Below are 56,046 nucleotides of genomic sequence, written 5' to 3' on the forward strand. Positions count from 1 at the left end.
CGGTGCGATGCAGGCCCGCAACGCCCGGGCCAGCACCGCCGACGTCCGCGCCCAGCTGCGGGCCGCCGGCTACTCGCGCGAGCTGGCCCTGGCGACCGTACGCGGGCTGGAGAAGCTGGTCCGGCGGCTGGACCACCGGCCGGGGGAGAGCTACTGGTCGGACTACCAGCGCACCTGCGCGTACTCGGTGCCGGACCGGCAGGCCAAGGAGGAGTTCGTCGACCGGGCGGTGGCCGCCGCCGCGCCCGGGCTCGTGCTCGACCTGGGCGCCAACGACGGCCGGTACGCCCGGATCGCCGCCCGGCAGGCCGGCTACGTGGTCGCGGTCGAGCAGGACGCGGCGGTGGCCGACGCGCTCTACCGCGCCCTGCGGGCGGCGGGGGAGCGGCGGGTCCTGCCGCTGGTGATGGACCTGGCCGACCCGTCGCCCGGCGGGGGCTGGCGCGGCGTCGAGCGGGCCGCCTTCGGCGACCGGGCGCGGGCCGACCTGGTGCTCGCGCTGGCGGTGGTGCACCACCTGGCGATCGGCCGGAACGTGCCGCTGGCCGAGGTGCTGGACCAGTTCGTCGCACTGACCGCACCCGGCGGCAGCCTGGTCGTGGAGTTCGTCCACCCCGAGGACCCGATGGCGCGCCGGCTGCTGGCCAACAAGCCCGACGGACTCTTCCCCGACTACCGGCGGGAGGCGTTCGAGCCGCTGCTCGCGGCGCGCGGCCGGATCGTCCGCCAGGCCGAGCTGCCGTCCGGCACCCGCACGCTCTACCAGGTGGTGGTACATGGCTGACACCCTCGCGCCGCCCGAGGTACGCCCGGTCGCGCCGGCGCCCTCCGGCGGCCGGCGGGTCTGGCGGAGCGAACTGGGCCGGCTTCTGGAGGTGACGGCACTGGTCGGGCTGGTGGTCACCCAGCCGCTGCTGGACGTGCTGGGGCGCAGCCCCGACTTCTTCCTGTTCCACCGCGCCTCCCCGGCCGACGTCCTGCTCCTGGTGGCTCTGATCGCGATCGCGCCGACCGTGCCGGTCGCCCTGTTCGGCGCGGTCAGCCTGTGCGCCGGGCGGGTCACCCGGGCGGTCGTGCACACCCTCGTGGTGGGGCTGTTGCTGGCCGCGCTCGCCGTCCAGGTCGGGCGGCACACCACGTCGCTGCGGGGCGTACCGCTGCTGCTGGCGGCGGCCGTGGCCGGTGCCGTCGGGGCGGCCGCGCACCGTCGCTGGCGGGCGCCGGAGCGGGTGCTGCGGCTGGCCGCCGTCGGGCCGGCGATCTTCGTCGGCCTCTTCCTCTTCGCCTCCCCGGCCTCGGCGGTGGTGCTGCCCCGCGGCCACGCCGGCGCCGCCGGGGTGGCCGGCGCGGGCGTCCACCCACCGGTGGTCATGATCGTCCTGGACGAGCTGCCGCTGGTCTCGCTGCTCGGCTCGGACGGGCGGATCGACGCCACCCGGTACCCGCACTTCGCCGAGCTGGCCGCCGACTCGACCTGGTACCGCAACGCCACCGGCGTCAGCGGCTGGACGCCGTACGCGCTGCCGGCCATGCTGACCGGCCGTTACCCGGCCGAGCCGGTCGCCCCGCACTACTCGCAGTACCCGGACAACCTCTTCACCGCCCTGGGCGGCCTGTACGAGATCAAGGCGGAGGAGAGCATCACCCGGCTCTGCCCGCCCAGTCGCTGTGAGCAGGCGGCCGCGCCGCAGCAGGGCCTCGGCGTGCTGGTCCGGGAGAGCGGCAAGCTGCTGCGGCAGGTCACCGCGCCGGTGGACATCCGGGTCGACCCCGAGACGTCGTACCGGGAGCTGACCCGGGCCGAGGCGGGGCTGGACGCGGCCGAGCCGGTCCCGGCGGACCCGAAGTTCCGCTGGGACGCCCTCAACGCCAACCAGCCGGCCCGGTTCACCAGCTTCCTCGCCGGGCTGCGCCCCTCGTCCCGGCCCACCCTGCACTTCCTGCACCTGCTGATGCCGCACGCGCCGTGGGCGTACCTGCCGTCCGGGGCCCGGTACGCCGCGCCGGAGGACCTGCCCAACGACGGCGCCGGCTGGGTGGACCTGGCCCGGCAGCGGCACCTGGCGCAGCTCGGATACACGGACCGGCTGATCGGCGAGACGCTGCGGACGCTGCGCGCCTCCGGCCTTTACGACCAGGCCCTCGTCCTGGTCACCGCCGACCACGGGGTGAGCTTCCTGCGCGACTGGCAGGGCCGGGGGATGGACGCCATCAACCACGCCGCCGACCAGGTCGCCTGGGTGCCGATGTTCGTCAAGGAGCCCGGCCAGCGGACCGGCCGGGTCGACGACCGGAACTGGCAGCACGTCGACCTGCTGCCCACCATCGCCGACGAGACCCACATCCGGATCCCCTGGCGGATGGACGGCCGCTCGGCGAAGCAGTCCCCGCGCGAGGGCGCCGACAAGCGCTTCTACGACCGGCCCGGGGAACCGGTGCCGATCACCGGCGGGGTGCCGTCCCCGCCCGCCACCCCCGCCCCGGATCCGCTGGTCGGCGCCAGGCCCGGCAGCCGACCCGCCGGCGGTACGGCCACCGTGGCGAACCTCGCCGCGTTCCGCGCCGTCGACCCGGCGAACGGCGACCTGCCCGCCCTGGTCTGGGGCACCGTGCCGGCCTCGGTGCCGAACGGGACGAAGCTCGCGGTGGCGGTCAACGGGACCGTCGGCGCGGTGGTCCCGGTCGTCCCGCCCGACAAGGGTGGCCGGCGGTTCGCGGCGCTGCTGCCCGACGACCGGCTCTTCGCCGCCGGGGTCAACCGCCTGGACATCTACCGGGTGGCCGCGGACGGCGCCCTGCGCCGGCTCACCCTGTCCTGACCGCGTCGCGGTGCCCTTCCGACGCCCCGGCGCGCGGCGGCGTGGTCGCGCTTCCACGGGGTTTCCCAGCCGGCAAGTCGGGAATCGCGTGACGCATACCTCACCGTAGAACCATGACGAGCGGTGTCCTCCCGACCGTAAGTACGGTAAAAGCGAAGGCAATTCAACGAAGATCTTGCCGGCGAAGCGAGGAACACATGACGGAAGTCAAGCTCGACCACCCCGGTGGGCAGCTGTCGATGCCGGTGCAGTCCGCGGTCGAGGGCCCCGCCGGCATCCGGGTGGGCAATCTGCTCAAGGAAACCGGGATGACCACCTACGATCCCGGTTTCGTCAACACCGCGTCCTGCTCGTCCGCGATCACCTACATCGACGGTGACGCGGGCATTCTGCGGTACCGGGGCTACCCGATCGAGCAGCTGGCCGAGAACTCCTCCTTCCTGGAGGTCTCGTACCTGCTGATCTACGGTGAGCTGCCGACCCCGCAGCAGCTCACCGAATTCAGCGAACGGATCCGGCGGCACTCGCTGCTGCACGAGGAGATGCGCCGCTTCTTCGACGGGTTCCCGCGCGACGCGCACCCGATGGCCGTGCTCTCGTCGGCGGTCAGCGCCATCTCGACCTTCTACCAGGACAGCCTGGACCCGTTCGACTCCGAGCACGTGGAGATGTCCACGGTGCGGCTGATGGCGAAGGTCCCCACCATCGCCTCGTACGCGTACAAGAAGTCGATCGGCCAGCCGCTGCTGTACCCGGACAACTCGCTGGGCTACGTCGAGAACTTCCTGCGGATGACCTTCGGCGTGCCGGCCGAGCCGTACGAGGTCGACCCGGTGGTGGCCCGGGTGCTGGACATGCTCTTCATCCTGCACGCCGACCACGAGCAGAACTGCTCCACCTCGACCGTGCGCCTGGTCGGCTCCAGCAACGCCAACCTCTTCGCCTCGGTCTCGGCCGGGGTGAACGCCCTCTTCGGCCCGCTGCACGGCGGCGCCAACCAGGCCGTGCTGGAGATGCTCCAGCGGATCCAGGCCGACGGCGGCGACGTCCGCTCCTTCGTGCAGAAGGTGAAGGACAAGCAGGACGGCGTGAAGCTGATGGGCTTCGGCCACCGGGTCTACAAGAACTATGACCCGCGCGCCGCCATCGTGAAGAAGGCCGCCCAGGACGTGCTCGGCCGGATGGCCAAGCCGGACCCGCTGCTGGACCTCGCGGTGCAGCTTGAGGAGATCGCCCTCGCGGACGACTTCTTCGTCTCCCGCCGGCTCTACCCGAACGTGGACTTCTACACCGGCCTGATCTACAAGGCCATGGGCTTCCCGACCAAGATGTTCACGGTGCTCTTCGCCCTGGGCCGGCTGCCCGGCTGGATCGCCCAGTGGCGCGAGATGATCAACGACCCGGAGACCAAGATCGGCCGCCCGCGCCAGATCTACACCGGCTACCCGCAGCGGGACTACGTCCCCGTCGCGGAGCGCTGATTCCGGTCCTGACGGCGAAGGCCGCCGACCCCGTACGGGGTCGGCGGCCTTCGCCCTATCGGCTGGTGCGTCAGCCCACCAGGGAGCGCAGCGGGATCTGCGCGTCCCGGAGGGCGGTCACCAGCTCACGCAGGTACGGGTGCTCGTCGGCCTGCAGGCCGTCCCGGTTCGGGATCACCAGGTAGGCCGACCCGTTCGCCACCGAGACCCGGGCGGTGTCGGTGTACCGGGCGACGATCGCCGCGGCGCGGTCGCGGTCACCGGCCGCCACCTCGACGGTGATCGGCCGCCACTCGCCGCCCAGGTTCTCCGCCACCGGCGCCGCCGCGGCGGCGGTCCGGGCGGGGTCGACGCCGGTCGTGCGGCTCAGGGCGGCCCGGCTCGGCGCGGCGCCCGCGCCCGCCGGGTAGAGCAGCGCATTGGCCACCAGGTGCTGTGCGTTCTCGGTGTACGCCCGGAAGAGCGGGTTGAATGCGAACAGCACCGCCCGGCCGGCGCCGGTCGGCTCGTCCACCAGGGCGACCGTCCCCTTCAGTGCGTCGCTGTGCACCGCATAGCCGTTCGACCAGAAGGTGTCACCGGACGGGTAGCTGAGCACGTTGGTGCCGGTGCTGCTCGGGTTCAGGATCGAGTCTTCGTTGTTGAACGCGAAGTCCTCCGCCGGGCGGCCCAACGCGACCGGGCTGTCGTGATCGACGTCGACCCGCAGTTGCGAGCCGGGCACCTGGTAGTCGTCCGGCTTCCGCTTCTCCGTCGTCGAGGTGAGGCCAGCGGCCCGGGCCATCCGGGTGCCCTCGTTCCGCAACCCGATGTAGGTGTGGCCCTGGGCGATCCAGTTCCGCAGGTTGGCCTGCCCGGCGGCGGTGAGCCCGCCGGTCGCGCTGCTGCCGTCCGGCACGAGCAGCACGGTGCGCTCGGTGAACGCCGGGGTGTTGTCGTTGATGTCGGCGGTGGTCACCGGCTTCAGGTCGAGGCCCCACCGCTTGCCCAGCAGGTACCGGGCCTCGCCGTGGGAGCCGGAGGTCAGCGAGATGCCGGTGCCCCGGAACAGCCCGACGTCCGGCAGGTCCACGGGCGTCCCGCTGGCCGCCGTGTCGTGCGGGCTCAGGGTCACCCCGAGCGACCGGGCCAGCTGGTCGATCTCCTGGGTCAGGCTCTTCGCGGGGAAGCCCACCACGCTGGTCTCGAGGTCACGGACCAGCGGCACGCCCTGGCCGAGCAGCCGGAAGGTGAGTTCGGCCGCCGCCGCGGAGTCCAGCGGGTAGGCGTACGACCCCTTCGCCCCGGCCGCCGAGGGCTTGCCGCCGGAGATCTGCCGGACGAGCTGGGCCGGGGGCCGGACATCGTCGCCGGTGTAGATGGTGTTCACGCCCATGAGCAGCGGGTTGCTCCAGGCCGACACGTCATAGAAGTAGGGGAACGGCACGTACGCGTCCTCGCCCATGATCGCCTGGATCCAGTGCTTCTGCGGCTGGTCCATCGGGATCCAGTACGCGCCCACGGGCACCGTGACGTCGGTCGCGGTGCGCCCGCCGGAGATCCGCGCGTTGGGCACCGTGGTCGGTTTGGTCACCTCGTACACCTCGACGTCCATCCGGCGCAGCCGCTCGACCAGCTGGCGTACGTCGGCGAGCTGGCGGTCGGGCAGCAGGAAGTACGACCGGATCTTGACGTCCGGCACCGGGAACTGGACGGTGTTGGTGGGCTGGACCACCTCGTTCGGCTCCAGCGTGCCGGCCTTGCCCTGGGCCAGGGCGTCCGTCCAGATCTTGAAGTAGCCGGTCAGCACCTCGTGCTTGTTCGCGGCGGCCCAGCCGAGGGTCGACCACTGGGTGTGGAACTGCTGCTGGACCCGGTCGGCCACGGCCGACGCGCTGCCCTTCTCGAAGGTCATGCCGGCGGCGCCGAAGCCGGCGGCGGGCACCGTGTCGCCGTACCCCATGAAGAACAGGTCGTACCTTGCGTAGTTGAAGTAGCACTCGGTGGTGACGGCCCCGCCACAGGCGCCGTTGAACCCGAAGCCGGCCTTGTTGGCCTCGCCGATCCGGTTGATCCAGTCGACGTTCTCGCTGGAGATCTCGTGGTGGATCGGGTCGGCGTTCGGCGGGAAGAAGTACTGCTGACCGCCCATCTCGTGGGCGTCGATGAAGACCTGCGGCGGGTACTGCCGCAGGAGTTCGATCTTGCCGTCGGTCTCCTGCTGGGTCCGGGCGAACCAGTCCCGGTTCATGTCGAAGCCGTACTCGTTCTGCCGGCGGCTGGCGTCGCGGCCGTCCGGGTTCTGCGTCGGCACGATGACGGTGACCAGGTTGTCGTTCCGCTCCGCGACCGCACAGGACAGGCCGGAGGCCAGCTCGTACAGGGTCTTCAGGGCGGCGTCGGTGCCGCTCTTCTCCCCGCCGTGCACGTTCGCGGTCACCCAGACGATGGCCGGGCGGTCGGTCGCGGTCTCGGCGGCCTTCTTCGCCGTGATGCCGCGCGGATCCCGCAGGTCGCGGATGTCCCGGGCGATCTGCTGCAGGGCGCCCGGTTGGACGTGCCGCTCGTTCGAGACGATGGCGTACGGCAGCGGCTGGCCGAGCACGCTCGTCGCCATGACGCCGGTGACCACCCGGTCGGAGGCGTCGTCGACGGCCTTGAGGTAGCCACGGACCTCGTCGTTGGTGACGACGCGTTCCTGGCCGGTGCCGAGCGGGAAGCCCAGCGCGGACTCCGGGCTGGGCACGGTGGACAGTCGGGCAGCGGGGTCGTTGCTGCAGCTGGGGGCGGTGGGGGCGGCGCCGGCCGGGGCGCCCCCGAGCAACGGCGTCAGGCCGGCCAGCAGGAGCAGCGTGGCGACGCCGGCTGTTCTCTTCGGGGGGACCGCCCCGGGCGGACGCTTCGACAGGCGCATCGGGATGCCTCTCTTCGTTGATTGGGGGAGATCAACTGGGGTGGATTCGAAACCCTATGATCTGCGGTTTCGTGCGGTCAAGATGCGGCTGGTGCCGTTCAGTGCGCCCGGTGCCCGCCGGGGCCGCCGGTGGTGGGCAGGTTACCGAGCACCCGGTTGATGATGTGGATCCGTGCGTCGGCGGCCCGGTAGTCGGCGCACACGGTGTCGGCCTGGTCGGCCAGGCGCACGCTCGCGCCGCCCCCGGTGACCGTGAGCTTGGTGCCGGCGAGCGTGGTGACCCCACCGGCGGCCACCATGTCGGACAGCGACAGCGACCCGGCGACCAGGTGGTCGCGGAGCAGGCCGCGAAGCTTCTCCTTGTCGGTGATGAACAGTTGGTCCAGGTTGTCCTCGGAGAACTTGGCGGCGAAGGCGTCGTCGGTGGGGGCCAGGATGGTCACCCCCGACCCGCCGTGCAGGTCCTCGGCCAGCCCGGACGCCCGTACGGCCGCCTCGAAGGTGGTGAGCACGGGAAGCCACTGCAGGGCCGCCTCGGCCGGCTGACCGGCCAGGGCGGCCGGGTTGCCGGGCTCGCTGCCGGTGGGCAGCAGGTCGCACAGGGGCCCGGTCACGGCCACGGCCGCCGGTGCGCCGGCCGCCGCGGGCCGCTCGGCGCCGGAGCAGGCCGTGCCGGTGAGTACCAGGGACAGGGCGGCCCCGGCGAGCGCCGACATCCGTCGCCGGGGGTGGTGACGGCGGGCCGGCCACCGGAGCCGGGGGAGGGGTCGGGGTGGCGTAGGCAGGACGGGCTGGTCCACGGCGTTCTCCAGGTCCGGAAACGGGTTGTACCGGCAGGCCCGGGAGGTCGGGCCTGCCGGTACGACGATCAGCGGGTCAGAGGCTCGCGCACTGGTCGCTCTTCGGGCCCTCTACCGAGTTGCTCAGCCCGATGTTGACCGGTGCCTGGGTGTTGCCGCTGCACTGCAGCGGGCCGGTCACGGTGTTGGCCGCCACCAGGGGCGCGTCGCCCCGGTTGCCCGACACCTCGACCGGACCGGTGACCTTCGCGTCGACGACCACTACCGGACCGCTGGTCTGCGCGATCCGGACCGGGCCCGCCACCGCGGTGTCGGTCAGGAAGACCCCGGCCGCGCCGCTGGCGTCCACCGGGCCGGTGATCGACGAGCCGGTCGCGATCAGCGTCCCGCCCGCCCGGACCCGGACCGGACCGGTCACCGTGGCGTCCCGCAGGCAGGTCACCCCGGAGACCACCAGCTGGCCGTTGTGCTTGCCGGTGACGGTCGGGTACACCCGCTCGCCGTCCACCAGCTTCTCGACGCCCTGCCCGTCCAGCAGCAGCGGGATCAGCCCCCGCTCCGGCTGGGCCAGCGGGACCAGGTACCCGTCGGCGACCTTGACCACCTTGTGGCCGTGCGCGGCGAGGCGCTGGGCCACGGTGGTGCGCTGGCCGGCCGGGCCGTCGGTGCGCTCCCCGTTGTACTGCTCCTCGGTGAGCTTGTACGCGCACGGCACGTTGTCGAGAATCTGGCCGTCGCGCGGCGCGTCGAGCGGCGGCGGGGCCTCACCCGGGTGCGGCGCCGGGTGCGCCGGGATCGGACGGGAACCGCGGAAGACGATCCGGCCCGTGTTCGAGACCTGGAAGGTGATCGCGTCGGCCCGCGCCGTGGTGATCTCCTTCAGGTTCGCCCGGTGGTAGTCGAGGAACTGGTTGAAGGTCCACATCGCGGAGTACGTCTTGCGCCGCCGGTTGTTGGCCGTGTTGCCCTCGTCCGGCCGGGTGGTGCCACCGGAGCTGCGCAGCTCCAGGAGCGAGTTGACGACGTTCTTGAGGCCCAGCGTGTTGCGCAGGATCGTCTCCTCGCTCAGGCCCACGTTTCCGCCGCCGTTACACCCGTACGGGCAGGGCCACCAGCCGTCCTTGGCGCCCTCGGTGTACATGTGGCCCTCGATCATGTGCTGCGACTCGTCGAAGATCGACTGGGCCACGTTCTGGTGCCGCGGCGGCAGCATCGGCAGGTCACCGGCGTTGGAGTTGCCGAACTCGTGCCCGTCGTAGCCGGCGATCGGGCGGTAGTCGCGCAGCATCTGCACCAGCGCGAAGGTCTCCGGCTGGCGAATCAGCGAGTAGTCGCGGTTCAGGTCCTGCCCGGTGGAGTTGCCCCGGGTGTTGGCCGCCCGCCCGTCACCGTTGATGGTCGGCACGATGAGAACGGTGGTGTGCGACAGCAGGTCGAGCGTCCGAGCGTCGTTGCTGAACGCCAGCTTCCGCGCCATGATCAGGCAGCCCTCGCGGTCACCGGGCTCGTTGCCGTGCACGTTGCAGTTGACCATCAGCGGCGAGGTCGCCGCCACGGCCTCCGGGGTGGCCGGCGGGGTGGGGTAGCCGATGACGAACATGTTGATCGGCCGGCCGAGCGCGGTCTTGCCGATCTCCGTGACCCGGACCCGGTCGCTCAGGTCGTCGATCGCCTTGGTGTACGCGTACTCCTCGACGTCGCTGGTGTACTGCGCGGCGAGGGTGGTCTCCCACTGGGTCCGCAGGTTCTCGCCCGGCACGTTCGGGTCGCCCCACGGCGCCGCGGTGGTGCCCGCCACCGGCTCGGAGTACGGCTGCGCGGTGGTCCCGAAGCGGGCGCGCACCCGCCACTGGAACCGGGTGCCCGGGTTGAACCCCGCGTCGGCGAAGGTCGGCGAGGAGTTGTTGATCTGGCGGTTCGGCCGCCACACGCCGGTGATCACGGCGGGACCGGCGGCCGAGTTGTCGGCGGCGACCGGGGTGCGCTCGATCTGGTAGTCGGTGGCGCCGTCGACCGGCGTCCAGGCGAGGGTGGCGTAGCCGTCGCCCTGCGTGACGGTGAGGCCGTCTACCTGGTTAGGTTCGGCCGCGGCCGCATATGCGGGCGTGGGCCCGGTGATCGCCGCAAGGCTGGCGGCGAGCAGGACGGAGAGGATCGCCGTCGTCCGTCTGTCTCTCATGGAAGCTCCAGAACAGGTGGGAAGACACGTCCGGACAGCACACGCCAGTGACGCCCGCCACGGTCGGCGGGGCGGGATTTCTTGAGAATGATCTGAGGATTCGCCGGCCCGCGCCACGGAGGGCTACCCCGACCGGAGCCGGTAGCCCACCCCGCGTACGGTCTCCACCAGGCCGGCGTCGTCGAGCTTGCCCCGCAGCGCCGCGACGTGGACGTCCAGGGTGTGCCCCGAGTTCCAGGTCGTCTGCCAGATGTCCATCAACAGCCGGTCCCGGGGCACGACCGTGCCCGCCTGCCGGGCCAACGCCATCAGCAGCTCGAACTCCTTGCGGGTCAGGCTGACCTCCCGGTCGGAGAGCCAGACCCGCCGGGCGTTCAGGTCGACCCGCAGGTCGCCCACCTCCAGCGTCGTCTCCACCCGGGCGGCGCGGGCCGTCCGGCGCATCACCGCCTCGATCCGGGCCTGCAGCTCCGCCATCGAGAACGGCTTCACGACGTAGTCGTCGGCGCCGGCCCGCAGCCCCGCCACCCGGTCCCGCTCCTCGGACCGGGCGGTCACCAGGATGATGGCGACGTCCTCGTTGCGCCGGCGGATCTGCCGGCACAACTCCAGGCCGTCCCGATCGGGCAGGTTGAGGTCGAGCAGGACGAGATCGACCGGCCCCGCGGCGGTCGCCTCCGACGCGGTGGTGGCCGCGATGACCACGTGGTTCCGCCGGCGCAGCGCCGCGGCCAACGCGGACGCGACTCGCAGGTCGTCCTCGACCATAAGCACCCGCACCGCGTCTCCTTGGACCTCGTCCCGACAGGTCCACGCGAGTCTGTCCGATGGCAGCGGTCGTGACCAGCCCGGACGGAAGATCGTGACCGCATGATGACGTGCCTCGACCCATCTCGGTGACCCCCGCCGTCGGGCGGGCGATCCACCGTCGCCCGCCCGCGGGTACGCCTCAGCGGAGCCCGGCAGCGGCCAGCAAGTTGCCCTCCGGTAGCGGCGGGAGCGCCCGGCCGAGGGCCATCCGCTGCTCGGCCCGTTCGGCGGTGAACGCGGCGTCCTTGGCGATGGCGGCGGCGTACGTGGCGGCGGTGCGGGACGCGATCGCCGACCAGCCGTACTGCTCGTGGACCATGGTGCGGGCGCGGCGGGCGAGGGCCCGGGCGTGCTCCCGGTCGGCGAGCAGCGCGTGCACCGCCTCGACCAGCCCGTCCGGGTCCTGCGGGGCGAAGGTCATCCCGGTCACGCCCGACTCGACGATCTCGGCCAGCCCGCCGGTCCGCGACACGGCGAGAGGTGCACCGGCCGACGCCCCCTCCAGGGCGACCATGCCGAACGGCTCGTAGATGCTCGGGACCGCGAAGCAGTCCGCGGCGGCCATCACCGCGGGCAGGTCGGTGCCGCCGAGGAAGCCCGGCATGCTCACGGTGTCACCCAGGCCGAGCCGGTGCACCTCAGCCGCCAGGGTCGCCCGGTACGGCCCGTCGCCGACGACCACGGCCCGCAGCCCGGGGTGCCGCTGGCGCAGCCGGGGCAGCCCGGCGAGCAGGTGCTGCACCCCCTTCTCGTAGACCAGCCGGCCGGCGAAGGTGACCAGCGGGCCGTCCCCGGCGAAGCGGGCCCGGGCGGCGGCGACCGCGGCCGCCGGCGCCTGCCAGCGTTGCGGCTCGACGCCGTTGGGCACCACGTCGACCCGCCCGGCCGGCACGCCGAACAGGGCGGCCACCTCGTCGCGCATGTAGCCCGAGCAGACGATCACCCGGCCCGACTCGGCGGCCAGCCAGTGCTCGACGCCGTGGATGGTGCGGTTCATCTCCTCGGGCAGCCAGCCCTGGTGCCGGCCGGCCTCGGTGGCGTGGATGGTGCTGACCAGCGGCACGTCCAGGTGCTCGCGCAGGGTCATCGCGGTGTGCGCGACCAGCCAGTCGTGGGCGTGGATGACGTCGTACCCGCCGGACTCGGCGGCGCGCAGCGCGGCCCGGGTGAGGGTGTGGTTGAACGCCATGGTCCAGGCCAGCAGGGAGTTGGTGGCGAGGGGGAAGGTGACCGGGTCCTCGGCGGCGCGGACGATCCGCACGCCGTCGGCGTACTCCTCCAGGGGTGCGCCCTCGGCGTGGCGGGTGACGACGGTGACCTCGTGGCCGGCGGCGGCCAGCGCGACGGAGAGGGCGTGCACGTGGCGGCCGAGGCCGCCGACGAGCACCGGCGGGTACTCCCACGACAGCATCAGGATGCGGCGGGTCCGGGGCGGCACGCCGGGCTGCTGCGGGATGGACGGGCGGGCGGTGCGGGTGGGTCGGTTCCGTGGTTCCGTCGCGGTGGCGGGCTGCTCGCCGACCCGCAGGATCGTCACATCAATCTCCGTCCAGGCATGGTGGTGCGCGCCGACGACTCTGGCGGCGTGGTGAGCGTGGTGAGGGTGGCCGAACGGCCGGGCGGATCGGCGCGGGCGCGCACGTCCGGATACCAGGAAACGGCATCTCACGCGAACTTGCACCTGGAAAAGGGCGATCGTGACGGACAACACCTGAGGGCTCGGTCGATATCAGGTGGGTGGATTCCGGCTACTGTCCGAACGGGTGGGTTGGCGGAACGTACGGCGGCGCACTACCGGCGTGCGCACCGGCGGCCCGCCCGTCCGGTGCGCTCATGATCATGGGCCGAAGGAGCGACATGCAGGTCTGGCCGGGCGAGAGCTACCCCCTCGGCGCCACCTACGACGGGATGGGCACGAACTTCGCGATCTTCTCGGAGGTGGCGGAGAAGATCGAGCTCTGCCTGTTCGACGAGTGGGACACCGGCGCCGAGCGCCGGGTCGAGCTGCGCGAGGTCGACGCGTACGTCTGGCACGCGTACCTGCCGGGGATCGGGCCGGGGCAGCGCTACGGCTACCGGGTGCACGGGCCGTGGGACCCGGCCAACGGGGTCCGCGGCAACCCGCACAAGCTGCTCCTCGACCCGTACGCCAAGGCGGTCGACGGGGAGGTCGCCTGGGATCCGGCCCTCTACGACTACGAGCTGGGCGGCGACCCGGACCGGATGTCGGAGACCGACTCGGCCCCCTTCATGCCCAAGTCCGTGGTGGTCAACCCGTACTTCGACTGGGGCAACGACCGGCCGCCTCGGACCCCGTACCACCACTCCGTGATCTACGAGGCGCACGTGCGCGGGCTGACCATGCGCCACCCCGACATCCCCGAGGAGTTGCGCGGCACGTACGCGGCGATCGCGTCCCCGGTGATGATCGACTACTTCAAGCGGCTCGGGGTGACCGCGGTCGAGCTGATGCCGGTGCACCAGTTCGTGCACGACCACCGCCTGGCCGACCTGGGCCTGCGCAACTACTGGGGCTACAACACCATCGGCTTCTTCGCCCCGCACCACGGCTACTCCGCGCTCGGCGGCCGAGGCCAGCAGGTGCAGGAGTTCCGCGGCATGGTCAAGGCGCTGCACGCGGCCGGCATCGAGGTCATCCTCGACGTGGTCTACAACCACACCGCCGAGGGCAACCACCTCGGCCCGACCCTCAGCTTCAAGGGCGTCGACTGCGCCAGCTACTACCGGTTGAGCGAGGCGGACCGGCGCCAGTTCGTCGACTACACCGGCACCGGCAACAGCCTCAACGTGCGTAGCCCGCACTCGTTGCAGCTGATCATGGACTCGCTGCGCTACTGGGTCACCGAGATGCACGTCGACGGTTTCCGGTTCGATCTGGCCGCCACCCTGGCCCGCGAATTCTACGAGGTCGACCGCCTCTCCACCTTCTTCGAGGTGGTGCAGCAGGACCCGGTGGTGAGCCGGGTGAAGCTGATCGCCGAGCCGTGGGACGTCGGGCCCGGCGGCTATCAGGTGGGCAACTTCCCGCCGCGGTGGACCGAGTGGAACGGCAAGTACCGGGACACCGTGCGGGACTTCTGGCGCGGCGAGCCGGCCACCCTGGCCGAGTTCGCCTCCCGGATCTCCGGCTCCGCCGACCTCTACCAGGACGACGGCCGCCGGCCCTTCCACAGCATCAACTTCGTCACCTGCCACGACGGGTTCACCCTCACCGACCTGGTCTCGTACGACGACAAACACAACGAGGCCAACGGCGAGGAGAACCGGGACGGTGAGAGCCACAACCGGTCCTGGAACTGCGGCGTCGAGGGGGCGACCGACGACCCGGCGGTGCTCGCCCTGCGGGCCCGGCAGCGGCGCAACTTCCTGGCCACCCTGATGCTCTCCCAGGGCGTGCCGATGATCGGCCACGGCGACGAGTTGGGCCGCACCCAGCAGGGCAACAACAACGCCTACTGCCAGGACGGCGAGCTGGCGTGGGTGGACTGGGAACGGGCCGACGAGGAGCTGCTCGACTTCGTCCGGCGGCTCACCGACTTCCGCAACCGGCACCAGGTGTTCCGCCGGCGCCGGTTCCTCACCGGGCTGCCGGTGGGCGGCCGGGCCGCCGGCTCCGCCCTGCCCGACCTGGCCTGGTACACCCCCGACGGCCGGGAGATGACCGGCGAGGACTGGGGGAACGACTTCGGCCGCTCGGTGACCCTCTTCGTCAACGGCGACGGCATCCCGGAACGCGGCCAGTACGGCCAGCGCCACCGGGACGACTCCTTCCTGCTGCTGTTCAACGCGCACGACGCGCCGCTGGACTTCACGCTGCCCGGGGCCGAGTTCGGGCCGCGGTGGGAACTGGTGATCAGCACCGCGGACCCGGATCCGGAGCAGACCCCGCTGGTCGAGGCGGGCGGCACCGTCTGCATGCCCGACCGTGCGCTGCTGGTGCTGCAGCGGAGGGCCTGACCGGGCCCGCCGTCCTCCGACTCGCGGCCTGACCGGGCCCGATGTCCTCCGATCCGACGGCCGGCGGCCGGCGGGACACGACCCTGTCGATTTCCGTTCATCGTGTTGCGGACATGTTCACCGGTCGGGTCTACAGTGGGTTTGAGCTGCTCCTTCATGATCTGTTGAGCACCTATCCCGTCGCCCTCCTCGCTCCCATTGACTCTGTGGAGGCCGCCGCATGACCGAGTTCACGGTGTGGGCGCCCGAAGCCGCCCGGGTTCGGCTGCGCCTGCCCGGCATCGCCGACCGCGACATGCGTCCCGGGCCGGACGGCTGGTGGCGGGTCGAGGTGCCCGGCGCCGGACCGGGCACCGACTACGCGTTCCTGCTCGACGACGACGAGCGGGCGCTGCCCGACCCCCGGTCGGCCTGGCAGCCGGCGGGCGTGCACGGGCCGAGCCGCCGCTACGACCACGCGGCGTTCCGGTGGACCGACCAGAGCTGGACCGGCCGGCAGTTGCCCGGCAGCGTCCTGTACGAGCTGCACGTCGGCACCTTCACCCCGGAGGGCACCTTCGACGCCGCCATCGGCCACCTCGACCATCTGGTCGACCTCGGCGTCGACCTGGTCGAGCTGCTGCCGGTCAACGCCTTCAGCGGCGAGCACAGCTGGGGCTACGACGGCGTCTGCTGGTACGCCCCGCACCAGCCGTACGGCGGGCCGGACGGGCTCAAGCGGCTGGTCGACGCCGCGCACGCCAGGGGGCTGGGGGTGATCCTCGACGTCGTCTACAACCATTTCGGGCCCTCCGGGGCCTACGCGCCGATGTTCGCGCCGTACCTCGCCGAGCAGCGCAACCCCTGGGGCCCCACGGTCAACCTGGACGGGCCGCACTCCGACGGGGTACGCCGCTACATCGTCGACAGCGTGCTGATGTGGCTGCGCGACTACCACGTCGACGGGCTGCGGCTGGACGCCGTGCACGCCATGCCGGACTCCCGGGGCACCCACCTCCTGGAGGAGCTGGCGGTCGAGGTCGAGTCGCTCTCCACCCACCTGGGCCGCCCGCTGTCGCTGATCGCCGAGTCCGACCTCAACGACCCGAAGCTGATCACCCCGCGGGAGGCCGGCGGCTACGGCCTGCACGCCCAGTGGAACGACGACGCCCACCACGCCCTGCACAGCCTGCTCACCGGCGAGCGGCAGGGCTGCTACGGCGACTTCGGCTCGCTGGAGTGCCTGACCGACGTGCTGACCGGGGCGTTCTTCCACGCCGGCACCTGGTCCAGCTTCCGCAACCGCAGTCACGGGCGGCCGGTGGACCGGCAGCGCACGCCCGGCCACCGGTTCGTGGCGTACCTGCAGAACCACGACCAGATCGGCAACCGGGCCACCGGTGACCGGATCTCCCAGACGCTCTCCGCCGGTCTGCTGCGCGTCGGCGCCACCCTGTTGATGACCGCGCCGTTCACCCCGATGCTGTTCATGGGCGAGGAGTGGGCGGCCACCAGCCCGTGGCAGTTCTTCACCAGCCACCCCGAGCCGGCACTGGCCGCTGCGGTGGCCGACCGGCGGCGGGAGTTCGCCGCGCACGGCTGGCCGGCGAGGGAGGTGCCCGACCCGCAGGCCTTTGTCCGGTCCCGGCTGGACTGGGCCGAGCTGGACAAGCCCGAGCACCGGGAGATGTACGACTTCCACCGGCGGCTGATCGCGCTGCGCAAGAGCCGACCCGACCTGTCCGACCCGCGGCTGAACCGGGTCGAGGTACGGCACGGCGACCAGTTCCTGCTGATGCGCCGGGGCGAGTGCCTGGTGGTGGCGAACCTGGCCGGCAAGCCGCAGCGGATCAATCTGCCGGGCGTGGTGCGCCGGGTGCTCCTCGCCACGGAGAGCGGGGTCACCGTGATGCGGGACGGGATCGAGCTGCCGCCGGAGTCGGCGGCGATCGTCGCGCTCTGACCCCCGCTGGGCCGGTGGACCTGCAGGGCGACATGCGGCACGCCGCGTCCTCGGCTCGCGACACCGCGACCTGCCGCAACTCGTCGCGGCCCCCGCCGGTCAGCGGGGCGGCGGCGGGCGGGCCCAGCCGCTAGCGTGCCGGGCATGGCAGCAGCTGGACCACCCGTGTCGCTCGCCGGCATCACGCACGAGGCCGGCGGCTGCACCGTCCGGCTGCGCCCGGTCGCCGAGACCGACCTCGCGATGTTCCGCCGGTTCCTCACCGAGCCGGGGCTGATCGGGTTGGACTGGGCCGGCTTCCGGGACGCGGGCGCGCCGGCCCGCCGGTACGCCGAGGACCGCTACCTGGGCGAGCGGGACGGCCGCCTGATCGTGCAGGTCGAGCCGGGGGAGGCCGCCGCCGGTTACGTCAGCTACCTGTCCGGCAGCTACGGCGGACGCGCGCCGTACTGGGAGATCGGCATTGCCCTGCTGCCCGAGTGGCGTGGCCGGGGCATCGGCTGGCGGGCCCAGGCGCTGCTCTGCGACTACCTGTTCGCGCACAGCCCGGCGCAGCGGATCCAGGCCGGTACCCACCCGGAGAACGTCGCCGAGCAGCGGTCGCTGGAGAAGGCCGGCTTCCAGTTGGAGGGTGTGGTCCGGGCCTGCGAGTTCCGGGCCGCCGCATGGCGCGACGGATACCTCTACAGCCGGCTGCGCGACGACCCGCCCCCCTGGGGCGCCGGCTGAGCCCTCAGGCGAACGGCGGGCTGGCTGATGCCCACCGGCTGAGCACTCAGGGGATCGGCCACTCGTGCACGGGTCGGTTGCTGTGCATCAGGTCCACGTAGTGGCGGACCACCTCGCACAGCGCCTCCGGCCGGTCCAGGTGGTCGGCGGACTCCAGCCGGTGCAGTGTCTCCACCTGCCAGGTGGCGCCGTTGCGGCCGGTCAGGCAGCGCTGCTCGATGATGCCGAGCAGCCGGTCCCGCTCGCCCGGGTCGAGCCCCCACCGGTCCAGCCCGTGGTGGGCCAGCGGCAGCAACCGGCGCAGCACCAGCTCGGTGACCGGCAGGTAGCCCAGCCCGGGCCAGTACACCTGGGCGTCGATGCCGTGCCGGGCGCAGGTGGCGAAGTTCTCCTCGGCGGCGCTGAACGACATCTGCGACCACAGCGGCCGGTCCGACTCGGCGAGCGCCCGGACCAGGCCGAAGTAGAACGCGCCGTTGGCGATGGTGTCCAGCACGGTCGGGCCGGCGGGCAGCACCCGGTTCTCCACGCGCAGGTGCGGGCGCCCCTTGAGCACGTCGTAGACCGGGCGGTTCCAGCGGTAGATGGTGCCGTTGTGCAACCGCAGCTCGGCCAGGCCGGGCACGTCGCCGCTGGCCAGGGCCTCGGCCGGGTCCTCCGGTTCGCAGACCGGCAGCAGCGCCGGGAAGTAGCGGACGTTCTCCTCGAACAGGTCGAAAACGCTGGTGATCCAGCGCTCGCCGAACCAGACCCGCGGGCGTACCCCCTGGGCCTTGATCTCCTCCGCGCGGGTGTCGGTGGCCTGTTGGAACAGTGGCACCCGGGTCTCCCGCCACAACTCCCGGCCGAAGAGCAGCGGCGAGTTGGCGCCGAGGGCGACCTGGACGCCGGCGATCGCCTGGGCGGCGTTCCAGTGGTCGGCGAACTGGGCCGGGCTGACCTGGAGGTGGAACTGGGTGCTGGTGCAGGCGGCCTCCGGGGTGATGGTGTCCGCGGTGACCACCAGCCGCTCCACCCCGCTGATCGAGATCCGCAGGTCCTCGCCGCGGGCGGCGAAGATCTGCTCGTTGAGCAGCTTGTAGCGGGGATTCGTCGAGAGGGTGGCGGCGGTCAGGTGTTCCGGGCGCAGGGTCGGCAGGATGCCGATCATCACCATGTGCGCCCCGACCGTGCGGGCCTTCTCCTCGGCCGCGTTGAGGCTGGCCCGGACGTTCTCCTCGAACTGTGCGGTGCCGGTGCCGCCGAGCCGGCGCGGAGGCACGTTGATCTCCACGTTGAACTGGCCCAGCTCGGTCTGGAAGGCCGGGTCGGCGACCGCGTCGAGCACGTCCGCGTTGCGCATCGTCGGCTGCGAGTCGTCGTCGACCAGGTTGAGTTCGATCTCCAGCCCGGTCATCGGCCGCTCCACGTCGAAGCGGGACTCGCGCAGCATCTCGGCGAAGACGTCCAGGCAGCGCCGTACCTTCTCCCGGTAGCGGGCCCGGTCCTCGCGGCTGAAGGTGCGTACGCCGACGTCCTCGCCCATGGTCACCACCCTGTCACCGTTGGTCCCCCTAACCTCGCACGCCACGGCGGGATGGGGAAAGACCCGAAGGACCCCTTACTACCCGCGCAGGGCCCCGGTGATCCCCGTCGCGTCGTGTCCGTGACTGCCCGGTCCCGACGCTTCGGCCGGTTAGCATGGCGCGGACGGATCGTGGGGAGTGCGGATGCGCGAGAAGACGACCAGGCTGTTCGTGGCGGCGGCGATCGCTGAGGCGTGCTCCTGGGCGGGGCTGCTGGCCGGCATGGCGGTCAAGTACGGCCCGCCGCGCAACGAGCTCGGCGTGCAGGTGTTCGGCCCGATCCACGGCGCGCTCTTCGTGGTGTACGGGCTCCTCGTCCTCGTGGTGGCCCGGCAGCACCGCTGGTCGCTGTGGCACACCGCCGTCGCCCTGGCCTGCGCGGTGCCCCCGTTCGCCACCGTGCTGTTCGAGCGGTGGGCCCGCCGGCGCGGCCTGCTGGGCGCGCCGGCGCCGGTCGACCGTCCGCTCACCCCGGTGGGCTGACCGCCGCCCTGGCAGGGGCGGGGCGGAACCTCAGGTGAGCACCGAGCAGGAAGCGACGCCCAGCACCAGCAGCGCGCCGAGTGCCGCCTGGAGCAGCAGCGGCGGGCCCAGGTGGGACCAGACCGTGGCGGTACGCGGGGTCAGCAGCTGCCCGGTGGTCAGGTTGACGATCCGCTCGATCCGCGGCGGCAGGTCGTCGTCGCGCTGCGGCCGCAGGGTGAGCTGCAGGTGGTCGCCGGGGTGCAGCGCGCTCTGCGGCAGGTGACCGTGCAGCTCCACCTCCAGCAGCCGGTTCGCGGCATCGCGCAGCCGGACCGGGGTGACCAGGAACTCCGGCCCCTTCTTCAGCTCCTTGAACCGGCGCCGGGCACCGCCGCCGGCGCTGAGCAGCGCCCGCGCCATCCGCACCGGCAGCCCCACCACGCTTGCCGCGGTCAGCACCGCGACGAGCATCGGCTGCCCCACCCGCACCTCGCGCGCGTAGCCCTCCATGAGCCGGACCAGCCGGCCGTTGACGATCCGCTCCGTCGGTTGGACGGCGCGCCGGATGTGGAGGTCAGTGTCCATGGTCACCACCGAGAGTCCGGTTCAGTTCACTCATGGTATCGACCTCGCAGGCTGAAAGGCATGAATGAAAGCCGGTCACGGGCGCCGGCCCGGCCAGGTGACATCCCCCGTGGTGCGGGTATGCGTGCGGCCGAGCTGGAAAGGGGTCGAGCATGCAGCTGTCCTTCCTGCGCCCGCTCTACGACCGCCCTGGGCCGTGGTGTTCGGTGTACCTGGACGCCTCCCGGGACACCCACGACTCCCGTCCTGCGGTCGACCTGCGCTGGCGCTCCCTGAAGGGGAGCCTGCTGGAGCAGGGCGCCGACCAGGTGACCGTCGACGCGGTGGAGGAGGTGGTCCGCCGGCACGATCCGATGCCCGGCGACTACGGCGTGGCCATCTTCGCCACCCGCGGCCGGGTGGTGCTCACCGAATACCTCTCCGCGCCGCCGCTGCGGGACCTGGCCAGCTGGTCCGCCCTGCCGCACACCATGCCGCTGGTCGCCCAGCGCGGCGAGCAGATCGCCTGGGTGCGGGTGCTGGCCGACCGGATCGGGGCGGACGCGATCGCGGTCAGCGCGGGCGGGGTGCCGCGCAAGTCGCACGTCGTCGGGCGGGAGAGCTACCAGCTACGCCGGGTCAATCCCGGCGGTTGGTCCCAGTCCCGCTACCAGCGCGCCGCCATGGAAGCCTGGCACCACAACGCGGGCGACGCCGCCGCAGCCACCGCCGACCTGGCCGACCGGGTGGGCGCGGACGTGGTGGTGGTGGCCGGCGACGTCCGGGCCACCGGCATGATCGCCGCCCAGCTCCCCGAGCGCTGGCAGGACGTGCTGGTCCGCACCGACGCCGGTTCCCGCGCCCGGGGTGCCGACCCCATGCTCATGGACGACGTCACCGTGCAGACCATCGCCGAGGTCGCTGACCAGCGGATCAGCGTCGCGCTGGACAGGTTCGGCACCCAGGAGGACGTCGGGGCCGGGCTTGCCGCGGTGGTTTCCGCCCTGCAACGCAATCAGGTCGACACCATGCTGATCGTGGACGACCCGTCGGCCACCGGCGAGCTGTGGGTGGGCCCCGAGCCGACCGAGATCGCCACCGATCCACAGCAGTTGGCGGCCATGTCGGTGGCCGATCCGCAGCGGGTCCGCGCCGACGCCGCGCTGCTGCGCGCGCTGGTCGGCACCGACGCCGACCTGACGGTGCTCGCGCCCGAGGAGGCGCCCGAACTCACCGACGGGGTGGGGGCGGTGCTGCGATACGTCGACGCGAGCACGCCCGGCCGGGGCAACGCCTGACCGTACGGGACGCCGCCACAACATCGGGGAAGTTGCTGCCTTCGCGCGCCGCGAGGCAGCAACTTCCCCGTTCCCGTGCGGATCTTGGGCGGACTCGACGTGCCTGGGGCCGGTGCGCGGCAAGCGCGGTGCCGCCGGACACCCGAGGATTGGTCCGGCCCGTGGGGGGATGCCCCGTTTAGACCCCATCGGGACGGGAAGCCGGGCCGCGTGGTGAGCGAACGAGGCAAGGTGGGGCCGGTGCGGAAGGGGCCCGTGGGGGCGACGACCGCCGGCAGCGGCCTGAGCGGCGATCGGATCGTGGCGGCGGGCAGCACCGCGCGGGTGCTGGTGGCCGCGACGGCCCGGGCGCTGCGCGGCGACGACTGCGCCGACCTCGGCCACCCCACCCCGTTCTCCCGCTTCGCCGGCGCCCCCGAGCCGGTGCGCCGGGCCGCCGCCGCCCGCGCCGCCGGCCGGGTCGCGCTGGCCCCGGCGCAGGTCGCCGAGGTGGACGCGGAGCGGGTGGCCGGCTGGATCGTCGACCAGTACCCGGCCGGCCGCTGGCCCGGCGTGGTGCTCGGCTCCCCGCACGGCGCCGCGGTGCACCTCGCGGTGGCCCTCGGCGTGCCCTGGCTGCCCGCCGGCTTCGAGCTGACCGTGCACTGGACCCGCGGAGCGGTGGACCGGCCCCAGGCCGCGCTCGACCACGGCGCCGCCCTCGCCGGCCGGCTGCTCGCCGCCAACCCGGACGTGCACGTCCGCCAGGTGCACTGCCCGGCCAGCCGGGGCGCGTCGGCCGGCGCCACGGTTGCCCTCGCGGTGCGCTGGCGCGCCCTGCCCAGGGCATACGCCCGGTTCCTGGCCGACCGGCTGGAGCCCGCCGCGCCGGTGCTGCTGCTGCACGACGCGCGTACCTGGCCGGTGCTCGACGAGGGGGCCGGGCACAGCTTCCAGGTCGGCTCCCCGGCCAGCGGCCTCGACCCGGTCGACTTCCACCCGGACGCGCACGCGCTGCGCCAGGTGCTCCGCTCCGCCGGCGGGGACAGCTCCCACTGGGCGCCGCCGGACGTCTCCTGCCCGGCGGCGTACGCGGAGAACGGTGTGGAGTCCGGTTTCGAGCACAACGCCCGGGAGTGGACCGGCCGGCACGGGCATCCGCTGCACCGGGGGCTCGTCCCGCAGCCGGACGCGCTGAGCGCCGCCACCGCGGACCTGTACCGGCGCTGGCTGCGCCGGGCCGGCAAGACCGGCGACCGGCTCGTGGTCGAGTGCGGCCGGCTGCTTGACCCGTGGCAGGTGGTGCGGGCCGGGCTGGTGCCGTACTGGTGCGAGAACGCGACCCGGCGCCGGGTGCAGGGGGCGGAGTGGTGGCTCGCCGGCAGCGAGGCGTTCAGCTCGGTGGACGTGCTGCCGGAGCCGCCTGGGGTCCGGTCGCCCGCCCTGGCCGGCCTGCCGCAGTGGCTCGCCGTGGCCGGCTTCGGGCGCCGGCGCCGGGCGCTGGACCGGGCTTCGGCCCGCGGCTACCCGGTCACCTCCGTGCCGACCCGGCGGGCCACCGAGGTGTTGCGCAACCAGCCGTACGACCTGCCGACCCCGCCGCCGCTGCGGATGGCCGAGGCCCTCGCGGCGCTCCGGGACGCGGGCGCCCACCAGGGACTGCTCGTCTCCTGACCGAACCCCGGCGAAACATCCTCACGATCCCGCGGTCCGTGATTGAGTACCTACGGAGCGGGAACACCGCTCGCTGCGAGACGGCACACGACGCCGTGCAGCGAGCTGCCGCCGCTCCTGGCGTTCCGTCACCTAACCCATTTCCGGCCCGGTGCGTGGCCCGACCACGCGCACGACCGGTCTTCCCAATCCGGGCGGGGGACCTTCCTGAGGGAGGCGCGGATGTTCGGACAGACCACCACACCCACCACACCACCACCCACCGAGCGGGGCCTGGAGGACCTCGACGCGGCGGCCCTGGCGTACGCGGCCCGGATCGAGGGCCTGCCGCCGGAGCGGCGGCAGGAGGCGCGGGACGATCTCGTCCGGTTCGCGCTGCCGTTCGCCGGCCGGCTGGCCCGCCGTTACCGGGGCCGCGGGGAACCGCTGGAGGACCTGGAGCAGGTGGCCCGCCTCGGCCTGGTCAACGCCGTCGACCGGTACGACCCGGAACGGGGTTCCTTCACCGCGTACGCGGCCATCACTATCGTCGGGGAGATCAAACGGCACTTCCGGGACCGCACCTGGGGCGTACACGTGCCCCGCCGGCTGCGCGACCTGATCCTGGAAGTGGGGCAGGCGACCGCGGCGCTGACCAGCGAGCTGTCCCGGGCTCCGACCGTGGCCGAACTGGCCCAGCGGCTGGAGACGCCCGAGGAGGAGATCCTCGCCGCGCTGGAGTCCGCCGCCGGCTACAGCCCCGCCTCGCTCAACGCACCGGTCGGCGGGGAGAGTTCCGCCGAGTTCGGCGATCTGGTCGGCGAATCGGACAACGCGCTGGAGTCGGTCGACGACCGGGTCACCGTCAGCGGCCTGCTGCACCGGCTGCCCTGGCGGGAGCGGCGGATCCTCGCCATGCGCTTCTACGGCAACCAGACCCAGGCGGAGATCGCGGCCCGGTTCGGCATCTCCCAGATGCACGTCTCCCGGCTGCTCTCCCGGGCGCTGACCTGGCTGCGACAGGCGATGCTCGCCGACGCTGCGCCCCCGTGGCAGAACGGCGCGAACGAGTCCGAGCCGGCGAAGGCGAAGATCTCGGTCAGGCAGAACGGGGACCGGGTGGTCGTCGAGGTCGGCGGCGAGGTCGACCGGGACGGCGCGGACCAGCTCCGCAAGGCGATGTTGGAGGCGGTGACCGGGCAGCCCCGGGAGGTGGTGGTCGACCTGGTCGGTGCGGGCGGCTTCGACGCCGGCGGCATCGCCGCGCTGATGGCCGGCCGGGACGCGGCGGCCCGGACCGGGGTGCCGCTGCGACTGACCCGGGTGCAGCCCGCGGTACGCCGGTCACTCGCCGCGGCCGGCCTGCCGGCCGCCGACTGACCCCGTGCGCCCGAGAGGGCCGGCGCCCGTAGCGCCGGCCCTCTCGCGTGACTCCGGATCAGTACTCCGAGGTGTCCCCACGCCCGCGCGGGTGGCGCCACTCCTCGTTCTCCACCGGTGTCCGCTCCGCGCCCAGGATGGTTTCCTCAGGCTCGTCGGCCTCCTCGAAGCTGGGCCGAAGGATCTCCTCCGGCTCGGGCACGTCGACCGGCCGGGCGCCCGACTGCGGCGCGGGGTGGTAGGCGACCGCCTCCCGGGCGCCGTGCGCGCCCTCGGCGGCCGGCGCCTCGGGGACGTGTCGCTCGCGGTGCAACTCCTCGGCGAGGTGCTGCGGCGGCTTGGTGGTGCGCTGCGGCAGGTCGCTGCCGAGGCTGGCGACCAGGCGGCCGTACTTGAGGTCGAAGGCAGGCCGCTCGGAGCGGATCCGAGGCATCCGGTCGAAGTTGCGCAGCGGGGGCGGGCAGGTGGTGGCCCACTCCAGCGAGTTGCCGTAGCCCCAGGGGTCGTCGACGGTGACCTGCGCGCCGTACCGCCAGGACTTCCAGAGGTTGTAGATGAAGAACAGCGTGGACGCGCCGAGGACGAACGACCCGATGCTGGAGACGGTGTTCAGGGTGGTGAAGCCGTCGCTGGGCAGGTAGTCGGAGTAGCGCCGGGGCATGCCCTCGTTGCCCAGCCAGTGCTGGACCAGGAAGGTGGTGTGGAAGCCGATGAACATGGTCCAGAAGTGGGCCTTGCCGAGCGTCTCGTCGAGCAGCCGGCCGGTCATCTTCGGGAACCAGAAGTAGACCCCGCCGAAGGCGGCGAAGACGATGGTGCCGAAGAGCACGTAGTGGAAGTGCGCTATCACGAAGTAGGAGTCCGTCAGGTGGAAGTCCACCGGCGGGCTGGCCAGCAGCACGCCGGTCAACCCGCCGAAGAGGAAGGTGACCAGGAAGCCGACGGCGAACAGCATCGGCGTCTCGAAGGTGAGCTGTCCCTTCCACATGGTGCCGATCCAGTTGAAGAACTTCACCCCGGTCGGCACCGCGATGAGATAGCTGAGCACGCTGAAGAACGGCAGCAGCACCTGTCCGGTGCCGAACATGTGGTGTGCCCACACGCTCATCGACAGCACGGTGATCGCGATGGTGGCGAGGACCAGACCGGTGTAGCCGAAGATCGGCTTGCGGGCGAAGACCGGAATGATCTCGGTGATGATGCCGAAGAACGGCAGCGCCACGATGTAGACCTCGGGGTGCCCGAAGAACCAGAACAGGTGCTGCCAGAGCATCGGCCCGCCGGTGGTCGGGTCGTACACGTGCGAGTGCAGGAGCCGGTCCGCGCCGAGCGCGAGGAGCGCGGCGGCCAGCAGCGGGAACACCAGGATCACCAGCACGCTGGTGAGCAGCAGGTTCCAGGTGAAGATCGGCATCCGGAACATGGTCATGCCCGGGGCGCGCAGGGTCACGATCGTGGTGATCATGTTGACCGCGCCGAGGATGGTACCGAGCCCGGAGATGACCAGGCCGACGATCCACATGTTGCCCCCGACCCCCGGGCTGTGCTGGGCCTCGCTCAGCGGCGTGTACGCGAACCAGCCGAAGTCGGCGGCGCCGCCGGGCGTGGCGAAGGAGCCGACCACGATCGAGCCGCCGAACAGGTACAGCCAGTACGCGAGCGCGTTCAGCCGGGGGAACGACACGTCCGGCGCGCCGATCTGGAGCGGGACGATGTAGTTGCCGAACGCGAACACCAGCGGGGTGGCGAAGAGCAGCAGCATGATCGTGCCGTGCATGGTGAACGACTGGTTGTACTGCTCGGGCGAGAGGAACTGCAGCCCCGGCCGGGCCAGTTCGGCGCGCAACAGCAGCGCCAGCACCCCGCCGATCAGGAAGAAGATGAACGACGTCGTCAGGTACAGCAACCCGATCACCTTGGCGTCGGTGCTGCGCAGCAGCCGCCAGAGCGAGTTGCCCTTGACCGCCTCCCGGACGGGCCCGGGATACCCCCCGAAGTGGGCCGGCGCGAGGATCGCGGGCCCTCGGTCCCTGGCCGGTTCCGTGACTACCCGCTTGGGCATCGCTCTCACCCCGTCGATTACAGAACGGACGGGCAGACATACCCGCCCGATACCCATAAAACCAGGCGAGAGTGAAATTTAGGTCAATTCGCGGGCAGCATGGCCCAGACCACCTTGCCGGTGCCGGCCGGGGCGCTGCCCCAACGCTGGCTCAGCTCGCGGACCAGCATCAGTCCGCGACCGCCCTCGGCCCGCAGGTCGGGGGCGGCCGCGGCCCGCGCGTCGGCCGGGCTGCCGTCCAGCACGGCCACCCGCAGGTACGGCCTGCGCAGGGTCAGCGTCACCTGCATCGGGGTGCCCGCGTGCCGAACCACGTTGCCGACCAGTTCGGTGAGCACCAGCGCCGCCGGGCCGGCCAGTTCCGGGATGTTCCACCGGCGGCAGCCGTCGGTGACCAGCTCCCTGGCCCGCCGGCACGCCCCGGCGACCGGCTCCAGCCGCTCCCGTAGCCGGGGGGCCGCCGCCGCGCCGGCCAGCGCCGCGGCCCCGGCGCAGTCCGGGCGTACCGGGAGCTCCCGGCCCACTGTCATCTCGTTGAGCCAGCTCGCCACGGCCGGCGGGGGAGCGCACAGCACCAGCGGCACCGCGGGCCAGTCGGCGGCCCGCCGGGCAGCCGCCGCGAAGATGGAGAGCGCCAGCGGGTCCGCGACGTCCAGCCGTCCCAGGTCCACCACGAGCGCGTCGGGCTGGGCGGCCAGGCACCGCTCCAGCACCGTGTGCACCGACCGCATCGTGTCCACGTCGAGTTCGCCGGTGAGCCGTACGACCGCGACCGGCAATTCGTCGCGCACCTCGCAGCTGATCCGGGTCGACATCAGGCCCTCGTTTCCGAGTCGTCGCGGACCTGCCAACTACCCGCGACTACGGCGGATGAAACCGGACCAGACGCCCATCCCGCCCCGGTCAGCGCCGAGCGGCGACCCGGGTGGTGGCCAGCCCGAGGGCGATCATCCCGATGCCGAGCCCGAGGTGCAGCCAGTTGTCCGCGCCGTTGACCGGGATGAAGTTCGCGGCGCCGGTGCTGTGGTAGACGATCAGTCCGTAGAGCCAGAGCACCAGGTAGATCGCCCCGCCGCCGACCAGGAAGGCCCGGGCCCCAGAGACCGTCGCGGCCAGCGCCAGGCCGGCCACCCCGAAGACCAGGTGCAGGATGTTGTGCAGGACCGAGACCTGGAAGACGCCGAACAGCTTCGCCATCGACTCGTGTCCGGCGAAGTAGAGGTCCCCGAAGTTGGTGGTGATCCCCGGGATGAAGCCGAGCACCCCGACGATCAGGAAGATCACCCCGATGGCCGCGGCGGCCCGGCTTGCCGGGGCGCGGCCGTCGGCCGGGTTCCGTCGCGCCCGCGAGTGGGCCATCGAGTTCGTCATGCCGGCCTCCTGAGCTGGGTCCGGACGGCTTCCCCGCGGGCCGGGGCGGCAAACGCGGGTGTCCCTCCCTCAGGCGAGCTGGAGGGTCGGGGCGGCCGGCTGGCGGACCCGCTCGTACAGGCCCACGTACCGCTCGGCCATCACCGCCGGGGTGAACCGGGCGGCCGCCTCGCGCCGGCACTCGTCCGCCTCGAGCAGCCCGGCGGCCATGACCAGATCGCCCAGCTCCTCCTCGTCGGTAGTAAGCAGACCGGTGCGGCCGTGCTCGACGAGCTCCGGCAGGCAACCACGGGCGACTGCCACCACCGGGGTGCCCAGCGAGAGCGACTCGACCACGGCGGTGCCACCGGGCTCCTCCCAGCGCAGCGGGAAAAGCGCGGCCCGCGCGCCAGCGAGCAGGTCGTCCCGCTCCTGGCCGGCGACCGTGCCCACCCAGCGCACCAGGTCGCCGTCCACGTACGGAGCGACCTGGTCGTAGAAGAAGCGCACGTCCGGGTTCTGCCGGGCCTCGTCACCCGCCGCGGCCAGGTCCTGCGGCCGGTGGTACGGCCCGACCGGGCCGGCGAGCACCAGCGGGAAGCCGACCTGCTGGGCCAGCCGGGCGGCCAGGTCCTGCCCCTTGCCCGGGTTGACCCGGCCCAGCACGATCACGTGGTCGCCCTTCTCCGCCGGCGGGCGGCGGCCCGCGTCGACCGCCAGCGGGGTGGACAGGTGCACGTGCCCGACCGAGTGGTCCTGCAGGGCGCGGGGCGCGCGGGCCAGCTGCGCCGCGGAGACCCCGTTCACCCGGATCCGGTCGCCGCCGTCGAGGTTGCCGTACAGCTCGGGGTGCTTGGCCAGGTCCCAATGCAGGGTGTGCAGCACCGGCGGGGCGTCCGGTCCCATCGCCGCCAGCGTGGCCAGCCCGACCGCCTCCACGTGGTCGTGCACCAGATCGATGTCGTCGCGGGTGTGCAGCGCGCGCACCACCCCGCTGAGATGCGCCTGGGAGATCCCGCAGACCTGGTTGTACGGCCGTTGCAGGGCGTGGAACTGCCCGTCCGGGAAGACCGAGATCTTCTCGTCGACGGGCAGCGTGCTGGTCTCCACCGAGGCGAGCACCACCCGTACGCCGAGTTTGCGCAGCTCCGGCACCAGGGTGGCGACGATGTTCTCGATCCCGCCGTAGCCGGGCGGCGGCACGGACAACCAGGGGCCCGCGTTCATCAGGACCGTGAGACTCATCGTGGGATCCTTCCGTCGGCGGCGCGACCCGCCCGGCCGCCGAGCCGGACGCGCCCGCTCACGCCGCGACCCGTCGCCGGGGCACCCGGTGCCGCAACTGGGCCAGCGGTGGGCGCTCCTCGATCGAGATGTCGCTGACCACGATCTCCCGGTCCAGGTTGGGCAGCGCCTCCGAGCCGCCCCGCCGGAACTGGGTCAGCAGGGTGCTCGGTACGGCGTCCGGGCTCGCCCAGCCCCGCCGCTGCAACCGGGACCAGACGGTGAGCATGATCTGGGCGGACATCCGGCCCAGCGCGGCGACGTCCTGGTGGCGGTGCTTGCGCTGGCCGAGGTCCACCTGGGCCAGCGCGTCCAGCCCGACCAGCTCCAACAGGTCGATGAGCATGGCCGTCTCCACGCCGTACCCGGAGACGAACGGCACCTGCTCCAGCACCACTCGGCGGCCCGCGTACTCGCCCGCCAGCGGTTGCACGAACCCGGCCAACTCGGGCCAGAAGAGATTCAGCAGCGGACGGGCCGCCAACTCGGTGACCCGCCCGCCACCGTCCGGCTCCACGCCGCTGGCCCGTACCAGGGGCCGGTGGTAGAAGCCCTTGACGAAATCGACCGACGGGTCGGTCAGCAGCGGGCCGATCAGCCCGGTGACGAAGTGTGGCCGGAACTCGCGCAGATCGGCGTCGACGAACGCGACCACCTCCCCCTCGGCCGCCGCCAGCCCCGCCCAGAGCGCGTCGCCCTTGCCGGACAGCCGGGGCAGCCCGCGGGTCATCGCATCCTGGCTGACCACCTCGGCGCCGGCCGCCCGGGCCACCTGGGCAGTCCGGTCGGTCGACCGGGAATCCACCACGATCAGCTCGTCCACCAGCGGGATCTGGTCCATCAGGTGCTCGCGGATCGTCGACACGATGGCGCCGACCGTGGCCTCCTCGTTGCGCGCCGGCAGCACCACGCTCACCCGGCTGTCACCCTTCGCCCGCAGCAACCGCTGCGCCGGCCAGTCGTCCGCCGAGGTGGTGCGGTACGTGGCCCAGGCCTCCACCACAGGTGAAACGATTGCTTGTGTATCCCGCACTGGCACCCCCAGGTTGTGGCGGAAACGCGGGTTTGCTTTTCCCATTACGCACCCCGCGCTAACCGGATCATGCCGAACAGCGTGATCACCCCCACTCTCCGGCCGGTTCCTCGCCGGTGAACGTTTGGTTGCGCGCCGACCAGGGGAGAGCAGTCGGCAGCTTCGTGAGTCGCGGCGGGAGGGTCGACGGATGCGTACGTGCCGGGTGGGACTGGTCGGGGCCGGTGGGGTGGCGCAACGCCATGCCCGTGTGCTGACCGGCTTCGAGGACGTGGAACTGGTCGGGGTGACCGATGTTGCCCGGGACGCGGCGGAGGCCCTCGCCGGGACGTACGGCGGACGCCCCTTCGCCGGCGTGGCGGAACTGCTCGCCGCCGGCCCGGACGCCGTGTACGTCTGCGTACCGCCGTTCGCGCACGGGCCGGTGGAGGAGGCGGTCATCGACGCCGGCGTGCCGATGTTCGTGGAGAAGCCGGTGGCGGTGGACCTGGAGACCGCGGAACGGATCGCCGCGCTGGTCGAGCGGCGGGGACTGCTCACCGCGGTGGGCCACCACTGGCGCTACCTGCACGTCGTGGCGGAGGCCCGGCAGATGCTCGCCGACCGCCCGGCGCGGATGGTCAACGCGGCCTGGCTGGACAAGGTCCCGCCGGTGGCCTGGTGGGCCCGGTGCGACCGCTCCGGCGGCCCGGTGGTCGAGCAGGCCGCACACGTGCTCGACCTGGTCCGGGTGCTGGTCGGCGAGGCGTCGGAGGTGACCGCGTACGGCGACGGGACCCCGCCGCCGGTGGAGGGCGCCGACATCGACTCGGTCACCGCGGCGACCGTTCGCTTCACCTCGGGCGCGGTCGGCACCCTCGCCGCGGCCTGCGTGCTCGGCTGGAAGCACCGGGCCGGCGTGGAGATCCTCGCCGACGGGCTGGCGATGTCGCTGGCCGAGGACGGCCTGCTGATCTGCGACGGTGAGGGGGAGCGGCACCTGCCCGCCGACCCGGACGGCGCCCGGGTGGCCGTCGACCGGGCCTTCGTCGACGCGGTGCGGGGTATCGGCGACGATATCCGCGTCCCGTACGCCGAGGCGCTGCGCACCCAGCGGCTCGCCCTCGCGGTGGCGGAGTCGGCGCGGACCGGGCGCAGCGTGGCGCTGCCCACCGGGCCGGCCGCCCGGCTCACCGCCCCGGTCGCCGACGCGGTGCCGGCCGAACCGACCGGGGTGACCGTCGATGCGTGACCGGGTGGTCGTGGTCAACGGACCGGGCGCGGTGGAGCTGGTCGAGCAGGAGGCGGATGAGCTGCGCGAGGGCACCTTCCGGGTGGCGACGGTGTGCAGCGGGGTCTCCGCCGGCACCGAGCTGAGCTACGTCAAGGGCACCAACCCCTACCTCAACGTCACCTGGAACAGTGATCTCGGGCTGTTCCAGCCCGGCGCGGCGAGCACCCCGTACCCGGTGACCCGGCTCGGCTACATGCAGGTCGGCCGGGTGGTGGAGAGCCGCACCCCGGCCGTACCGGTGGGCACCGTGGGCGCGATGACCTACGGCCACCGCACCGGGTACGTCGCCGACCCACTCGCCGAACGCTTCGTCCCGCTCCCCGACGACCTCGACCCGCTGCTCGGCGTCTACGTCGCGCACATGGGCCCGATCTGCGCCAACGGGCTGCTGCACGCCGCCGCCGACCTGTGCGGCACCGACGTGCGCTCGCTCGGCGACGGCGTACGCGGCCGCCGGGTGGCGGTGGTCGGCAGCGGGGTGGTCGCCCTGCTCACCGCGCTGTTCGCCCGGCGGCACGGCGCCGCGTCCGTGGTGGTCCTCGACCCCACCCCGGCCAGGCGGGAGGTGGCCGAGGCGCTCGGCCTGGAGACGCTGGACCCGGCCGCGGACGACCCGGCGGTGGTGCTCAAGACCCGGTGGCACCACGCCGCCGGCGACCGGGGCGCCGACGTGGTGTTCCAGTGCCGGGGTCAGGCCTGGGCGCTGCACCTCGCGCTGCGCCTGCTGCGCCCCCAGGGCACCGTCATCGACCTCGCGTTCTACCAGTCCGGCGCGGACGAGGTCCGGCTCGGCGAGGAGTTCCACCACAACGGGCTGTCGCTGCGCTGCGCCCAGATCGGGCGGGTGCCCCGCGGGCTCGCCCCCACCTGGGACCGGGAACGGCTCTCCGCGGAGACCATCGAGCTGCTGCGCCAGTACGGCGACCTGATCCGCAAGCACGTCGTGACGGCGGTGGTGCCCCTCGACGAGGCGCCGGCGCTGCTGATCGACCTGGCCGAGCGCCGCCGGCAGGAACTCCAGGTGGTGTTCGCCGGCTGACCCGCGGGCCCGCGCGGTCGCCGGCGACCCTCCTGACGGCCATCGGCCGCAACCGCCCTGAGCTGCCGAAACGGTCAGGAAACCGGACACCGGACAGACCCGGCGCCGGTCGGGGGCCACAATCGGCTCCGGTTCGCGTACCGTTGCCGCTCATGGGTGTGTCGCAACGGTTGAAGACCAGGTTCCGGCGGTTCCTCCAGCGCCCGGGGACGACGGTCGACCTGGCCCCGCTGGAGAAGCTGCTGCCGGCCGTCGAGGCCCGCGAGGCGGAGCTGGAGAAGCTCTCCGACGCCGAGCTGACCGAGGCCGCCGGGCAGGCCGAGGGGTACGAGGAGATCTGCGCGATCGGCCGGGAGGCGGCCCGCCGCGGCCTCGACCAGCGGCCCTACGACGTCCAGCTGCTCGGCGCGATGGCCCTGCTCTCCGGCAAGGTGGCCGAGATGGCCACCGGTGAGGGCAAGACGCTCACCGCGACCATCGCCGCGTACGGCCACGTCCGGATGGGCAACGGCCCGGTCCACGTGCTCACCGTCAACGACTACCTGGCCCGCCGCGACGCCGAGTGGATGGCACCGGTCTACCGGCTGCTCGGGCTCACCGTCGGCTGGGTCAACGAGGCCTCCACCCCCGACGAGCGGCGCGCCGCGTACGCCTGCGACGTCACCTACGTCTCGGTCAGCGAGGCCGGCTTCGACTTCCTCCGCGACCAACTCGTCACCGACCTCGACGACCGGGTGCAGCCGGCGCTCAAGACCGCCATCGTCGACGAGGCCGACTCCATCCTCATCGACGAGGCCCGGGTGCCGATGGTGCTCGCCGGCGCGGTTGCCGGCGAGCAGGACCCGGTGCACGCGGCCGCCGGGCTGGTCCGCGGCCTGCGCAAGGGCAAGCACTACACGATCGCCGAGGACGGCCGCAGCGTCGCCTTCACCTCCGCCGGCCTGGCCACCGTCGAAGCCAAGCTCGGTGGCATCGACCTGTACGACGAGGAGCACGTCGGGCAGCTCTCCGCGGTCAACGTGGCGCTGCACGCGCACGCCCTGCTGCACCGCGACGTGGACTACATCGTCCGGGACGGCTCGGTCGAGCTGATCGACGAGATGCGCGGCCGGGTGGCCCAGCGCCGCCGCTGGCCGGACGGGCTGCAGGCCGCGGTCGAGGCGAAGGAGGGCCTGGACGCCACCGCCGAGGGCGAGGTGCTGGGCACCATCGCCGTGCAGGCGTTCATCGCGCTCTACCCGAAGATCTGCGGGATGACCGCGACCGCGGTGCTCGTCGGCGACCAGCTCCGCGAGTTCTTCGGCCTCGAGGTGGCGGTGATCCCGCCGAACACCCCGTGCATCCGGGAGGACGAGCAGGACCGGATCTACGCCACCCGGGCCGAGAAGGAGGAGGCGCTGATCGACGAGATCAAGCGCTGCCACGAGGCGGGCCGCCCGGTGCTGGTCGGCACCCTGGACGTCAAGGAGTCCGAGGGCCTGGCGGCCGGGCTGCACGCGGCCGGCGTGTCCTGCGTGGTCCTCAACGCCAAGAACGACGACGAGGAGGCGGCGATCATCGCCGAGGCCGGCGCGCACGGCGCGGTGACCGTCTCCACCCAGATGGCCGGCCGCGGCGTCGACATCCGCCTCGGCGGCAGCGACCAGGCCGACCGGGAGCGGGTGGCCGGCCTCGGCGGCCTCTACGTGATCGGCAGCGGCCGGCACGACAGCCGCCGGGTCGACGACCAGCTCCGCGGCCGGGCCGGCCGGCAGGGCGACCCGGGCGGGTCGGTCTTCTTCGTCAGCCTGGAGGACGACCTCGTCGTCCGGCACGCCGGCGACACCGTCCCGGCGTCGCCCCGGATGAACGCCGACGGCCTGGTCACCGACCCGCAGGTCGACTACGCGGTGGAGCACGCCCAGCGGGTCGCGGAGGGCGTCAACCACGAGATCCACCGCAACACCTGGCGCTACAGCGTGGTGATCGAGCAGCAGCGCAAGGCCCTCGCCGAGCGGCGGGAGCGGCTGCTGACCAGCGACATCGCCGCGCTTATGCTGCTGGAGCGGGTGCCGGAGAAGGCCGGCGAGATGGACGAGGACCTGCTCGCCGAGGTGGCCCGGAAGATCGCCCTCTACCACCTGGACCGGCTCTGGGCCGAGCACCTGGCCGAGCTCTCCGAGGTCCGCGAGGGTGTGCACCTGCGGGCGCTGGGCCGCCTCGACCCGCTGGACGAGTTCCACCGCAGCGCCGTCCCGGCGTTCAACGCGCTCGTCCCGGAGATCGAGGCGCGGACCATCGCCACCTTCGAGGAGACCGAGTTCGACGAGGGCTGGGAGCCGGACGCCGCGAAGCTGGTCCGGCCGAGCGCCACCTGGACGTACCTGGTGCACGACAACCCGTTCGGCTCCGAGCTGGACCGGCTGATCGCCTCGGTGGGACGGCGGCTGATCTCCGGATCCCGCTGACCATCGACATAGGGGTCTCTCCCGGCGCACGGCGCGCCGGAAGGGACCCCTTTGCGCGGTTTCGAACCTGGTTTGTCAGGGTAGTAGGCCGGGGCTTCGAGTCAGGGAGAGAGCGGATGGGACAGGCAATGGCGCCGAACGGGGACACCGCGTGGTCGGAGGCGGCGGGGGCCGTGGCCCGGTGAACCTCGACACGCGGGAACCCGTGACCGACCCACTCAACGTGCTGGAGACCGCCGCCCTGCTGCGCGAACTGACCGCCGGCCTGATCGCCGTCGCCGACTTCGACGAGGCGTTGGCCCGGCTGGTCCGCGTCGCCCGCGACGCCATACCCGGGGTGGACAGCTGCGGCTTCACCGCGCTACGCGCCGGCGAGCCGGCCGGGGTGGCCGCCTCCGACGCCGGCCGGGCCGAACTGGACGACCTGCGGCACAGCCCCGACACGCCGGCCCTGGCCGCCATCCGGCGGCGCGAAATGATCACCGCGGCGGACCTCGACCGGGAGTCGCGCTGGCCCGCCTGGACCGGGCGGGCCCGCGGGCTGGGCGTACGCGGGGTGATCTCCGCACCGGTCGACGTGGACGAGCAGGTGATCGGCGCGATCAACCTGTACGCCGAGCCAGCCGACGCGCTCACCCCCCGGCACCAGCTCACCGCGATGCTCCTGGCCGAGCACGCCGGCCTGCTCCTCGCCGCCGTGCGGGACCGGGAGCGGCAGGCCGCCCAGGCCGGCCAGCTCGACGCGGCGCTGTTGGAGGAGGGCGTGATCGGGCAGGCCGTTGGGGTGATCATGACGCAGCGCGGCTGCCCGGCGCCGGAGGCGCTGGCGGTGCTCCGCAGCGCCGCCGCCTCGTTGGACATCCCGCTGCGCGAGGTCGCCGAGCGGCTGGTGTCCACGGTGTCCCGGCCCAGGGAGAGCTGAGCGGGCGTTCGTTTCGCCCCGGTGGCGCGGGGGTAGCACCCTGGACAGCTGAGCTGCGCCGACCCGGGGGAGGGACCGATGGAGAGCCGACTGCGGGTGCAGGGGCACCCCATCCAACCGATGCTGGTGACGTTCCCGTTCGGACTCTTCGTCAGCGCCGCGGTCTTCGACCTGGCCGACGTCGCCGGCGGCCCGGCCTTCCTCGGCGAGGTCGGCTACTGGACCGCCGTGGCCGCCCTGGTCGCCGCCGCGCTCACCGCGGTCGCCGGGATGGTCGACCTGTGGGACGTGCGCGCCGACCGGACCCGGCGCACCGCCGTCACGGTCAGCCTGGTCAACGCCGCGATGGCGGCGCTGTTCCTGCTCACCTGCCTGATCCGGGCCCACGCGCCGCAGCGGGGCGCGACCGGCGGACAGTTGGCCACCGAGCTGCTGGCGCTGGCCGTCGGGTCGGTCGGGGTGTGGCTGGGCGCCGGGCTGATGCGCCAGTTCGACCGCGGCCGGGCCGGCGCGCAGGGCGGGCTCGACGCGCTCGCCGAGCTCCCGGCGTCCACCGTGGAGATCATCCGCCCGCCGGCCCGAGCGGCCGGTCCCGTCCGGTAAACCCGTTGCCGCGTCCGGCGCAGCTACGACAGGCTCGGCGGAATGAGCGCGGATGGTGACTTCGAGGAGCTGATCGCCGAGGGTGCGGCGGTGCCGGTCGAGGGCTGGGACTTCTCCTGGCTGGCCGGGCGGGCCAGCGAGGAACGCCCGCCGTGGGGGTACGCCCGCCTGGTCGGCGCGCGGATGGCCACCGTCGACGCCGCGCTGGACATCGACACCGGCGGCGGAGAGGTGCTGGCCGAGGTGCCCGCCCCGCCCCCGCTGCTGGTCGCCACCGAGGCGTGGCCGCCGAACGTCGCGGTCGCCCGCCGTACGCTGCGCCGGGTCGGCGCCACCGTCGTTCAGGTGGCGGAGCGGCCGCCGCTGCCGTTCCGGGCCGGCTCCTTCGACCTGGTGGTCAGCCGGCACCCGGTGGACACCTGGTGGAGCGAGATCGCCCGGGTGCTGCGCTCCGGCGGCAGTTACCTCTCCCAGCAGATCGGCGCCGGCACCCAGCGGGAACTGAGCGAGGCGATCCTCGGGCCGCTCCCGCCGCCGGCCACGCGCCACCCGGAGCAGGCGGTCGCCGCCGCCGAGGCCGCCGGGCTGACCGTGGTGGACCTGCGTACGGCCACCCTGCGGACGGTCTTCCACGACATCGCCGCGGTGGTGTATTTCCTGCGCAAGGTGATCTGGACGGTCCCCGGCTTCACGGTCGACCGCTACCGTCCGGAACTGCGCCGCCTGCACGACCAGATCCGCGCCGAGGGCCCCTTCGTCGCCCACGCCCAACGCTTCCTCATCGAGGCCCACCACCCCTGACCACCCCCCGCCCCCGGGGAGGCAGGCGTTGATCAAGGAGTTTGCGTCGGAGTCGATCTCCAACCAGACGCGAACTCCTTGATCAACGTGGCGGGACCCGGGGGGTGGGGTGGGGTGGGGTGGGTTAGTGGGCGGTGGCGTGGTGGGCGGCCAGGACGTCGGCGCCGAAGTCGCTGGCCGGGCGGCGCAGCACGGTGTGTGCGTGGTTGCCGTCGTCGGTGGTGTTGTCGTACTCGATCAGCAGGTCGTCGCCCTGGATCCGGTAGTAGTGCCGCTGCCCCGGCCGGGTGGGGCCGGCCCAGGCGAAATGCAGCTCCCGACCGTCGAGCCGACCGGCCTCGCGGGCCGCCAGCTCGGGCGGCAGCCGGTCCAGGTAGAGGGCGACGAGCTGGTCGAGCAGTGCCCGGCCGGTCGGGGTGAGCCGGTCCCGGGGCACGCCGAGCGGGTCGAGGCGGTCCGGCGCGGTGGGCCGGGTGGCGCTGATGATGTCGCCGGGCGCCTCGTCGGCGATGATCGCGGCGGCTCGGCCGGCCGGCCCGAGCGCGTCGAGCAGTTCGCAGGCCAGGTCCTCCTCGGGTCCGAGCGGGCGGGAGACCGGGCGGCCGGCGTGCCGGACAGTGGCCGGGTTCGCGCCGAGGAAGAGCGGGGCGGGGGAGACCTGGTCGTCGACCACGGTCATCGTCACCGACAGGTGGTGCCCCTCGAACCGCCACGCCCACCGGTCGTCGCGGGCCGGGTCGCCGAAGACGGCCACCCAGTAGTCGCCGCTGTGCCGGCCGCGCCGCCAGTTCTCCGCCCGGTCGAGCACCTCCTCCAAGGCGACGACCGCCATGGCCTGGGCGTACGCGGGCGGGCTGAGCGCGGTGGCGAGCAGCCGGTGGGCGGCCTTGCGGGCGGTGACGTCCACGTCGGCGAGGCTGACCCCGGGCCGGGGTCGGGGCCGGTACTCCAGCCAGCGCCGCGCGGCCTCGTCGGCGAAGTCGTGCCGGGCCCGCTGGCGGGCCGGCTCGTCGAGCGCCGCCAGCCACGCGCCGGCCGCCGCGCGCATCTGCTCGGGCAGGGGATCCTCCACCGCCCTTGTATACCTGCCCGACGGGCCGTCGCGCCGGAGGCCCGGCGGGTCAGCTCGGACGGGGTGGGGCTTGCGTCGCGGGCGGGTCGAGGAACCGGGCGGCCGGAGGTGCTGCCGGGCCCGGGCCGGCGCCTGGTAGCTTGCCGAGCCGGCACGGGAGGGCACGGATGGACGATCGGGTTTATGTCGGCAACGCGGCGGTGGACGGGGCGGCCGACGCGGGCTGGCTGCTCGGCCACTTCAAGCCGCTCGGGGAGGTGCGGCACAGCACCGAGGTCGAGGTGAAGTGGGGCGTGCACCCGGCCGGGGAGACGCGCTCGGCGTGGGCGACGGGAGAGCGGCGCACCGCCCTGCTGGTGCTGATCAGCGGGGCGTTCCGGATCGAGCTGCGGGACCGGACGGTGCTGCTGCGCGAGCCGGGAGACTACGTGGTCTGGGGCCGGGGCGTGGACCACTCCTGGTACGCCGAGCGGGAGTCGGTGGTGCTCACCGTGCGCTGGCCGTCGGTGCCCGGCTACCGGGTGGACCCGCCGGTCCGGCGCTGACCGCCCGGATCTGCGCGGGTCGTCCCAGCATCCGGTATTGTCTACTAAACCTATAGGGTTTACCTTCTATAGTGAGGTGGTCCGCGCCGCTCCGTAACCGTGAGGACGAACCGCCGATGACCCGCACCGGTCCGCCCGACCTGTTCGCCGTCGCCGCCCGTTGGACCGACCCGACGCGCTGGCCGGTGCCGCTGCGCTTCGACCCGGCCGAGCGGTGGTACGCGCGCCTGGCCGCCGAGGCCACGTACGAGGTGTGGGCGCTGAGCTGGCTGCCCGGGCAGGGCACCGACCTGCACGACCACGGCGGCTCCGAAGGCGCCTTCCTGGTGGTCGCCGGCACCCTCACCGAGGAGACCGTCAGCGGCGGCCGGCTCCGCCCGCACCGGCTCGCCGCCGGCGCGGGCCGGCGCTTCGGAGCCCGCCACGTGCACCTCGTCACCAACCGCGGGGACCGGCCGGCGGTCAGCGTGCACGTCTACCGGCCCGCGCTGCAACGGATGACCCGCTACCGCCTCGTCGCCGGCCAACTCCTGGTCGCCGAGGTGGCCGAGGCGGGGGTGGCCTGGTGACGTCGCCGCCCGCCGCACCCGTGCCCCCGACCCACGCCGCCCGGAAGGACCCGACGATGCCCCAGCACCCCACCCGTACCGAGAGCTGTCCGGTCCCGCCACCCGGCTCGCGGGGCATCGACGAGATCCTCGCCGCCGCCCGTCGCCGGCTGCACCGCCTCGATCCCGAGCAGGCCCACCTCGCCTACCGGACGGGGGCGCTGCTGGTCGACATCCGCCCGGCCGGCCAGCGGGCCGCGCACGGCACGGTGCCCGGCACCCTCGCCGTGGAGCGCAACGTGCTCGAGTGGCGCTTCGACCCGCGCTGCCCGGCCCGGCTGCCCGAGGCCGTCGACTACGACGTACCGGTGGTGATCCTGTGCCAGGAGGGCTACACGTCCTCGCTGGCCGCCGCCGCGCTCCAGGACCTCGGCCTGCACCGCGCCACCGACGTGGTCGGCGGGTTCGCCGCCTGGCGCATCGCCGGGCTGCCCACCCTCGGCCCCACCCCGCCGCTCCGACCCTCGTCCGCCGCGCCCCCGGTCACCACCGGCCGGGCGCCCCGCTGACCGCCACGCCGCACCCGGCGTGGCGGGCGCGACCGCCACTCAGGAGGCCCCATGTCCGTCGTCGCCATCTCCCCGCGCCCGCACCGGTCCGGCCGCCCCGACCGGGCCGCGCCGCCGCGGCCCCGCACGACGCCCACCCTGACCATCACCCTCGACCTGGGCGCCGCCGGGCTGACACCCGGCCTGGCCCGCCTGGTCGACCTGCTCGACGAACTCGCCGCGTCCGGCGCGGGAGTGGTCCCGACCGACGAGCACCAGGCCGTCCGCGCCGTGCTCGACCCGCGGCGCGACGCCGAGCCACCCGCTCCGGCCGCCCCGCCGCAGCCGGCGGAGAAGCCCCACCCGGTACGCATCCTGGCCGGCACCCGGGTGGTCCGCCGGGGCGGCGTGCAGATCCCGCTGACCCGGATCGAGTACGAGCTGCTGCTCTTCCTCGCCGAGCATCCCCGGCGGGTGTTCACCCGGCTCCAACTGCTCGCCAACGTGTGGGGGTACGAACACGCGGTGGCCCGTACCGTGGACGTCCACGTACGCCGGCTGCGGGCCAAGCTCGGCGTCGACACGCCGGTGGTGACCACCGTGTACGGCGTCGGCTACCGGCTCGCCGACGAGGCCCGGATCGTGGTGGACCGCGACCGCTGAGGGCGGGGCGGCGACGGCGCGGCGTACCGGGCAGCCCGGTGCGCCGCGCTCACATTTTCGGCGCTGCCGCCGACGGCGACCCACCCAAGGGAACCGGGCAACCGGGTGGGGACCCCCCGTAACGGGTCATCTCGTCGCTCTGCTGTAATCAACGGACTCGTACGCAGAGCGAGCATCCGGCTCCGATGTGTTCGTCAATTGTCACAGTCAAGCAACGTAGCCGCCCTTGACCCGCGCACAGGCGCCCGGAAGCATCGATGAAGCGGTGCCCCGGGCCGTGGGGAAGCACCCGGACCAGCCAAGGAGGACCATGTCGGTCAGCCCCGCCTCGCCGCGCGCCGGATGGCATACGTCCCAACCCGCGGTCCCCGGTCGTCCCCCCGGCGGCCAGCGTCGCCCCGCCAACACCACCACCCCGGTGCTCACGGTCACCCTCAACATCCCGCTGGCCGGCGAGGAGTCGCTGAGCCCGGCCGCCCGGCGGCTGCTGGAAGCCGCCCGCGAGCTGCTGGAACGCGGCGACGCCGTGATCACCAGCGGCGGCGGGCCGGCGGAACGCCGGGTCGACCCCGTGCCGGTCGGCCGGTCGCCGAGCCGCCCGCTCGCGCCGGCCATCCCGACCCTGCACATCCTGGCCGCGTCCCGGTCGGTGCTGCGCGACGGCGAGCCGCTGCCGCTTACCCGGCTGGAGTTCGACCTGCTGCTGCACCTCGTCGCCCACCCCCGCCGGGTGTTCACCCGGCTGCAACTGCTCAACGCGGTCTGGGGGTACGAGCACGCCGGCGTCCGCACCGTCGACGTGCACGTCCGCCGGCTGCGCGGCAAGGTCGGGGTGGACATCCCCCTGGTCACCACCGTCTACGGCGTCGGCTACCGGCTCGCCGACGACGCCCGGGTCACCATCGACCGCACCGGCTGACCCACCCGACCAACCCGCTGACGCGACCGGACGGGGCCCCGCACCGTTCGACCCGACGGGGACCGGGGGCTGACCGCCCGGTCGAATCCCGGCGGACGGCAGGATGGTCGGATGCGGATCCGCCCGATCACGCCAGAGCGTCTCGTCACCGAGCTGACCGACCGGCTCACCGGCGCCGCCGTAGCCGGCCGGCTGCGGGTGGCCGTCGACGGCCCGCCGGCCGCCGACCCGGACGCGCTCGCCGGAGCGCTGGTCGACCCGCTGCGCGCGGCCGGGCGGCCGGTACTGCACGTGCGCGCCGCGGACTTCCTCCGGCCCGCCTCGCTACGCCTGGAACACGGCCGAACCAACCCCGACGCGTACTACGAGGACTGGCTCGACGAGGCGGGGCTGCGCCGCGAGGTGCTCGGCCCGGCCGGTCCCGACGGCTCGGGCCAGGTGCTTCCGTCCCTCTGGGACGCCGCCACCGACCGGGCCAGCCGGGCCGCGTACGTCGAACTGCCGGCCGGCGCGGTGGTGCTGGTCAGCGGTTCGCTACTGCTCGGCGGCGGGCTGCCCTTCGACGTCACCGTGCACGTGGAGCTCTCGCCGGCCGCGCTGGACCGGCGGACCGATCCCGAGCTGCGCTGGACCCTGCCCGCCTTCGCCCGATACGCCGACGAGGTCACCCCGGCCTCCTTCGCCGACGTGGTGGTCCGCGCCGACGATCCGCGCCACCCGGCCCTGGTCGAGGCCGGCTGACCGGCGGTGCTGAGCCGGGCAGCCGGACCCCATGGGGACGGACCCGTCGGATCCGGGACGGCGGGGGACGGACCGGGCGGCGCAACAGCGCACGAATGCGATGGAAGACCGCGGAAATCCCCGGTTTGATCCTCGGAGGCGGCGGGTAATCGCCCGGCTCACAGAGCACGGGTGAGATCGCCCGTGCACCCCATCGATCCGTCCGGGGCGCTCGCCGCCCCGGACCGGTATGAGGCCCCGAGGAAAGGCAGGCAGCCATGCTCGTCCACGACACGACAGCCACGGGCCGTTCGCAGGCGGAGGTCGACCAGATCCGGCAGTCCCTGCAGTCGCGGTACGACGAGCTGACTGCGGAGTACGAGCAGGCCGTGGTGCAGAGCCAGGTGCTGCGTCTGGTCGAGGTCGGCGACACGGCCGGCGACGACCAGGCCGACAGCGGCACCAAGACCGCCGAGCGGGACACCGCACAGTCCCTGCTGCGCAGCATCCTGGACCGGCGCGCCCAGTTCGAGCACGCCCTCAGCCGGCTCGAGGAGGGCACCTACGGCTTCTGCGAGGGCTGCTCGGCCCCGATCCCGGTGGAGCGGCTGGAGATCTTCCCGTCCGCCACCTCCTGCGTGTCCTGCAAGCAGACCCGGGAGCGGCGGGCGGCCTGAGCGCCACCGGGTTGCCGGTCGGTCCCCGACGCGGTGGACTCGCCCCATGGGTGAGATCAAGGTGGGCACCGCCTCGTGGACCGACCGGACCCTGCTCGACTCCGGCTGGTACCCCCAGACCGCGGACACCCCGGAGAAGCGACTGGCGTACTACGCCCGGCAGTTCCCGCTGGTCGAGGTAGACGCCACCTACTACTCGCCGCCGGCCGAGCGGACGGCGCAGCTGTGGGTCGATCGCACCCCGCCCGGCTTCACCTTCAACATCAAGGCGTTCAGCCTGCTCACCGGGCACCCGACCCGGGTCGGGGCGCTCTACAAGGACCTGCGCCCGGACACCGAGAAGAAGAACCTCTACCCGGACGACCTGCCGCCGCAGGCGTACGAGGAGGTGTGGACCCGGTTCCTGTCCGCGCTCGACCCGCTGGTCACGGCGGACCGGCTCGGCGTGGTGCTGTTCCAGTTCCCGCCCTGGTTCACCATCAAGCGGGACAACAAGCAGTACCTCCTCGAGGTGGCGAAGCGGTGCGCCCCGCTACGACCGGCCGTGGAGTTCCGGCACGCCTCCTGGTTCGACGGTGACAACCGGGAGGAGACCCTCGGCTTCCTGCGCAAGCACCAGCTTCCGTACGTCTGCGTCGACATGCCGCAGGGACACCGGTCGTCCGTACCGCCGGTGCTGGCCGCCACCGCGGACCTCGCGGTGGTCCGCTTCCACGGCCACAGCGAGCGGTGGACCAGCAAGGACATCCACGAGAAGTTCGGCTACGACTACTCCGACCGGGAGCTGCGCGACTGGGCGCCCCGGCTGCGCGAGCTGGGCGGCGAGGCCGCGCAGACCCACGTGCTCATGAACAACTGCTACCGGGACTACGCCCAGCGCAACGGCCAGCGGTTGCAGGCCCTGCTCGGCGTCGACTGACGGCCGGGTTTCACCCGACCGGGGTGAGGCCGGCTCACCCTCTCCCCGGACAGTCTGGGCGGTGTGTGCGGTCCGTACGCGGCCGCGAGGCCGACAGGAGGTGGGCCATGACGGTGCGGGTGGTATCGGATCGACGCCGTGGCGGGGTGCTGCACGTGGTCGGGAAGTCCGCCGGCCCCCGGCGCGGCGAGCGGCCCGGTCGGTTCAGTCCGACCCGGCAGTGGCGGGGGCCCAGCGGGCCGCCGCGACGCACCGACGACCGACGGTGGGAAACCGACCTACGGGGGTGGGCAGATGGCTGAGCAGCTGAGTACCGCGATTGAGTCCTCCATCCAGAAGACCAACCTGATCCTCAAGGACATCGAGCAGGCCTACGGCTGGCCGAAGTCGCAACGCAACCAGTCCTACTGCGCGCTGCGTACCGTGCTGCACCTGCTGCGCGACCGGATGCCGGTGCAGGAGAGCGTCGAGTTCGCGGCGCAGTTGCCGGTGCTGGTACGGGGGATCTACTTCGACGGCTGGCAGCCGATGGACGTGCCGGTGAAGCTGAACCGGGACGACTTCCTGTTCGAGGTGCGGCAACGCTTCCCATACGACGTCGAGGGCGGCACCGAGCGCGTGGTGCAGGTGGTGCTCGACGCACTGAGCCGGCACATCACCCCGGGCCAGTGGGAGGACGTGAAGGACAACATGCCCAAGGACCTGGTGCAGAACTTTCCCTGACCGACGGTCCCGACCGGCCCGCCCCACCACCGGTGGAGCGGGCCGTTCGCGTCAGCCCACGAGGTCGCTGGGCGCCGGCACGCGGCTCACCGGCCGGCCGGCCCGACCAGCCAGACCGGCGAAGGCCACCGCGTCGACGATCGCCGCGCCGCCGGGGTCGTTGTTGAAGTAGACGTACGCCGGTTCCGCGGCGTCGAACGTCCCGGCCAACCGGCCTACCCAGGAGGCGAGCGCGTCCCGGCCGTAGCGCGGCCAGGGCCGGGCCCGCCCCTCGTGCAGCCGCAGGTAGCCGAAGTCGGCGGTGCGCCACAGCGGGGTCACCGGGCGGCCGAGCCGGTCCGCCCAGACCAGCGCGGCGCGGCGGCGCTCCAGCGCCTGTCGCGTCTCGTCCGTCCACCAGGAGGGGTGCCGCAGCTCCACCGCCACCCGCACCTCGGCCGGGAAGAGGCGCAGCGTGGCGTCCAGCGCCTCCGGGTCGGCCCGCAGGTTCGGTGGGAGTTGCACCAGCACCGGTCCGAGCCGGTCACCCAGCCCGGTGGCCCGGCCGAGGAAGCGGGCCACCGGTTCGGCCGGCTCCCGCAGCCGCTTGATGTGGGTGAGGTAGCGGCTCATCTTCACCGCCACGCAGAAGTCGTTTGGGGTCCGGTCCCGCCAGGCAACGAAGGTGTCCCGCTCGGGCAGCCGGTAGAAGGCGTTGTTGACCTCCACGGTGGCGAACCGCGCCGCGAAGTGTTCCAGCCACAGCCGCTGCGGCAGCTTCGCCGGGTAGAAGCGTTCCCGCCAGTCCCGGTACTGCCAACCGGAGGTGCCGACCAGGATCATCGCCGCGGCCTAGGCGAGGTCGAGGCGGAAGACCTCGAAGGCAGTGCCGTACCGGACGCCCAGGCGGGTGCCGGCCGGGCGGGCCAACCCCTCGAGGAACTCCTCCGCGTCGAAGCCACCGTCGCCGAGTCCGCTCAGGTAGGCCCCGTGTGCCCGCAGCGAAGCCACGCCCCGGTCGAACGTGGCCGTCACGTCCACCCCGTGCCGCGCCCGCGGCGAGGCCGCCGCCCACACCTCGCGTACCCGGGCCCACGGCTCGACGCCGTCCACCAGCTGCTCCGGGAAGATCCACCGGTTGCCGGCGTCCCGTACCCCGTCCAGCACCGCCCGGCCGCAGGCGATGTGGTCGGCCTGGTTCAGCGCGTACGCCCCGTCCCAGGTCTCCCGGAAGTTGTTGGTGATCACGATGTCGGGGTGGTGCCGGCGGACCACCGCGGCGATCTCCCGACGCAGCGGCACGCCATATTCCAGCAGCCCGTCCGGCAGGCCCAGGAACTCCACCGCGTCCACCCCGACCACCGCCGCCGACGCGCGCTGCTCCTCCTCCCGGAGCACCCGGGCGCGGTCCGGCGGCATCCCGTCGATGCCGGCCTCGCCGCTGGTGAGCAGGCAGTAGCCGACCTGCTTGCCCTGCCCGGTCCAGCGGGCCACCGCGGCCGCCGCGCCGAACTCCAGGTCGTCGGGGTGGGCCACCACGGCGAGCGCCCGCTGCCAGTCCTCGGCCAGTGGCGTCAACGGCTCCGGCTGTCCCACGGCCACCTCCTCTCCGGCGTTCCTCCGCCATCCTGGCACCGACCGGGCCGGCCCGCCGGCCACGCGCGGGCCCCCGGGCCCGGGTGACGCCCGGCGGGGCCCGGCGAACCGTCCGTGTCGCCGGGCCCCGGCGTCTACGGTGTGGTTAGAGGAGATCGCGCGTGGGGTACCACCCGCTCCACGACGAACCCCCGACCGACGGCGGGGCGGCACATCCGAGGGAGCACCCATGGCACTCAACGACGACGACATGCAGACCACCGGTGGCGGCGGGGCCGAGGGCCCGGCCGACGGTGGGGCGACCCCGGGCCAGCAGGACGGTGGCGCGGACGGCGGTGCGGACCGTGGCGCGGAGCGCGGGGCCGACCGCGGCGCTGACAAGGGCGCCGAGGGTCCGGCCGACGGTGGGGCGACCCCGGGTAAGCAGGACGGCGGCGCGGACGGCGGCGCGGAGGGTCCGGCCGACGGTGGCGCGACCCCCGGCCAGCGCGACGGCGGCGCCGACGGCAGCGCCTGACCGATCGCCATGACGCAGCTCGACCCGTCCGACAGATCCAGCTCGGCGCGTCTGACGCCGCGCCACAACCTGGAACCGTCGCCGGGCGGCGACGGCCGCCCGGCGGTTCCGCCTTCCGCCGGCGATTCCCTCGCCCGGTGCATCACGGTCGAGCCGGCCAAGTTCGCCGCCGACCACTGGGGACGCAGCCCGCTGCTGTCCCGGGCCGCCGAGCTGCCCAACCCGCGCGGCTTCACCGACCTGTTCAGCCCGGCCGACGCCGACGAACTGCTCAGCCGGCGCGGCCTGCGTACCCCGTTCCTGCGGATCGCCAAGGACGGCGAGCTGGTGCCGGCGGCGCGCTACACCGGCGGCGGCGGCGCGGGCGCCGAGATCGGCGACCAGGTCCTCGACGAGCAGGTCCTCCAGCTGTACGCCGACGGCGCGACCCTGGTCCTGCAGGGCCTGCACCGGACCTGGCCGGCGCTGGGCGACTTCGCCCGCGAGCTGGGCACCGCGCTGGCCCAGCCCGTGCAGGTGAACGCCTACCTGACCCCGGCCGGCAGTCAGGGCTTCGCCACCCACTACGACACGCACGACGTCTTCGTGCTGCAGGTCGACGGCCGCAAGCACTGGCGGATCCACCCGCCGGTGCTGCCCGACCCGCTGGAGCGGCAGCCCTGGGGCGGGCGGGCCGACGAGGTGGCCGCGACCGCCGAGGGGCCGGCCGCCCTGGACGTGGTGCTCGCCCCCGGCGACGCGCTCTACCTGCCCCGGGGCTGGTTGCACAGCGCCCAGGCGCAGGAGCGCAGCTCGCTGCACCTGACCGTGGGCATCCGGGCGCTGACCCGGTACGCCCTGGTCGAGGAGCTGCTGGCGCTCGCCGCCGCCGATCCACGGCTGCGCGCCGGGCTGCCCTTCGGCGTCGACGTGGCCGACCCGGATGCGCTGGAGCCGGAGCTGACCGAGACCGTGGAGGCGCTGCGCGACTGGCTGCTGCGGGCCGACCCGGCAGCGGTGGCCGACCGGCTGCGGGCACGGGCCTGGCCGGCCGCCCGCCCGGCGCCGATCCGGCCCCTGGCCCAGGCCGCCGCGCTGACCGCGCTGGACCGGGACAGCCGCGTCGCGGTCCGGGGCGGCCTGCGCTGGCGGCTCGACCCGAGCGGGGACGGCCGGATCGCGCTGCGCCTGTTCGACCGCGCCATCACGCTGCCCGGCAGCTGCGCGCCGGCGCTGCACGCCCTGCTCACCGGCGAGGTCACCCGGGTCGGCGACCTACCCGGCCTCGACGACGACGCCGACCGCCTCGTCCTCGCCCGCCGCCTCCTCAAGGAAGCCGTCCTGACCCCCGCCTGACCGCCCCGCCTCTAGGTCGCGTCGATCATGAGGTTGGCGGCGTGACCCGCTGGGTGCCGCTCGCCGCCAACCTCATGATCAACCGGGCGGGGCCTGGCGCCGGCAAGCCGCGGGTGGTGGGCGGTCAGCGGGGGGCTAGGGCGAGGAGGAGGACGGTGGTGACCAGGCCGGCGGCGGCCACCAAGGTGATCGCGCGGGGGGTCAGCACGGCGTGCCGGCGGTCGGCCAGCAGCCGGGCCGGGGCCAGCCCCACCAGCGGCCCGAGCAGCGTGACCACCAGCGCCAGCACCGGCAGGCCGACCGCCAGGTCCCCGCGGGAGCCGTCGCCCAGCGCCCGCGCCCCCATCCCCAGCGCGTACGCGACCAGCGCGCCGCCGACCCCGCAGCCCACCAGCAGCGGGTTCGCCGAGCCGGGCAGCTCGCCCGGCTGACGGGTGCGGTCCAGCACCTCGCGTACCCCGTGCAGCAGCGGCACCGGATCGCCGGTCGCGTCCCGGGCCGGCCCGGGCAGCTCGCCCAGTCGCCGCCCGCCGCTGCCGATCCGGGCGCGCAGCTGCCCCCACAGGTGGGCGGCCTCGGTGTCGACCCGCTCCACCAGCTCCCGCGCCTCCGCCACCTCCGCCTCGGCCCGGCGGACCTGCTCGGTGGCCTCCGCCACCGCCCGGTCGGCGGTGGCGCACTGCTGCGCGTACCAGGTGTGCGCTTCGGCGCGCTGGGCCGCCACCCGGGCGGTCAGCTCGGCGAGCCGACGGATCTGGGCGGCGTACGTCTCACTGGCGACCGGTTCGTTCATCGGGAGGGACCATAAGGGATGATCACCTGGCCGGTGCGGTGCACCGCCCGGTCGAAGTAGAGCCCTCGCCACGGGCGGGGGTACCAGTCCGGCCCGCCGGTGCCCGGGTAGAGCGAGGAGCCCAGCTCCGCGCCCTGCACGTCGAGCGCCACCCAGGCCCCGATCTGGTCGGTACGCGCCGCCGGGCCGCCCAGGTCGGCCCGCATCCGGGCTACCCCGCGCCACCAGGCCAGCACGTGCGTACGCCGTTCCGGGCCGTCGTGCAGGATCCGGCGCAGCTGCTCCAGCCCGGTCCGCCGGCCAGCCCTGCCGGCGAGCTGTCCGGCGGCGGCGTCGACCGCGTAGAGCAGCAGATAGTGCGGGCTGTTCGGGGTGCCCGGGGCGCCGAGCGAGTCGCCCACCTCGGCCATCAGCTCGGGGACCGTTTCCTCGTCGTACCAGGCGGCGTCGTCGGCGAGGTCCTCGTAGAGGGCGCGGGCGGCCGGGTCGGCGTCCGGGTCGAGGCAGGCGATGGAGAACCGGGCCGTGCCGGGGCGGTGCTGCCGGGCCAGCGAGCGGGCGGCGGCGTCCAGCACCGCGCACGCCTCGTCCACCCGGGTGCCGAGCACGGCCAGGTTGCGCCCGGGCGCCCGGGGCAGCCGCAGCGCCGCCGAGCGGGCCTGCACGTCGATGATCTCCCCGAGCAGCGCGACCGGGCTGCGTGGCACCCCCTGCTCCGGGGCGGTCAGCGCCCGGAAGTCCGGCGCCTCGGCCAGCTTCGGGATCGCGTCGCCGTCGAAGAGCCGGGCCGGGGAGGCGTCCTGCGGGCGCATCCGCCACAGCCGGTGCTGCAGTTCGCTCCACGTCTCCCAGTCGCCGGCCGACGGGATACGGGCCACCTGGTTCCCCTCGGCCAGCCCCGACTCGGCGTTCACCACCGCGTGGTGCCGGGGCAGCGACTGCGCCGCGTCGTTGCGCTCGGCCAGGATGCGCAGCGCCTTCGGCAGCGCGATCCGCAGGGTGAACTGGGCGACCAGGGCGGGTCGCCCCCACAGCGCCTCGATGCCCCGGACGTCCTGCGAGGCGAGCACCAGGTGGATGCCCTGCGACCGCCCGCGCCGGGCCAGGTCCTCCAGCAGGTCGGCGGCTTCCCGCGCGACCACGTCCCGGCCGGCCAGCAGCGCCTGGAACTCGTCCACCACGGCGACGATCCGGGGCCAGTGCCCGGTCGGGTCCACGGCGCGCAGCTCGGCCAGCTTGGTGACCTCGTGCTTCTTCGCCGCGTCCGCCCGGCGGCGCAGCTCCTCGGCGAGGAAGCGCAGAAGCGCCAGGCCGAACTCCCGGTCGGTGTTCACGTTGATCCCGACCAGCCGCATGTGCGGCAGCCAGCTCGGGTCCCGCCGGCCCTGGGCGAACCGCGCGAAGGACACCCCCTCCTTGAAGTCGAGCAGATAGAACTCCAGCTCGGCGGGGGAGTAGCGGGCGGCGAGCGCGCCGATCCAGGCGAAGATCAGGTTGGTCTTCCCGGTGCCGGAGGGGCCGCCGATCAGCGCGTGCGGCGGGTAGTCGCCGAGGGTGAGCTGCACCGGCCGGCCGTGCGGGCCCTCGCCGATCGGCGCGGTCAGGCCGTGCGCCGAGTCCGCCCGCCAATAGTCCTCGGGCAGGGGCAGCAGGTCGGTGAAGGGCGCCGGCGGCGGCCCGGCGTTGACCCGGGAGGCCGTCTCCCGGCACGTCTCGGTGACCAGCCCGGGCGGGGGCGGGGGGTCGAGCGCCACCGACAGCCCGCCGATCCGGGCGTCGTCCGGCTCCACCACGACCCGGGTGACCGTGGGGTCGTCGGGGAGCTCGATGCCGCGGACCACCAGGTGCACCCCGCAGGCCGCCCCGGTCCGCACCACCCGGTCGAGCTGGCCGCGCTCGTGTCGGGACAGCTCGTCGCCGCCGAGCAGCACCGCCACCCGCCACGGCTCCGGCCGGCGGCCGGTGGTCGCGGCCAGCTTGCGCAGCGACGCGTACTCCCCGGCCAGCACGGTCTCGTTGATCCGGCGGATCTGCTCCACCAGGTCGTCCAGCAGCCGGCCCAGCCCGCCGGGGCCGACGAAGGTGAGCAGGCCGGCGGTGCCGAGCGGGGCGAACCCGGCGAGCCCGCCGCCCAGGTGCTCCGGGTCGTACCCGACGAGCCGGACGTTGCCCGGGTCGGCGCGCCCCAGCGAGCGCAGCAGCAGGGCCGGCACCACCGCGGCGATGCCCTCCCGGTCGCTGCCGGCGAGGTGCACGTGACCGGCGTCCAGCAGCGGCACCAGCGCCGGCAGCGGTTCCGCGCCGGGGATGCGCACCGTGCCGACGCGTACCGCGCCGGGGGTCTCCGCGCGGTCGGCGGGGGTGGGTCGCCACCGCTCCCACGGCGCGGACGCCGCGCCCGGCGCCTCCCGCTCGGCCGCGGCGGCGGCCCGCCGGGCCAGCTCGGCGATCCGCGTGGTGTGCCGGGCGTCTATCTCGGCGAGCCGGCGGTCGCGGGCGGCGCCCACCCGCTCCGGTACGTCCGCCGCGGCGCGTCGCACGAGGACCAGCCGGTCCCGGCGGGCGGCCAGGTCGGCGTCGGCGGCGGCCAGCCGGTGCCGGGTGGCCCCGAGTGCCTCGGAGAGCAGCCCCCGGACCCGCGACACCATCTGGGCGCGGACGTCAGCCATGCGTACCCCGTCCGGGTTCCCGCTCGTCGGCGTCGTTGGGCAGGTCGCGGCCGAGCCGGTCCAGCAGTACCCCGGTGACCACCCCGGCGGTGACCGCCGGATCCGCGGCGTGCGGTTGTTCCTGCTCGCCGGAACGGCGGGGCGGGGGCATCCGGCAGACCCGGGTCAGCAGGGTGTCCAGCACCGGCGGCGGCAGCCCGGGCAGCAGGTCGCGGACCCGCCCGTCCAGCTCGCGGCGCAGCCGGGCCAGGTCGTCGGCGCGGGGCGGGTGGCCGAGCAGTTCCCCGGCCAGGTCGCGCAGCAGTGGCGGGGCGATCGCGGCCAGCCCCAGCCCGACGTCGGCGTGTGCCCGGCGCAGCTCCGCGTGCAGCCGGGCCCGGTCGCCGGAGCGGACCCCGGTCACCACCCGGCGCAGCAGCTCGCGGGAGTCGCCGACCCGTGCGTCCGGCTCGTCCGGGGCGCTCTCCCGGCCGCCGGTCAGCTCCGCCACCCGCACCGACCACCAGCGCCGCATCGCCGGCTGCTCGCCCTGCTCGGCCGCTGCGTCCGGGGCCGCCGGCGGCGTCTCACCCCGGGGCGCGTCGTGCTTCGGCCGGCGCTGCTCGCCGGTCGGGGCGGGCGCGCCGTCGGCGGCCAGCCCGATCGCGGCCAGGTACGCGGACAGCTGCTCCTGGGCCACCCGCAGCGCGTACCCGGCGGTCTCGGCGTGCTCGGTCGCGGCGGACAGCTCCGGCACCCCCAGCGGGTTCGCCGATTCCTGCCGCACCCAGCGCAGCCGCTCGGTGGCCTGGCCGAACTTCTCCAGCGCCACGGCGAGCTGGGCCAGCGGCAGTTCCTCGGCGGCGGCGCGCACCTGCCCGCCGACGTCCTCGATGATGGACACGTCCCGCCCCTACAGGGTGGCGACGTAGAGCTGCGCCTGCTCGACCGCGACAAGGGTGGCGGCGAGGCACTCCTCCAGCTCCTGGCTGGCCTGGGTCAGCGACGCCTGGGCCGCCTCCACCGTCTCGTGGCCGCTGCCCTCCAGGGCGCCGGCCAGGGTCTGCTGCGCCTCGGCCAGCTTCTCACCGGCCGCCTGCACGGCTGTCTGCCCGTCACCTATCTGCTGGAGGGCGACATCGATGGCTGCCTTCAGCTCGGCGACGCTCGCCACGGGGGACCTCCTGGGGGCAAGGGAGATCTCCATTACAACCCATCCCGCCGGATGGGCGAACATCCGCCCTCGCGGTGTTCCTGCCCGGCTGTCCGATCAATCCCCTGACGTGCGCGGAAGCCGTTTCGCCCGGACGGCCCCGGTCCCGCCGGCGAACCGCCTGGTCCCGTGCACGAGTCACCCCGCCGGGCGTACCCCGGTCACCGCACGGGCCCGCGGCGCTGGACGTCCGGGGGCAGCCAGCGTGGCCCGTGCACCTCGGCGCCCAGCGCACCCACCCGGGCCCGCAGCTCCCGGTCGGCGGTGACCACCACCCGGCGTCGGTGCGGCGCCGCGGCGACCAGCTCGACCATGGTGTCGTCGCCGGACCCGGGTGCGGCGACCACGGCCACCCCCGGCGCGGCCGGCACGTCCCGCGCCGCGCCCTCCACCACCAGCACCACGTCCACGGGTGGCGGCAGCTCCGGTGGTACGCCCCGGTCGGCCAGCGGCGCGAGCGCGTCGCGCAGCCGCGCCGCCGCCCCGGCCCGGTCCCGCCACCAGCCGTCCGGCCGGGAGCCCACCACGTTCGCGCCGTCGACGATCAGCAGCGCCGTGTCCGCCATGCCCCCAGCCTGCCATCCGGAGGCGTTTGTCGCGCCGACCGCCGGGTAGCCACCGCCGACCGTGCCGCGCCAGTCGCCCGGCGGGGCGCGCCGCGTCTGAGGAGCGGAGGACAGAGATGATGGGACCCGGTGACTTCGGCTCCGACCCGTGGGACGAGTTCCTGGCCCGGTACTTCGGTCGCGGCGAGGGGGGACGCCGTCCGGCGCACCGGGTCGACATCACCCGGCTGATGACCGCCGACGCGCGGGAGATGCTGGCCGACGCGGCCCGGCGCGCGGCGCAGAAGCACAGCAACGACCTGGACACCGACCATCTGCTCTGGGCGGCGCTGCAGCGGGAGCCGCTGCGCGATCTGGTACGCCGCGCCGGCGCCGACCCGGACGCCCTGGTCAACGCACTCGGCGGGCGCGGTGACGGGGCGCCGCGCGGCGAGGTGCCGCCGAACCTTTCGCTCACCCCGGCGGCCAAGCGGGCGTTGCTCGACGCCCACCAGCTCTCCCGGGCGATGGGTGCCAACTACATCGGCCCCGAACACATCCTGATGGCCCTGCCGTTGAACCCGGAGTCCCCGGCCGGCCGGATGCTGGCCGCGGGCCGGATCCAGCCGGAGTCGCTCCAGGCGGCCAGCGCGGAACGCGGCGGCGCCCCCCGCCCGGACCGCGGCACCCCCACCCTCGACCAGTACGGGCAGGACCTCACCGAGCTGGCCCGCAACGACCAGATCGACCCGGTCATCGGCCGGGCCGACGAGATCGAGCAGGCCGTGGAGATCCTGTCCCGGCGGACCAAGAACAACCCGGTGCTGATCGGCGAGGCCGGCGTCGGCAAGACCGCGATCGTGGAGGGGCTGGCCGAGCGGATCTGCGACGGCGATGTGCCGCAGACCCTGATCGGCAAGCGGGTCATCCAGCTCGACCTCGCCGGCCTGGTGGCCGGCACCCGTTACCGGGGCGATTTCGAGGAACGGCTGAAGAAGGTGATCGACGAGATCCGGGCCCACAAGGACGAGCTGATCATCTTCCTGGACGAGATCCACACCCTGGTCGGCGCGGGTGGCGCCGGCAGCGAGGGCGGCATGGACGCCTCGAACATGCTCAAGCCCGCCCTCGCCCGCGGCGAGCTGCGGGTGATCGGCGCGACCACGCTGGACGAGTTCCGGCGCAGCATCGAGAAGGACGCCGCGCTGGCCCGCCGGTTCCAGCCGGTCTTCGTGCCCGAGCCGAGCGTCGAGGACACCGTCGCCATCCTGCGCGGCCTGCGCGACCGCTACGAGGCGCACCACCAGGTCCGCTTCACCGACGAGGCGCTGGTCGCCGCCGCCGAGCTCTCCGACCGCTACGTCACCGACCGCTTCCTGCCGGACAAGGCGATCGACCTGATCGACCAGGCCGGCGCGCGGGTGCGGCTGCGTACCCGTACCCCCGCCGAGGACGTGCGCGAGCTGGAGCGGCAGCTCGACGAGGTGCGCCGCAACAAGGAGCAGGCGGTCGCCGACGAGCAGTACGAGCGGGCCTCCCAGTTGCGCGACCGGGTGTCCGAGCTGGAGGAACAGGTCCGCCGTGCGAAAGGCGACGGGGAGAGCCCCGAAGTGCCGACGGTCGGGCCGACCGAGATCGCCGAGGTGGTCTCCCGAGCCACCGGCATCCCGATCAACCAGCTCACCGAGGAGGAACGCGACCGGCTGCTGCGGCTCGAGGGGTACCTGCACGAGAAGGTCGTCGGGCAGGACGACGCGGTCAGCGCGGTGGCCGAGGCGGTGCGCCGCTCGCGTGCCGGGCTGGCGGACCCGGACCGGCCGATGGGCAGCTTCCTCTTCCTCGGCCCGACCGGCGTCGGCAAGACCGAGCTCGCCCGGGCCCTGGCCGAGGCGCTCTTCGGCGAGGCGGACCGGATGGTCCGGGTGGACATGAGCGAGTTCCAGGAGCGGCACACGGTCAGCCGGCTGGTCGGCGCCCCGCCCGGCTACGTCGGCTACGAGGAGGCCGGCCAGCTCACCGAGGCGGTGCGCCGCCGCCCGTACGCGGTGGTGCTGCTCGACGAGATCGAGAAGGCGCACCCGGATGTGTTCAACATCCTGCTCCAGGTGCTCGACGACGGCCGGCTCACCGACAGCCAGGGCCGCACGGTGAACTTCAAGAACACCGTCCTGATCATGACCAGCAACCTCGGGTCGGAGATGATCACCGGCACCCAGCGCACGGTCGGCTTCGGCGTCGGCGAGCCCGGCCGGGAGCAGGAGGCCAGCGAGCTGCGGGAGCGTCTGATGCGCCGGCTGCAGGAGAACTTCCGGCCCGAGTTCCTCAACCGGATCGACGAGGTGATCATTTTCCAGCGGCTGGAGGCCGAGCAGTTGCGGCAGATCACCGAGCTGATGCTGGAGGAGACCAAGCGCCGGCTGCACGCCCAGGACATCCAGGTCGAGTTCACCGCGGCCGGCATCGACTGGCTGGCCGAGCACGGCTACCAGCCGGAGTTCGGGGCCCGCCCGCTGCGCCGGGTGATCCAGCGGGAGGTCGACAACCGGCTCTCCCGGATGCTGCTGGAGCACCAGGTCTCGCCCGGCCAGAAGGTCGTCGTCGACGCGCGGGACGGGCAGCTGTCCATCGAGGTCGGCAGCGGGGACCGCGACTACGTCGCCGCCAGCACCTCGCACCCACGATGAACCGGAAACGGGACGAGATGACCGAGCCGGAGGAGAGCCGGGAGGAAACCGAG

At 73.6% G+C, this 56,046-nt stretch carries 49 protein-coding genes (2 of these 49 cut by a window edge); 29 read left to right on the forward strand and 20 right to left on the reverse strand.

Annotated elements, in window-relative coordinates; translation table 11 throughout:
• From ACFYM6_RS28245 to ACFYM6_RS28255, 3 genes are all read left to right on the forward strand, one after another.
• Positions 1–784: the 3' portion of a class I SAM-dependent methyltransferase gene (locus ACFYM6_RS28245; protein WP_387280343.1), read on the forward strand. Its footprint begins 632 nt before the window's first position; the window shows 784 of its 1,416 coding nt (coding positions 633–1,416); the start codon falls outside the window, past its left edge; it ends in the stop codon at positions 782–784.
• Positions 777–2,819: a sulfatase-like hydrolase/transferase gene (locus ACFYM6_RS28250; RefSeq protein ID WP_387280345.1), complete on the forward strand. Its 2,043-nt coding sequence runs from the start codon at positions 777–779 to the stop codon at positions 2,817–2,819. The genes ACFYM6_RS28245 and ACFYM6_RS28250 overlap by 8 nt, the downstream gene beginning before the upstream one ends.
• A 197-nt stretch (positions 2,820–3,016) precedes the next feature.
• Complete coding sequence (locus ACFYM6_RS28255; protein WP_073836571.1) at positions 3,017–4,300, forward strand: citrate synthase; 1,284 nt, start codon at positions 3,017–3,019, stop codon at positions 4,298–4,300.
• A 70-nt stretch (positions 4,301–4,370) separates the two neighbouring features.
• Here the strand turns inward: ACFYM6_RS28255 and ACFYM6_RS28260 are convergent, their stop codons facing one another.
• The 5 genes from ACFYM6_RS28260 to ACFYM6_RS28280 form a co-directional block, all read right to left on the reverse strand.
• Positions 4,371–7,193 (reverse strand): M14 family zinc carboxypeptidase, encoded by a 2,823-nt coding sequence (locus ACFYM6_RS28260; RefSeq protein ID WP_387280347.1) that lies wholly within the window; start codon positions 7,191–7,193, stop codon positions 4,371–4,373.
• Between the two features lie 98 nt (positions 7,194–7,291).
• Positions 7,292–7,993: a fasciclin domain-containing protein gene (locus ACFYM6_RS28265; protein ID WP_387280349.1), complete on the reverse strand. Its 702-nt coding sequence runs from the start codon at positions 7,991–7,993 to the stop codon at positions 7,292–7,294.
• Positions 7,994–8,069: 76 nt separating this feature from the next.
• Positions 8,070–10,172 (reverse strand): M14 family zinc carboxypeptidase, encoded by a 2,103-nt coding sequence (locus tag ACFYM6_RS28270; protein WP_387280351.1) that lies wholly within the window; start codon positions 10,170–10,172, stop codon positions 8,070–8,072.
• Positions 10,173–10,295: 123 nt separating this feature from the next.
• On the reverse strand, positions 10,296–10,952 hold the full coding sequence (locus tag ACFYM6_RS28275) for a response regulator transcription factor (protein ID WP_073836575.1): 657 nt from the start codon (positions 10,950–10,952) through the stop codon (positions 10,296–10,298).
• 169 nt (positions 10,953–11,121) lie between these two features.
• Positions 11,122–12,519, reverse strand: coding sequence for a glycosyltransferase family 4 protein (locus ACFYM6_RS28280; protein ID WP_387280353.1), 1,398 nt, complete (start codon positions 12,517–12,519; stop codon positions 11,122–11,124).
• Positions 12,520–12,839: 320 nt separating this feature from the next.
• On the opposite strand from ACFYM6_RS28280, the gene glgX reads away from it, so the two are divergent.
• The 3 genes from glgX to ACFYM6_RS28295 all read left to right on the forward strand — a co-directional run bounded on the left by glgX (position 12,840) and on the right by ACFYM6_RS28295 (position 17,631).
• Positions 12,840–14,960, forward strand: a complete 2,121-nt coding sequence (gene glgX / locus ACFYM6_RS28285; RefSeq protein ID WP_387280355.1) for a glycogen debranching protein GlgX — start codon at positions 12,840–12,842, stop codon at positions 14,958–14,960.
• Between the two features lie 220 nt (positions 14,961–15,180).
• On the forward strand, positions 15,181–16,902 hold the full coding sequence (gene treZ, locus ACFYM6_RS28290; protein WP_387280357.1) for a malto-oligosyltrehalose trehalohydrolase: 1,722 nt from the start codon (positions 15,181–15,183) through the stop codon (positions 16,900–16,902).
• Between the two features lie 144 nt (positions 16,903–17,046).
• Positions 17,047–17,631, forward strand: a complete 585-nt coding sequence (locus tag ACFYM6_RS28295) for a GNAT family N-acetyltransferase (protein WP_387280359.1) — start codon at positions 17,047–17,049, stop codon at positions 17,629–17,631.
• Between the two features lie 46 nt (positions 17,632–17,677).
• Here the strand turns inward: ACFYM6_RS28295 and ACFYM6_RS28300 are convergent, their stop codons facing one another.
• A complete protein-coding gene (locus tag ACFYM6_RS28300; RefSeq protein ID WP_387280361.1) occupies positions 17,678–19,156 on the reverse strand; it encodes a glutamate--cysteine ligase in 1,479 nt (492 codons plus the stop codon).
• Between the two features lie 184 nt (positions 19,157–19,340).
• On the opposite strand from ACFYM6_RS28300, the gene ACFYM6_RS28305 reads away from it, so the two are divergent.
• Entirely contained in the window at positions 19,341–19,679 is a 339-nt protein-coding gene (locus ACFYM6_RS28305; protein WP_357442330.1) for a DUF3817 domain-containing protein, read from the forward strand.
• Positions 19,680–19,709: 30 nt separating this feature from the next.
• Here the strand turns inward: ACFYM6_RS28305 and ACFYM6_RS28310 are convergent, their stop codons facing one another.
• The gene (locus ACFYM6_RS28310; RefSeq protein WP_387280363.1) at positions 19,710–20,255 is read right to left on the reverse strand and encodes a hypothetical protein; all 546 of its coding nucleotides are present in this window, start codon (positions 20,253–20,255) and stop codon (positions 19,710–19,712) included.
• A 143-nt stretch (positions 20,256–20,398) separates the two neighbouring features.
• Between ACFYM6_RS28310 and ACFYM6_RS28315 the strand changes: the two genes are divergently transcribed.
• The 3 genes from ACFYM6_RS28315 (at position 20,399) to ACFYM6_RS28325 (ending at position 24,535) form a co-directional block, all read left to right on the forward strand.
• Entirely contained in the window at positions 20,399–21,523 is a 1,125-nt protein-coding gene (locus ACFYM6_RS28315) for a Vms1/Ankzf1 family peptidyl-tRNA hydrolase (RefSeq protein WP_387280365.1), read from the forward strand.
• Positions 21,524–21,763: 240 nt separating this feature from the next.
• Positions 21,764–23,176, forward strand: coding sequence for a hypothetical protein (locus ACFYM6_RS28320; RefSeq protein WP_387280366.1), 1,413 nt, complete (start codon positions 21,764–21,766; stop codon positions 23,174–23,176).
• Positions 23,177–23,398: 222 nt separating this feature from the next.
• On the forward strand, positions 23,399–24,535 hold the full coding sequence (locus tag ACFYM6_RS28325; RefSeq protein ID WP_387280368.1) for a SigB/SigF/SigG family RNA polymerase sigma factor: 1,137 nt from the start codon (positions 23,399–23,401) through the stop codon (positions 24,533–24,535).
• Positions 24,536–24,593: 58 nt separating this feature from the next.
• Here ACFYM6_RS28325 and ctaD read toward each other — a convergent pair whose 3' ends face one another.
• The 5 genes from ctaD to ACFYM6_RS28350 form a co-directional block, all read right to left on the reverse strand.
• Entirely contained in the window at positions 24,594–26,597 is a 2,004-nt protein-coding gene (gene ctaD / locus ACFYM6_RS28330; protein ID WP_387280370.1) for a cytochrome c oxidase subunit I, read from the reverse strand.
• An 83-nt stretch (positions 26,598–26,680) separates the two neighbouring features.
• Positions 26,681–27,412, reverse strand: a complete 732-nt coding sequence (locus tag ACFYM6_RS28335) for an ATP-binding protein (protein WP_387280372.1) — start codon at positions 27,410–27,412, stop codon at positions 26,681–26,683.
• An 88-nt stretch (positions 27,413–27,500) separates the two neighbouring features.
• Entirely contained in the window at positions 27,501–27,968 is a 468-nt protein-coding gene (locus ACFYM6_RS28340) for a DUF4383 domain-containing protein (protein WP_387280374.1), read from the reverse strand.
• Positions 27,969–28,037: 69 nt separating this feature from the next.
• Positions 28,038–29,192 (reverse strand): glycosyltransferase, encoded by a 1,155-nt coding sequence (locus ACFYM6_RS28345; protein WP_387280376.1) that lies wholly within the window; start codon positions 29,190–29,192, stop codon positions 28,038–28,040.
• Positions 29,193–29,250: 58 nt separating this feature from the next.
• On the reverse strand, positions 29,251–30,264 hold the full coding sequence (locus ACFYM6_RS28350) for a glucosyl-3-phosphoglycerate synthase (RefSeq protein WP_387280460.1): 1,014 nt from the start codon (positions 30,262–30,264) through the stop codon (positions 29,251–29,253).
• Between the two features lie 190 nt (positions 30,265–30,454).
• Here ACFYM6_RS28350 and ACFYM6_RS28355 point away from each other — a divergent pair, with 190 nt between their 5' ends.
• From ACFYM6_RS28355 to ACFYM6_RS28380, 6 genes are all read left to right on the forward strand, one after another.
• Positions 30,455–31,495, forward strand: coding sequence for a Gfo/Idh/MocA family protein (locus tag ACFYM6_RS28355; RefSeq protein ID WP_387280378.1), 1,041 nt, complete (start codon positions 30,455–30,457; stop codon positions 31,493–31,495).
• Entirely contained in the window at positions 31,488–32,576 is a 1,089-nt protein-coding gene (locus ACFYM6_RS28360; RefSeq protein ID WP_387280380.1) for a zinc-binding alcohol dehydrogenase, read from the forward strand. The genes ACFYM6_RS28355 and ACFYM6_RS28360 overlap by 8 nt, the downstream gene beginning before the upstream one ends.
• Positions 32,577–32,728: 152 nt before the next feature.
• A complete protein-coding gene (secA2, locus tag ACFYM6_RS28365; RefSeq protein WP_387280382.1) occupies positions 32,729–35,023 on the forward strand; it encodes an accessory Sec system translocase SecA2 in 2,295 nt (764 codons plus the stop codon).
• A 181-nt stretch (positions 35,024–35,204) separates the two neighbouring features.
• Positions 35,205–35,945: a GAF and ANTAR domain-containing protein gene (locus ACFYM6_RS28370; protein WP_387280384.1), complete on the forward strand. Its 741-nt coding sequence runs from the start codon at positions 35,205–35,207 to the stop codon at positions 35,943–35,945.
• 78 nt (positions 35,946–36,023) lie between these two features.
• Positions 36,024–36,548 carry a DUF2231 domain-containing protein gene (locus tag ACFYM6_RS28375; RefSeq protein ID WP_387280386.1) on the forward strand — a complete coding sequence of 175 codons (525 nt, stop codon included), beginning with the start codon at positions 36,024–36,026 and terminating at the stop codon, positions 36,546–36,548.
• 42 nt (positions 36,549–36,590) lie between these two features.
• A complete protein-coding gene (locus ACFYM6_RS28380) occupies positions 36,591–37,349 on the forward strand; it encodes a class I SAM-dependent methyltransferase (protein ID WP_387280388.1) in 759 nt (252 codons plus the stop codon).
• A gap of 124 nt (positions 37,350–37,473) precedes the next feature.
• On the opposite strand, the gene ACFYM6_RS28385 is transcribed toward ACFYM6_RS28380, so the two are convergent.
• Entirely contained in the window at positions 37,474–38,421 is a 948-nt protein-coding gene (locus ACFYM6_RS28385; RefSeq protein WP_387280390.1) for a DUF3500 domain-containing protein, read from the reverse strand.
• A gap of 167 nt (positions 38,422–38,588) precedes the next feature.
• Here ACFYM6_RS28385 and ACFYM6_RS28390 point away from each other — a divergent pair, with 167 nt between their 5' ends.
• The 9 genes from ACFYM6_RS28390 to ACFYM6_RS28430 all read left to right on the forward strand — a co-directional run bounded on the left by ACFYM6_RS28390 (position 38,589) and on the right by ACFYM6_RS28430 (position 44,683).
• Positions 38,589–38,966 carry a signal peptidase I gene (locus ACFYM6_RS28390; protein ID WP_387280392.1) on the forward strand — a complete coding sequence of 126 codons (378 nt, stop codon included), beginning with the start codon at positions 38,589–38,591 and terminating at the stop codon, positions 38,964–38,966.
• Positions 38,967–39,082: 116 nt separating this feature from the next.
• Complete coding sequence (locus ACFYM6_RS28395; RefSeq protein WP_387280394.1) at positions 39,083–39,535, forward strand: cysteine dioxygenase; 453 nt, start codon at positions 39,083–39,085, stop codon at positions 39,533–39,535.
• Between the two features lie 56 nt (positions 39,536–39,591).
• Positions 39,592–40,083, forward strand: coding sequence for a rhodanese-like domain-containing protein (locus ACFYM6_RS28400; RefSeq protein ID WP_387280396.1), 492 nt, complete (start codon positions 39,592–39,594; stop codon positions 40,081–40,083).
• Positions 40,084–40,134: 51 nt separating this feature from the next.
• Complete coding sequence (locus ACFYM6_RS28405; RefSeq protein ID WP_387280398.1) at positions 40,135–40,725, forward strand: winged helix-turn-helix domain-containing protein; 591 nt, start codon at positions 40,135–40,137, stop codon at positions 40,723–40,725.
• A gap of 310 nt (positions 40,726–41,035) precedes the next feature.
• A complete protein-coding gene (locus ACFYM6_RS28410) occupies positions 41,036–41,644 on the forward strand; it encodes a winged helix-turn-helix domain-containing protein (protein WP_387280400.1) in 609 nt (202 codons plus the stop codon).
• Between the two features lie 111 nt (positions 41,645–41,755).
• Positions 41,756–42,385 carry a uridine kinase gene (locus ACFYM6_RS28415; protein ID WP_387280402.1) on the forward strand — a complete coding sequence of 210 codons (630 nt, stop codon included), beginning with the start codon at positions 41,756–41,758 and terminating at the stop codon, positions 42,383–42,385.
• A 257-nt stretch (positions 42,386–42,642) separates the two neighbouring features.
• Positions 42,643–43,041 carry a TraR/DksA family transcriptional regulator gene (locus tag ACFYM6_RS28420; RefSeq protein WP_387280404.1) on the forward strand — a complete coding sequence of 133 codons (399 nt, stop codon included), beginning with the start codon at positions 42,643–42,645 and terminating at the stop codon, positions 43,039–43,041.
• A gap of 46 nt (positions 43,042–43,087) precedes the next feature.
• Positions 43,088–43,960: a DUF72 domain-containing protein gene (locus ACFYM6_RS28425; protein ID WP_387280406.1), complete on the forward strand. Its 873-nt coding sequence runs from the start codon at positions 43,088–43,090 to the stop codon at positions 43,958–43,960.
• A gap of 294 nt (positions 43,961–44,254) precedes the next feature.
• A complete protein-coding gene (locus tag ACFYM6_RS28430) occupies positions 44,255–44,683 on the forward strand; it encodes a DUF2267 domain-containing protein (protein ID WP_357442378.1) in 429 nt (142 codons plus the stop codon).
• A 51-nt stretch (positions 44,684–44,734) separates the two neighbouring features.
• Here ACFYM6_RS28430 and ACFYM6_RS28435 read toward each other — a convergent pair whose 3' ends face one another.
• Both ACFYM6_RS28435 and ACFYM6_RS28440 read right to left on the reverse strand, forming a co-directional pair.
• Positions 44,735–45,505 carry a DUF72 domain-containing protein gene (locus ACFYM6_RS28435; protein WP_387280408.1) on the reverse strand — a complete coding sequence of 257 codons (771 nt, stop codon included), beginning with the start codon at positions 45,503–45,505 and terminating at the stop codon, positions 44,735–44,737.
• 9 nt (positions 45,506–45,514) lie between these two features.
• Positions 45,515–46,258: a PIG-L deacetylase family protein gene (locus tag ACFYM6_RS28440; protein ID WP_387280410.1), complete on the reverse strand. Its 744-nt coding sequence runs from the start codon at positions 46,256–46,258 to the stop codon at positions 45,515–45,517.
• Positions 46,259–46,487: 229 nt separating this feature from the next.
• On the opposite strand from ACFYM6_RS28440, the gene ACFYM6_RS28445 reads away from it, so the two are divergent.
• A complete protein-coding gene (locus ACFYM6_RS28445) occupies positions 46,488–46,775 on the forward strand; it encodes a hypothetical protein (protein WP_387280412.1) in 288 nt (95 codons plus the stop codon).
• Positions 46,776–46,784: 9 nt separating this feature from the next.
• A complete protein-coding gene (locus ACFYM6_RS28450) occupies positions 46,785–48,110 on the forward strand; it encodes a cupin domain-containing protein (protein ID WP_387280414.1) in 1,326 nt (441 codons plus the stop codon).
• 124 nt (positions 48,111–48,234) lie between these two features.
• Here ACFYM6_RS28450 and ACFYM6_RS28455 read toward each other — a convergent pair whose 3' ends face one another.
• The 5 genes from ACFYM6_RS28455 to ACFYM6_RS28475 all read right to left on the reverse strand — a co-directional run bounded on the left by ACFYM6_RS28455 (position 48,235) and on the right by ACFYM6_RS28475 (position 53,330).
• Positions 48,235–48,903 (reverse strand): hypothetical protein, encoded by a 669-nt coding sequence (locus ACFYM6_RS28455; protein ID WP_387280416.1) that lies wholly within the window; start codon positions 48,901–48,903, stop codon positions 48,235–48,237.
• A complete protein-coding gene (locus ACFYM6_RS28460) occupies positions 48,900–51,572 on the reverse strand; it encodes an FtsK/SpoIIIE domain-containing protein (RefSeq protein ID WP_387280418.1) in 2,673 nt (890 codons plus the stop codon). The genes ACFYM6_RS28455 and ACFYM6_RS28460 overlap by 4 nt, the downstream gene beginning before the upstream one ends.
• Positions 51,565–52,455: a hypothetical protein gene (locus ACFYM6_RS28465; RefSeq protein ID WP_387280420.1), complete on the reverse strand. Its 891-nt coding sequence runs from the start codon at positions 52,453–52,455 to the stop codon at positions 51,565–51,567. The genes ACFYM6_RS28460 and ACFYM6_RS28465 overlap by 8 nt, the downstream gene beginning before the upstream one ends.
• Positions 52,456–52,464: 9 nt before the next feature.
• On the reverse strand, positions 52,465–52,725 hold the full coding sequence (locus tag ACFYM6_RS28470; protein ID WP_030504016.1) for a hypothetical protein: 261 nt from the start codon (positions 52,723–52,725) through the stop codon (positions 52,465–52,467).
• A gap of 200 nt (positions 52,726–52,925) precedes the next feature.
• Positions 52,926–53,330, reverse strand: coding sequence for a hypothetical protein (locus tag ACFYM6_RS28475; RefSeq protein ID WP_387280422.1), 405 nt, complete (start codon positions 53,328–53,330; stop codon positions 52,926–52,928).
• A 116-nt stretch (positions 53,331–53,446) separates the two neighbouring features.
• Here ACFYM6_RS28475 and ACFYM6_RS28480 point away from each other — a divergent pair, with 116 nt between their 5' ends.
• Positions 53,447–55,993, forward strand: coding sequence for an ATP-dependent Clp protease ATP-binding subunit (locus ACFYM6_RS28480; RefSeq protein WP_387280424.1), 2,547 nt, complete (start codon positions 53,447–53,449; stop codon positions 55,991–55,993).
• Positions 55,990–56,046, forward strand: partial view of a hypothetical protein gene (locus ACFYM6_RS28485; RefSeq protein ID WP_357442568.1) — the beginning only. Its footprint extends 132 nt past the window's final position; 57 of the gene's 189 nt are visible here — the first part of the coding sequence; it begins with the start codon at positions 55,990–55,992; its stop codon lies off the right edge, out of view. The genes ACFYM6_RS28480 and ACFYM6_RS28485 overlap by 4 nt, the downstream gene beginning before the upstream one ends.

The sequence above is a fragment of the Micromonospora sp. NPDC006431 genome, from assembly GCF_042870725.1.
In the GTDB taxonomy this organism is placed as follows: Bacteria; Actinomycetota; Actinomycetes; order Mycobacteriales; family Micromonosporaceae; genus Micromonospora.

What these genes read in the sequence shown, in the direction of transcription:
- ACFYM6_RS28410 (WP_387280400.1), top strand. Translation starts at nt 41,036, where the DNA reads ATGTCGGTCAGCCCCGCCTCGCCGCGCGCCGGATGGCATACGTCCCAA.
- ACFYM6_RS28420 (WP_387280404.1), top strand. Translation starts at nt 42,643, where the DNA reads ATGCTCGTCCACGACACGACAGCCACGGGCCGTTCGCAGGCGGAGGTC.
- ACFYM6_RS28305 (WP_357442330.1), top strand. Translation starts at nt 19,341, where the DNA reads ATGCGCGAGAAGACGACCAGGCTGTTCGTGGCGGCGGCGATCGCTGAG.
- glgX (WP_387280355.1), top strand. Translation starts at nt 12,840, where the DNA reads ATGCAGGTCTGGCCGGGCGAGAGCTACCCCCTCGGCGCCACCTACGAC.
- ACFYM6_RS28250 (WP_387280345.1), top strand. Translation starts at nt 777, where the DNA reads ATGGCTGACACCCTCGCGCCGCCCGAGGTACGCCCGGTCGCGCCGGCG.
- ACFYM6_RS28390 (WP_387280392.1), top strand. Translation starts at nt 38,589, where the DNA reads ATGGACGATCGGGTTTATGTCGGCAACGCGGCGGTGGACGGGGCGGCC.
- ACFYM6_RS28355 (WP_387280378.1), top strand. Translation starts at nt 30,455, where the DNA reads ATGCGTACGTGCCGGGTGGGACTGGTCGGGGCCGGTGGGGTGGCGCAA.
- ACFYM6_RS28340 (WP_387280374.1), bottom strand. Translation starts at nt 27,968, where the DNA reads ATGACGAACTCGATGGCCCACTCGCGGGCGCGACGGAACCCGGCCGAC.
- ACFYM6_RS28460 (WP_387280418.1), bottom strand. Translation starts at nt 51,572, where the DNA reads ATGGCTGACGTCCGCGCCCAGATGGTGTCGCGGGTCCGGGGGCTGCTC.
- ACFYM6_RS28480 (WP_387280424.1), top strand. Translation starts at nt 53,447, where the DNA reads ATGATGGGACCCGGTGACTTCGGCTCCGACCCGTGGGACGAGTTCCTG.
- ACFYM6_RS28415 (WP_387280402.1), top strand. Translation starts at nt 41,756, where the DNA reads ATGCGGATCCGCCCGATCACGCCAGAGCGTCTCGTCACCGAGCTGACC.
- ACFYM6_RS28425 (WP_387280406.1), top strand. Translation starts at nt 43,088, where the DNA reads ATGGGTGAGATCAAGGTGGGCACCGCCTCGTGGACCGACCGGACCCTG.
- ACFYM6_RS28345 (WP_387280376.1), bottom strand. Translation starts at nt 29,192, where the DNA reads ATGAGTCTCACGGTCCTGATGAACGCGGGCCCCTGGTTGTCCGTGCCG.
- ACFYM6_RS28475 (WP_387280422.1), bottom strand. Translation starts at nt 53,330, where the DNA reads ATGGCGGACACGGCGCTGCTGATCGTCGACGGCGCGAACGTGGTGGGC.
- ctaD (WP_387280370.1), bottom strand. Translation starts at nt 26,597, where the DNA reads ATGCCCAAGCGGGTAGTCACGGAACCGGCCAGGGACCGAGGGCCCGCG.
- ACFYM6_RS28430 (WP_357442378.1), top strand. Translation starts at nt 44,255, where the DNA reads ATGGCTGAGCAGCTGAGTACCGCGATTGAGTCCTCCATCCAGAAGACC.
- treZ (WP_387280357.1), top strand. Translation starts at nt 15,181, where the DNA reads ATGACCGAGTTCACGGTGTGGGCGCCCGAAGCCGCCCGGGTTCGGCTG.
- ACFYM6_RS28455 (WP_387280416.1), bottom strand. Translation starts at nt 48,903, where the DNA reads ATGAACGAACCGGTCGCCAGTGAGACGTACGCCGCCCAGATCCGTCGG.
- ACFYM6_RS28400 (WP_387280396.1), top strand. Translation starts at nt 39,592, where the DNA reads ATGCCCCAGCACCCCACCCGTACCGAGAGCTGTCCGGTCCCGCCACCC.
- ACFYM6_RS28360 (WP_387280380.1), top strand. Translation starts at nt 31,488, where the DNA reads ATGCGTGACCGGGTGGTCGTGGTCAACGGACCGGGCGCGGTGGAGCTG.
- ACFYM6_RS28435 (WP_387280408.1), bottom strand. Translation starts at nt 45,505, where the DNA reads ATGATCCTGGTCGGCACCTCCGGTTGGCAGTACCGGGACTGGCGGGAA.
- ACFYM6_RS28335 (WP_387280372.1), bottom strand. Translation starts at nt 27,412, where the DNA reads ATGTCGACCCGGATCAGCTGCGAGGTGCGCGACGAATTGCCGGTCGCG.
- ACFYM6_RS28255 (WP_073836571.1), top strand. Translation starts at nt 3,017, where the DNA reads ATGACGGAAGTCAAGCTCGACCACCCCGGTGGGCAGCTGTCGATGCCG.
- ACFYM6_RS28395 (WP_387280394.1), top strand. Translation starts at nt 39,083, where the DNA reads ATGACCCGCACCGGTCCGCCCGACCTGTTCGCCGTCGCCGCCCGTTGG.
- ACFYM6_RS28325 (WP_387280368.1), top strand. Translation starts at nt 23,399, where the DNA reads ATGTTCGGACAGACCACCACACCCACCACACCACCACCCACCGAGCGG.
- ACFYM6_RS28375 (WP_387280386.1), top strand. Translation starts at nt 36,024, where the DNA reads ATGGAGAGCCGACTGCGGGTGCAGGGGCACCCCATCCAACCGATGCTG.
- ACFYM6_RS28445 (WP_387280412.1), top strand. Translation starts at nt 46,488, where the DNA reads ATGGCACTCAACGACGACGACATGCAGACCACCGGTGGCGGCGGGGCC.
- ACFYM6_RS28315 (WP_387280365.1), top strand. Translation starts at nt 20,399, where the DNA reads ATGCAGCTGTCCTTCCTGCGCCCGCTCTACGACCGCCCTGGGCCGTGG.
- ACFYM6_RS28405 (WP_387280398.1), top strand. Translation starts at nt 40,135, where the DNA reads ATGTCCGTCGTCGCCATCTCCCCGCGCCCGCACCGGTCCGGCCGCCCC.
- ACFYM6_RS28260 (WP_387280347.1), bottom strand. Translation starts at nt 7,193, where the DNA reads ATGCGCCTGTCGAAGCGTCCGCCCGGGGCGGTCCCCCCGAAGAGAACA.
- ACFYM6_RS28380 (WP_387280388.1), top strand. Translation starts at nt 36,591, where the DNA reads ATGAGCGCGGATGGTGACTTCGAGGAGCTGATCGCCGAGGGTGCGGCG.
- ACFYM6_RS28300 (WP_387280361.1), bottom strand. Translation starts at nt 19,156, where the DNA reads ATGGGCGAGGACGTCGGCGTACGCACCTTCAGCCGCGAGGACCGGGCC.
- ACFYM6_RS28295 (WP_387280359.1), top strand. Translation starts at nt 17,047, where the DNA reads ATGGCAGCAGCTGGACCACCCGTGTCGCTCGCCGGCATCACGCACGAG.
- ACFYM6_RS28270 (WP_387280351.1), bottom strand. Translation starts at nt 10,172, where the DNA reads ATGAGAGACAGACGGACGACGGCGATCCTCTCCGTCCTGCTCGCCGCC.
- secA2 (WP_387280382.1), top strand. Translation starts at nt 32,729, where the DNA reads ATGGGTGTGTCGCAACGGTTGAAGACCAGGTTCCGGCGGTTCCTCCAG.
- ACFYM6_RS28450 (WP_387280414.1), top strand. Translation starts at nt 46,785, where the DNA reads ATGACGCAGCTCGACCCGTCCGACAGATCCAGCTCGGCGCGTCTGACG.